At 70.7% G+C, this 57145-nt stretch carries 50 protein-coding genes and 2 pseudogenes (1 of these 52 only partly in view); 24 read left to right on the top strand and 28 right to left on the bottom strand.

The features are described 5' to 3' along the window. Positions 1-21 carry the start of a glutaredoxin family protein gene (locus G127AT_RS05705; protein WP_210900938.1) on the bottom strand. Its footprint begins 255 nt before the window's first position, so 21 of the gene's 276 nt are visible here — the first part of the coding sequence; it begins with the start codon at positions 19-21; its stop codon lies off the left edge, out of view. Positions 22-274: 253 nt separating this feature from the next. Here G127AT_RS05705 and G127AT_RS05700 point away from each other — a divergent pair, with 253 nt between their 5' ends. Further along, positions 275-712 (top strand): YdeI/OmpD-associated family protein, encoded by a 438-nt coding sequence (locus G127AT_RS05700; RefSeq protein ID WP_210900936.1) that lies wholly within the window; start codon positions 275-277, stop codon positions 710-712. A gap of 12 nt (positions 713-724) precedes the next feature. On the opposite strand, the gene G127AT_RS05695 is transcribed toward G127AT_RS05700, so the two are convergent. The 7 genes from G127AT_RS05695 to G127AT_RS05665 all read right to left on the bottom strand — a co-directional run bounded on the left by G127AT_RS05695 (position 725) and on the right by G127AT_RS05665 (position 11293). Next, positions 725-4357, bottom strand: a complete 3633-nt coding sequence (locus tag G127AT_RS05695) for a TM0106 family RecB-like putative nuclease (RefSeq protein ID WP_210900934.1) — start codon at positions 4355-4357, stop codon at positions 725-727. Between the two features lie 146 nt (positions 4358-4503). Beyond that, positions 4504-6483, bottom strand: a complete 1980-nt coding sequence (locus tag G127AT_RS05690) for a carbohydrate-binding domain-containing protein (RefSeq protein ID WP_210900932.1) — start codon at positions 6481-6483, stop codon at positions 4504-4506. A 49-nt stretch (positions 6484-6532) separates the two neighbouring features. Continuing rightward, positions 6533-7348 carry a polyphosphate polymerase domain-containing protein gene (locus G127AT_RS05685; RefSeq protein ID WP_210900930.1) on the bottom strand — a complete coding sequence of 272 codons (816 nt, stop codon included), beginning with the start codon at positions 7346-7348 and terminating at the stop codon, positions 6533-6535. After that, entirely contained in the window at positions 7345-8040 is a 696-nt protein-coding gene (locus G127AT_RS05680; protein WP_210900928.1) for a DUF4956 domain-containing protein, read from the bottom strand. Before G127AT_RS05680 ends, G127AT_RS05685 begins: the two co-directional genes overlap by 4 nt. Before the next feature lie 276 nt (positions 8041-8316). Next, positions 8317-9126: a DUF4253 domain-containing protein gene (locus G127AT_RS05675; protein WP_210900926.1), complete on the bottom strand. Its 810-nt coding sequence runs from the start codon at positions 9124-9126 to the stop codon at positions 8317-8319. 355 nt (positions 9127-9481) lie between these two features. Continuing rightward, a complete protein-coding gene (locus G127AT_RS05670; protein WP_210900924.1) occupies positions 9482-10522 on the bottom strand; it encodes an FUSC family protein in 1041 nt (346 codons plus the stop codon). Between the two features lie 81 nt (positions 10523-10603). After that, a complete protein-coding gene (locus tag G127AT_RS05665; RefSeq protein WP_210900922.1) occupies positions 10604-11293 on the bottom strand; it encodes a hypothetical protein in 690 nt (229 codons plus the stop codon). A gap of 166 nt (positions 11294-11459) precedes the next feature. On the opposite strand from G127AT_RS05665, the gene G127AT_RS05660 reads away from it, so the two are divergent. Further along, positions 11460-14192, top strand: a complete 2733-nt coding sequence (locus tag G127AT_RS05660; protein ID WP_210900920.1) for a DEAD/DEAH box helicase — start codon at positions 11460-11462, stop codon at positions 14190-14192. A gap of 70 nt (positions 14193-14262) precedes the next feature. Here the strand turns inward: G127AT_RS05660 and G127AT_RS05655 are convergent, their stop codons facing one another. Beyond that, positions 14263-14421 (bottom strand): hypothetical protein, encoded by a 159-nt coding sequence (locus G127AT_RS05655; RefSeq protein WP_210900918.1) that lies wholly within the window; start codon positions 14419-14421, stop codon positions 14263-14265. 232 nt (positions 14422-14653) lie between these two features. Between G127AT_RS05655 and G127AT_RS05650 the strand changes: the two genes are divergently transcribed. Then, positions 14654-15604 carry a GlxA family transcriptional regulator gene (locus G127AT_RS05650; RefSeq protein WP_210900916.1) on the top strand — a complete coding sequence of 317 codons (951 nt, stop codon included), beginning with the start codon at positions 14654-14656 and terminating at the stop codon, positions 15602-15604. Positions 15605-15649: 45 nt separating this feature from the next. On the opposite strand, the gene G127AT_RS05645 is transcribed toward G127AT_RS05650, so the two are convergent. Then, positions 15650-17086: an APC family permease gene (locus G127AT_RS05645; RefSeq protein WP_210900914.1), complete on the bottom strand. Its 1437-nt coding sequence runs from the start codon at positions 17084-17086 to the stop codon at positions 15650-15652. After that, positions 17083-18093, bottom strand: coding sequence for a proline iminopeptidase-family hydrolase (locus G127AT_RS05640; protein ID WP_210900912.1), 1011 nt, complete (start codon positions 18091-18093; stop codon positions 17083-17085). Before G127AT_RS05640 ends, G127AT_RS05645 begins: the two co-directional genes overlap by 4 nt. A gap of 119 nt (positions 18094-18212) precedes the next feature. Between G127AT_RS05640 and G127AT_RS05635 the strand changes: the two genes are divergently transcribed. Further along, the gene (locus G127AT_RS05635) at positions 18213-19004 is read left to right on the top strand and encodes a FadR/GntR family transcriptional regulator (protein ID WP_210900910.1); all 792 of its coding nucleotides are present in this window, start codon (positions 18213-18215) and stop codon (positions 19002-19004) included. A 280-nt stretch (positions 19005-19284) separates the two neighbouring features. Here the strand turns inward: G127AT_RS05635 and G127AT_RS05630 are convergent, their stop codons facing one another. Then, entirely contained in the window at positions 19285-20724 is a 1440-nt protein-coding gene (locus G127AT_RS05630; RefSeq protein WP_210900908.1) for a hypothetical protein, read from the bottom strand. A 284-nt stretch (positions 20725-21008) separates the two neighbouring features. Between G127AT_RS05630 and gap the strand changes: the two genes are divergently transcribed. The 3 genes from gap (at position 21009) to phoA (ending at position 27654) form a co-directional block, all read left to right on the top strand. Beyond that, positions 21009-22004: a type I glyceraldehyde-3-phosphate dehydrogenase gene (gene gap / locus G127AT_RS05625; protein ID WP_210900906.1), complete on the top strand. Its 996-nt coding sequence runs from the start codon at positions 21009-21011 to the stop codon at positions 22002-22004. A 211-nt stretch (positions 22005-22215) separates the two neighbouring features. After that, positions 22216-25590 (top strand): S41 family peptidase, encoded by a 3375-nt coding sequence (locus tag G127AT_RS05620; RefSeq protein WP_210900904.1) that lies wholly within the window; start codon positions 22216-22218, stop codon positions 25588-25590. Between the two features lie 540 nt (positions 25591-26130). Next, a complete protein-coding gene (gene phoA, locus G127AT_RS05615; protein ID WP_210900902.1) occupies positions 26131-27654 on the top strand; it encodes an alkaline phosphatase in 1524 nt (507 codons plus the stop codon). Between the two features lie 196 nt (positions 27655-27850). Here phoA and G127AT_RS05610 read toward each other — a convergent pair whose 3' ends face one another. The 9 genes and pseudogenes from G127AT_RS05610 to G127AT_RS16290 all read right to left on the bottom strand — a co-directional run bounded on the left by G127AT_RS05610 (position 27851) and on the right by G127AT_RS16290 (position 34897). Next, positions 27851-28642 carry a hypothetical protein gene (locus G127AT_RS05610; protein WP_210900900.1) on the bottom strand — a complete coding sequence of 264 codons (792 nt, stop codon included), beginning with the start codon at positions 28640-28642 and terminating at the stop codon, positions 27851-27853. A 33-nt stretch (positions 28643-28675) separates the two neighbouring features. Next, positions 28676-29515 (bottom strand): hypothetical protein, encoded by an 840-nt coding sequence (locus tag G127AT_RS05605; protein ID WP_210900898.1) that lies wholly within the window; start codon positions 29513-29515, stop codon positions 28676-28678. Further along, entirely contained in the window at positions 29491-30057 is a 567-nt protein-coding gene (locus G127AT_RS05600) for a hypothetical protein (protein WP_210900896.1), read from the bottom strand. The genes G127AT_RS05605 and G127AT_RS05600 overlap by 25 nt, the downstream gene beginning before the upstream one ends. 88 nt (positions 30058-30145) lie before the next feature. Continuing rightward, a complete protein-coding gene (locus G127AT_RS05595; RefSeq protein WP_210900894.1) occupies positions 30146-31381 on the bottom strand; it encodes an ATP-binding protein in 1236 nt (411 codons plus the stop codon). A 56-nt stretch (positions 31382-31437) separates the two neighbouring features. Next, positions 31438-32214, bottom strand: coding sequence for a hypothetical protein (locus G127AT_RS05590; protein WP_210900892.1), 777 nt, complete (start codon positions 32212-32214; stop codon positions 31438-31440). Positions 32215-32234: 20 nt separating this feature from the next. Further along, the gene (locus tag G127AT_RS05585; RefSeq protein WP_210900890.1) at positions 32235-32762 is read right to left on the bottom strand and encodes a hypothetical protein; all 528 of its coding nucleotides are present in this window, start codon (positions 32760-32762) and stop codon (positions 32235-32237) included. A gap of 93 nt (positions 32763-32855) precedes the next feature. Continuing rightward, positions 32856-33692 carry a Fic family protein gene (locus G127AT_RS05580; protein WP_210900888.1) on the bottom strand — a complete coding sequence of 279 codons (837 nt, stop codon included), beginning with the start codon at positions 33690-33692 and terminating at the stop codon, positions 32856-32858. Positions 33693-33695: 3 nt separating this feature from the next. After that, positions 33696-34436: a helix-turn-helix domain-containing protein gene (locus G127AT_RS05575; protein WP_210900886.1), complete on the bottom strand. Its 741-nt coding sequence runs from the start codon at positions 34434-34436 to the stop codon at positions 33696-33698. A gap of 63 nt (positions 34437-34499) precedes the next feature. Next, a pseudogene (locus G127AT_RS16290) lies at positions 34500-34897 on the bottom strand (thiolase C-terminal domain-containing protein). On the opposite strand from G127AT_RS16290, the gene G127AT_RS16370 reads away from it, so the two are divergent. Genes G127AT_RS16370 through G127AT_RS05560 form a run of 3 tightly spaced genes read left to right on the top strand, consistent with a single transcriptional unit; the run spans position 34808 to position 36893 of the window. Next, positions 34808-35122: a hypothetical protein gene (locus G127AT_RS16370; RefSeq protein ID WP_210900883.1), complete on the top strand. Its 315-nt coding sequence runs from the start codon at positions 34808-34810 to the stop codon at positions 35120-35122. The pseudogene G127AT_RS16290 and the gene G127AT_RS16370 overlap by 90 nt on opposite strands. Continuing rightward, a complete protein-coding gene (locus G127AT_RS16035; RefSeq protein ID WP_244857761.1) occupies positions 35119-36033 on the top strand; it encodes a 3-keto-alpha-glucoside-1,2-lyase-like domain-containing protein in 915 nt (304 codons plus the stop codon). Before G127AT_RS16370 ends, G127AT_RS16035 begins: the two co-directional genes overlap by 4 nt. Next, positions 35922-36893 (top strand): alginate lyase family protein, encoded by a 972-nt coding sequence (locus tag G127AT_RS05560; RefSeq protein ID WP_244857922.1) that lies wholly within the window; start codon positions 35922-35924, stop codon positions 36891-36893. The genes G127AT_RS16035 and G127AT_RS05560 overlap by 112 nt, the downstream gene beginning before the upstream one ends. Positions 36894-37167: 274 nt before the next feature. Here G127AT_RS05560 and G127AT_RS05555 read toward each other — a convergent pair whose 3' ends face one another. The 4 genes from G127AT_RS05555 to G127AT_RS05540 all read right to left on the bottom strand — a co-directional run bounded on the left by G127AT_RS05555 (position 37168) and on the right by G127AT_RS05540 (position 42274). Continuing rightward, positions 37168-38217, bottom strand: a complete 1050-nt coding sequence (locus tag G127AT_RS05555; RefSeq protein WP_210900878.1) for an HNH endonuclease — start codon at positions 38215-38217, stop codon at positions 37168-37170. Then, positions 38198-38578 (bottom strand): hypothetical protein, encoded by a 381-nt coding sequence (locus G127AT_RS05550; protein WP_210900876.1) that lies wholly within the window; start codon positions 38576-38578, stop codon positions 38198-38200. Before G127AT_RS05550 ends, G127AT_RS05555 begins: the two co-directional genes overlap by 20 nt. After that, on the bottom strand, positions 38575-41043 hold the full coding sequence (locus G127AT_RS05545; RefSeq protein WP_210900874.1) for an AAA family ATPase: 2469 nt from the start codon (positions 41041-41043) through the stop codon (positions 38575-38577). The genes G127AT_RS05550 and G127AT_RS05545 overlap by 4 nt, the downstream gene beginning before the upstream one ends. 83 nt (positions 41044-41126) lie before the next feature. After that, a protein-coding gene (locus tag G127AT_RS05540) for an IS3 family transposase (protein WP_210900872.1) occupies positions 41127-42274 on the bottom strand; the annotation gives its coding sequence in 2 pieces (ribosomal slippage) (positions 41127-42004 and positions 42004-42274; 1149 coding nt in all). 228 nt (positions 42275-42502) lie between these two features. Between G127AT_RS05540 and G127AT_RS05535 the strand changes: the two genes are divergently transcribed. Further along, positions 42503-42745, top strand: a complete 243-nt coding sequence (locus G127AT_RS05535) for a DUF262 domain-containing protein (protein ID WP_210900870.1) — start codon at positions 42503-42505, stop codon at positions 42743-42745. Positions 42746-42757: 12 nt separating this feature from the next. Here the strand turns inward: G127AT_RS05535 and G127AT_RS05530 are convergent. Both G127AT_RS05530 and G127AT_RS05525 read right to left on the bottom strand, forming a co-directional pair. After that, positions 42758-44039 (bottom strand): DDE-type integrase/transposase/recombinase gene (locus G127AT_RS05530; RefSeq protein WP_425305898.1). Its coding sequence is split into 2 segments (ribosomal slippage): positions 42758-43502 and positions 43501-44039, totalling 1284 coding nucleotides; the frame shifts between segments, so codons are not numbered across the junction. 234 nt (positions 44040-44273) lie between these two features. Further along, the gene (locus tag G127AT_RS05525; protein WP_425305887.1) at positions 44274-45032 is read right to left on the bottom strand and encodes an IclR family transcriptional regulator; all 759 of its coding nucleotides are present in this window, start codon (positions 45030-45032) and stop codon (positions 44274-44276) included. A gap of 64 nt (positions 45033-45096) precedes the next feature. Here G127AT_RS05525 and G127AT_RS05520 point away from each other — a divergent pair, with 64 nt between their 5' ends. The 13 genes from G127AT_RS05520 to G127AT_RS05465 all read left to right on the top strand — a co-directional run bounded on the left by G127AT_RS05520 (position 45097) and on the right by G127AT_RS05465 (position 56446). Continuing rightward, positions 45097-45996: an acetaldehyde dehydrogenase (acetylating) gene (locus G127AT_RS05520; RefSeq protein ID WP_210900866.1), complete on the top strand. Its 900-nt coding sequence runs from the start codon at positions 45097-45099 to the stop codon at positions 45994-45996. Next, positions 45993-47018 (top strand): 4-hydroxy-2-oxovalerate aldolase, encoded by a 1026-nt coding sequence (gene dmpG / locus G127AT_RS05515; RefSeq protein ID WP_210900864.1) that lies wholly within the window; start codon positions 45993-45995, stop codon positions 47016-47018. The genes G127AT_RS05520 and dmpG overlap by 4 nt, the downstream gene beginning before the upstream one ends. Before the next feature lie 52 nt (positions 47019-47070). Beyond that, positions 47071-47616, top strand: a complete 546-nt coding sequence (locus G127AT_RS05510) for a VOC family protein (RefSeq protein ID WP_210900862.1) — start codon at positions 47071-47073, stop codon at positions 47614-47616. Further along, positions 47613-48353, top strand: coding sequence for an SDR family NAD(P)-dependent oxidoreductase (locus tag G127AT_RS05505; RefSeq protein ID WP_210900860.1), 741 nt, complete (start codon positions 47613-47615; stop codon positions 48351-48353). The genes G127AT_RS05510 and G127AT_RS05505 overlap by 4 nt, the downstream gene beginning before the upstream one ends. After that, positions 48350-49240 carry a 3-keto-5-aminohexanoate cleavage protein gene (locus G127AT_RS05500; protein WP_210900858.1) on the top strand — a complete coding sequence of 297 codons (891 nt, stop codon included), beginning with the start codon at positions 48350-48352 and terminating at the stop codon, positions 49238-49240. Before G127AT_RS05505 ends, G127AT_RS05500 begins: the two co-directional genes overlap by 4 nt. Further along, entirely contained in the window at positions 49237-49680 is a 444-nt protein-coding gene (locus G127AT_RS05495; protein ID WP_210900856.1) for a hypothetical protein, read from the top strand. The genes G127AT_RS05500 and G127AT_RS05495 overlap by 4 nt, the downstream gene beginning before the upstream one ends. After that, on the top strand, positions 49677-50108 hold the full coding sequence (locus G127AT_RS05490) for a hypothetical protein (protein ID WP_210900853.1): 432 nt from the start codon (positions 49677-49679) through the stop codon (positions 50106-50108). Before G127AT_RS05495 ends, G127AT_RS05490 begins: the two co-directional genes overlap by 4 nt. Beyond that, positions 50092-51087 (top strand): dihydroxyacetone kinase subunit DhaK, encoded by a 996-nt coding sequence (locus G127AT_RS05485; protein ID WP_244857759.1) that lies wholly within the window; start codon positions 50092-50094, stop codon positions 51085-51087. Before G127AT_RS05490 ends, G127AT_RS05485 begins: the two co-directional genes overlap by 17 nt. Further along, positions 51081-51656 carry a DAK2 domain-containing protein gene (locus G127AT_RS05480; RefSeq protein WP_210900849.1) on the top strand — a complete coding sequence of 192 codons (576 nt, stop codon included), beginning with the start codon at positions 51081-51083 and terminating at the stop codon, positions 51654-51656. The genes G127AT_RS05485 and G127AT_RS05480 overlap by 7 nt, the downstream gene beginning before the upstream one ends. 5 nt (positions 51657-51661) lie before the next feature. After that, complete coding sequence (locus tag G127AT_RS05475) at positions 51662-52540, top strand: beta-keto acid cleavage family enzyme (RefSeq protein WP_210900847.1); 879 nt, start codon at positions 51662-51664, stop codon at positions 52538-52540. After that, complete coding sequence (locus G127AT_RS16030) at positions 52540-54261, top strand: IlvD/Edd family dehydratase (RefSeq protein ID WP_244857758.1); 1722 nt, start codon at positions 52540-52542, stop codon at positions 54259-54261. Before G127AT_RS05475 ends, G127AT_RS16030 begins: the two co-directional genes overlap by 1 nt. Further along, positions 54248-55006: an SDR family oxidoreductase gene (locus G127AT_RS05470; RefSeq protein WP_244857757.1), complete on the top strand. Its 759-nt coding sequence runs from the start codon at positions 54248-54250 to the stop codon at positions 55004-55006. Before G127AT_RS16030 ends, G127AT_RS05470 begins: the two co-directional genes overlap by 14 nt. Before the next feature lie 114 nt (positions 55007-55120). Then, positions 55121-56446: an MFS transporter gene (locus G127AT_RS05465; RefSeq protein WP_210900843.1), complete on the top strand. Its 1326-nt coding sequence runs from the start codon at positions 55121-55123 to the stop codon at positions 56444-56446. A 240-nt stretch (positions 56447-56686) separates the two neighbouring features. Here the strand turns inward: G127AT_RS05465 and G127AT_RS05460 are convergent. After that, positions 56687-57031: pseudogene (locus G127AT_RS05460) on the bottom strand (IS5 family transposase); the annotation flags it as partial. Between the last annotated feature and the right edge of the window lie 114 nt (positions 57032-57145).

Below are 57145 nucleotides of genomic sequence, written 5' to 3'. Positions count from 1 at the left end.
GTACTCGGGCTGTTCGGGCATGCGACCAGTGTAGGCGCGGCAGGTCGGAGATCCGTGAGCGGATGCCGGGAGGCACCGCAATGCGGTCGCCGCTGCATCCGGCTCCGCATCCGCCGGCGCCGACACCCCCCCATCCCGTTCCGGGGGTCGGATCCCGCCACGAAACCGGGTTCGGCCGCATGGAGATGGCAGGAAACGACCCCCGGAACGGGATGGAGTGCGCGATGGGGCGGGAGGCTTCCGCTGGAGCGCGGCGGGTGGGAGACTCGCGGATATGAGGTTCGAGACGAAACTCCTGTCGATGGACGGCCGGAACACCGGGATCGAGGTCGCCCCCGAGGACGTCGAGGCGCTCGGTGCCGGCAAGCGCCCGCCCGTCAAGGTCAGCGTCAACGGATTCGAGTACCGCAGCACGATCGCGCCGATGGGCGGGAGGTTCCTCATCCCGTTCTCCTCCGACAAGCGTGCCGCGACCGGGCTCGGCGCCGACGACGCGATCACCGTCGAGCTCACCCTCGACACCGAGCCGCGCACCGTCGAGGTGCCGGACGACCTGCAGCTCGCGCTCGATGCCGCGCCGGTCGCGAAGCGCGCCTACGAGGCGCTGTCGCCCAGCCGCAAGAAGGCGATCGTCACGAACGTGACCGGCGCGAAGGCGCCCGAGACCCGCGCCCGCCGCATCGAGAAGGCCGTCGCCGAACTCGGCGGTTGACGTGCCGCGCGGCTACGCGGCCGGTGGGGGCGGCGGGGGCTCGGCGCCGATGAGGCGGGTGAAGGCGCTCAGTTGGGCGACGCCGTCGGGGGTGTACGGGAGGGCGTCGAGGAGGCCGGGGGAGGAGACGAGGAATGCCGCCCATTTCGCCCGGGAGACGGCGACGTTCAGGCGGTTCTTCATGAGGAGGAAGTCGAGGCCGCGCGGGACCTCGCGGGCGCTCGACGCCGCGAGCGACACGACCGCGATCGCCGCCTCCTGACCCTGGAACTTGTCGACGGTGCCGACCGGCACTCCGCTCAGGCCCGCGGCGTCGAGCGCTTCGCGCACGCACAGCATCTGCGCGTTGTACGGCGTGACGACGATGATGTCGCGCTGCGCGAGCGGCCGCGGCGGCAGCCGCACGACGGCGACTTCGCCGGTGGCGGGATCGGTGCGTTCCCGGATCTCGTGCCAGGGTTCGCCGAGGAGCTCCTGGACGATGCGGACGACCTCGGCGGCCTCTTCGGGCGACTCGGTCGCATTGCCGTGGTGCACGACGGGGATCGCATGCAGCCCGGCGGCGGTGCCCTCGAGCTCGCGCATCGCCGCGGTCTCATGCGAGTGCAGCGCCCCCTCGTACGAGAGCACGGAGACCGGGCGGGCGACCGCCGGATGCATGCGGCGGCTCTCGGGCAGGAAGTACCCGAACTCGGCCGGGAGCACGTCGTGCCCGTCGGCGAGCCAGCCGAGCGCGGAACGGTCGACGGGTTCCGGGTGCGAACCCTGGCTGACCTGGGGGAGTTGCTGCGGGTCGCCGAGCAGCAGCAGGCGCTCGGCGGCGACGGATGCGGCGATCGTCGAGGCGAGCGAGAACTGACCGGCTTCGTCGATGACGAGGAGGTCGAGCTGCCCGCGGCCCATGCGCCGAGGGTTCGTGAAGTCCCAGGTCGTGCCGCCGACGACGTAGCCGGTATCGCGGTGCTCCGCCGTGTATGCGGCCAGATCGTTCTTGGCGATGATCGTGAAGTGCTGGTCGGCCGGCTCTTTCGGGGCCTTCGCGACGAGCTCGGGGGAGAGGCCGGCATCCACGACCCGTTCGAGGAGGTTCTCGACGACGGCGTGCGACTGGGCGACGACGCCGATGCGCCAACGGTGCTCGGCGACGAGGCGGGCGATGACGTGCGAGGCGACGAAGGTCTTGCCGGTGCCGGGCGGTCCCTGCACCGCGGTATACGAGCGGTCGAGCCGGCGGAGGCTGTCCACGAGCGCGCGCACGGTATCGCCGCCGGCGACGGGGGCGAGGGTGCCGCCGTGGGCGAATCGCGGCGGCACCCGGCGCAGGAGGTCGCTTGCGGCATCCATCGGCCATGCCGGATGCGCGTCGTGCACATGCGTTCCCCACTCGGCGATCGCCGCTTCGAGCCCGGCGGTGTTCAGCGGCCAGCCGGGGGTGAGCGCCATCGGCAGTTCGAACCACTCGGTCTCGCCCGACAGCTGCTCTTCGACGATCACGCCGTCGTCGAGGACCTCGAGGATCTTCGCCCCCGCCCGCACCCGGTACCCGGGGCGTTCGGGCGACGTGTCGCCGGGGCCCGGTGGCTCGTAGAGGAGGAAGACGTCGCGGTCCTCGGAGAACCGCGTGCCCGGCCCGAGGTGCCCGCGCAGCAGCAGGCGCCGTCGCGGGGCGCGGCGGCCCTCGACCGCCCAGCCGGCGATGAGCTGGGAGCGCATCGGGTCGACGACCATGACGTCGCGCGTGTCCTCCCACTCCTCGACGGGCTGCTCGAGCCGGAAGTAGTGCGCCCACCAGAACGACTTGCGTTCGCGCGGGTAGTAGTCGATCGCGGCGGCCGCGAGGGCGAGCGCCGTCTGGTCTGCGGTGCGTTCCGGCGGCACGGCGGGGCCGGCGGCCCGCGGCCCGTGCGCGAAGAGGGTGCCGGACTGCCCGCCGCGCAGCCGCATCTCGGCCGTCGCCTCATCGGTGCCGGCCGGCCCCTCGGCGAGGCGCTGCAGCGCGACCGCGAGCGGGTTCGCCGCGTATTCGCCGTCGCGTTCGGGCACCGGTTCGGCCGGGTGCACGCCCTCGCGTCGGGCGAGGCCGAGGAGCCAGTCGCGCAGCCGGAGCGTCGAGACGCAGTCGTAGCGGTTGTAGTCGGCGAGGTCGGCGAGGAGCTCGGCGGCCGCGTCGGCCGGCGGCAGCCCCGAGTCCTCATCGACGGCGGCGGTGGATGCCATGAGCTCCCGGGCCCGCACGTACTCCGTGATCGAGTCGCCGCCGGCCTGCACGTCGCTGACCCGCACCTCGTCGCCCATATACAGGGGCTCGAGCTTCTTGATCGAGTACGAGCGGCTGCCGACACGCACGCCGCGCTTCACGATCGGGTACAGGTCGACGAGCACGCCCTCGCGCAGCAACCGGTCGACCTCGACCTCGCCGACGCCGTGCCGTGCCGCGATCGTCGACAGGTGGGTGCGTTCGTAGCTCGCGTAGTGGTAGATGTGCATGCCGGGATGCTCTGCTCGGCGCCGCATCACGAAGTCGAGGAACCGTTCGAGGGCGAGGCGCTCCTCGGCGAAGTCGTGCGCCCAGATGGGGGTGAAGCGTTCGGCCGCGTCGACCATGCCGAACAGGTAGTCGAGGCCCCAGTCGCTGCCGTCGCCCTCGGTGTAGAGCGGGTCGCCCTCGAAATCGAAGAAGAGGTCGCCGGCATCGGGATCGGGGATCGCGGCGAAGGCCTGCGGATCGCGCACCTCGAAGGGCGGGGCCGGGGGCGCCACGGCATCCATTGCGGGGTGCTCGGCCCGCAACTGCAGGCGGGCCTGCGCGCGCAAGCCCTCCAAGGTCGCGGCCGCCACCCCGTCGACGGGGCCGGTGGATGCCGCGAGGTCGTCGATCGTCGCGATGCCCGCCGCCATGAGCCGCGCCCGCTGCGTGACCCGCATGCCGGCCACCAGCAGCACGTCGCGATGCGCCTCGACCTCGAGGGCGCAGGTGGGGCAGCGCCCGTCGATCGCATACCTCGGGTCGCCCCACTCGACCGGGCCGTCGGCGGCGACCCGCGCATCCACGAGCTCGCGGAGCCGCGCCCGCCGCAACCGGTACACGGGCGTGATGTCGGCCAGCCGGTGCACGCTCACACTGCCGTCGCCGAGGAGCAGCTCGACCGTGTCGGCGCACGGCACCCCGTGCCGTTCGAGCTGCTCGGCGTACGCGGCGAGCTGCAGCAGCGCCGTGACGCGCGCCCGCCGGGCGAGCTTCGTGTCCTGCACGAGCCACACCCCGCCCGGCCGCCGCACGATGAAATCGGCGAAGCCGATGAAGTCCTCGCTCGCGAACGTCGCCTGGAACACGACGTCGGCGCCCGAGGCGAACGCATCCAGCGTGGCCTGCACGGCCGCCGCCACCGCATCGCCGTCGCGGAGGTCGGGCCTCGGGATCTCGACGACGCCGTCGCCGAACTCGGCCCGGTAGCGCTCCAGCACCTGCGCCTCGTGCTTGTCGCCGAGGCGCCCGCTGCGCTCGAGCATCGCATCCTCGGGGTCGGGCACGGGGTCGATGCGCCCGAGCTTCGCGTCGAGCGCGCGGAGGAACGCGAACTCGCACTTCGAAGCCGTCGTCAGATCGCTGGCGCTCGTGACGACGGTGGCGTGCTGCAGATACATCGCTCCTCCGTTCCGGTACCCGCCACGCTAGCCCGACCCTCCGACATCGCCGGGAGCGGATGCCGGACCTCACCGGCCGGCCACGGCACGGCGATGCCCGGGCGCCGAAGAACCGTGCGCCCGGGCATCCACCGCGGAATCGCGCGTCAGCCGCGCGGGCCGCCGCCGAAGCCGCCCGAGACCTGCTCGCCCGCGACAGCGGACCCGACCGTCGCATCGCCCGCGCGCACCTCGTACGTCGCGCCGTTCTCGACGCCCGGGCCGCTCGCGACCACCGAGGCGAGCGTGCGGATGGCCGTATGCGAGGCGATCACCGTGCCGTCTTCGGCGACGACGGTGAAGGCCTGCCCCGCCTCGATCTGCGTGTCGAGCCGCACCGAGACGGAGCCCTGCTCCGAGTCGGCGGTGGGCGCCATCGCCATGCCGGCGCTGCCGACGGCGAGCAGCGTGCCGCCGGCGATCGTGAAGTCGCCGTCGACGTCGAGCGCCGCATTGCCGTCGTTGTCGGGGCCGTCCACGACGATGTCGCCGCCGGTGATCGCGAGCGTGCCGTTGACGTCGATGCCGTCGCCGGCCGCGTCGACGTGCACGGTTCCGCCCGAGATCGTCACCTCGACGATGGATGCCGCGGCGCTCTCGCCGCCCGGTGCGCCGCCGTCCGGTGCGGCGCCGGCCGGGGCCTCGCCGCGCCGGCCGCCCTCGCCGCCGGCCGGCGGTTCGGGGCGCTCGCCGTCGGCGGGGAAGCCGCTCGGTGGGGTTCCGCCCTCCGGCATTCCGCCTTCGGGCATGCCGCTCGGCGGGGTTCCGCCCTCGGGCATTCCGCCTTCGGGCATCCCCTCGGGAGGCGTGCCGCCGGGGAACCCGCCCATCTCGCCGGCACCCGACCCGTCGCTGCCGTTGATGCCGTCGTCGCTCGCGACGATGTCCAGCTCGCCGCCCTCGATCTCGATCTTCGCGCCCTCGAGGCCCTCGACCGAGCCGAGCACGTCGACCGTCGCCCCGGCGGCGAGCAGGGTGCCGTCGGCGTGCACGGCGTCGTCGCCCGAGGTGAGCGTCGCCGTGCCGTCGGCGAGCCGGATGCCGCCGTTCGAGTGCACCGCGTCGTCGGCGGCGTCGACCGTGATCGCCCCGCCCTCGAGCACGGCGATCACCCCGGCGACGATGCCCTTCGACGCGCTCTCCTCGGCGTCGTCGTCGGCCGCCGCGTCGTCGGACGCGGCCTCGCCCGTCGCGCCGGCCGCGCCGGCGACCGCCTCGAAGGCGCCGCCGGTCACGACGACGTCGCTCGCGGCATCCACCGCGTCGTTGCCGGCCGTCGCCGTGACCCGGGCGCCGGAGATCCACACGTAGCCGCGCTCTGCGTCCTCCTCGTTGTCGGCCTTCAGGGCGTCGCCGCCGGCCTCGACGGTGATCGTTCCGCCCGCGAGCACCGCGTAGTCCTTGCCGCGGATGCCGTCGTCGGCGGCGTTCACGTCGATGCGGCCGCCTTCGATGACGAGCCCGTCGCTGGAGGCGATGCCGTCGTTGCCGTTGCCGGTCACCTCGAGGCTTCCGTCGCCGCTGATCGTGAGGTCGGCCTTGCTGTCGAGGGCGGCGCCCGCCTCGTCGTCGGCGGCGTATTCGGCGGTGTCGGAGAGGGTGTTCCGGCTGCCGTCGGCCAGCACGATCTCGACGTCGTCGGCCGCGGCCACGAAGATCGCCGCCGAGTCCGCAGCGGCGATCTCGGCGTCGTCGAGGATGAGGCGCACCGTGCCCTCGCCGGGACTGTCGACGACGATGCCGCCGTCGAAGCTGCCGTGCAGGCGGTAGTCGCCGGCCTGCGAGATCGTCACCACTCCGCCGTCGACGGATGCCTCGCCGTCGGCGCCCGCGGCATCCACCGCCGCCGTGTCACCGTCGAGGGCGATGTCGACGGCGTTGCTGCGGCTCGCATCGGCGGGCTCGTGCGGCTGCTGGTTGTCGGCGAGGATCTCGTCGGCGGTGCGGTGCACGTCGACGGCGAGGGCGGCCTCGGTCGCCTCGGTGCCGGTGTCGGCGCTCGTGTCGCTCGTCTCGGTCGCCGTGCACGCGGCGAGGCCGAGGGTGGTGGCCACCGCGAGGGCGGCGAGGGTCTTGGGGGTTCGCATGGGGCTCCTTTCGGGAGTCGGGATGGGGCGGCGCAGGCGCCGCCGCGGGTCAGGCGGCTCGTTCGACGCGGATGTCGGCTGCGGCGAAGTGCCGGTCGAGGGTGCGTCGCCACTTGTTCGCGGGCAGTCCGGGGCGGAGGGCGGCCAGGCCCGTGCCGAACTTCGAGATCGTCGTCGGCCGGTGCCGCATCCGCCACAGGGCGCGGTCGAGGACGCTCGCCTGGCCGGCCGATTTCGTTTCGACGATGATGCGGCCGGGCAGCAGCATCCGCCGCTCGAAGCCGGGTTCCTGGTCGACCCATTCGAGGCCCTGGTCGATGGTGGCGCGGCTCTCGCCGCGGTCGCCCGGCAGGAGCAGCGTGGTGCGCCGGTACCGGGTGACGAGGGTGCGCCGCAGGGTGCGGTCCGGCACGCGGATGCCGCAGTCGCCGAGCACGCCGTCGACGTAGTCGCGGGGCGCGCCGGCGAGCACCTGCGGGGCGTCGCCGAGTTCGAGGCGCTCCTTGACGGTGGTGCTGCGCCCGCCGCGGGTCTTCACCTCGAGGTAGCCGGCGCCGGTGTCGAGGTAGTGCCGGGTGCGCACCTTGAAGCGCCGACGCCGGCCGTGGGCGGCGAGACGGTAGCTGTCGAGCTCGGGGGTGTCGTAGTAGACGGACTCGTATCGCGAGCCGCGCGACCCGTCCGCGAATTCGAGCACGCGGGCCGTCGGCACCGCTGCGAGCAGCATCGGCAGGGCGGATGCGGGCAGCACGTACTTGCGGTCGACGCGGGTCTGCAGCCCGGCTGCGGCGTTGAGCTCGTCGAGCGAGATCGGGGCGAAAGCGGCGAAGGGGGCGTCGGATGCGTGCACGGTCGGGGTGCTCATCGGGGTGCCGGGGTGCCGGACGTCGTCGCGGCGTCGGAGGCGGCGACGTCTGATGCGGGGGTCGTGGACGCGGGTGCGATGGATGCCGGTGCGCCGGCCGCGGCGGGCGCAGCCACGGCATCCGCTCGCGCCGTCTTCCGCGTGCCCGGGCGGGGCGCTTCGAACCGCACGTCGACGATCGTGGTGTCGTTCACGAAGTCGAGCTGCTCGGTCTTCACGGAGTGGATGCGGGCGCCGAGGAGTGCGGCGACGGCATCCCGGAGCTCGTCCTCGTCGGCGATCGCGCGGTCGAGGGTCAGCAGTTGCTGGCGCGAACGGCGGAACAGGCCGGGGTGGTCGGCGACGACGAGGACGAGGACGACGAGGGCCATGAGGCCGGCCGGCAGCCATCCGAACGCGGGGGAGAGGCCGGCGATGAGGCCGAGCGCGAGGGCTGCGAAGTAGTAGGCGACCTCGTGCTGTTCGATCTCGCGGGAGCGGAGCCGGATGATCGACAGCACGCCGAACAGGCCGAGCCCGAGGCCCGCGCCGACGCCGGAGGAGCCGAGGACGAGGGAGGCCGCGAGCACCCCGACGTTCACCCCGAGGAACGCGACGACGAGGTCGCGCCGTCGATGCCGTGGGAAATAGACGCCGACCGAGAGCAGCGTGATCGCGACGAGATCGAGGGCGACGAGGGCGAACTGGTCCATGGGGTGGGTCCTCCAGTGTGAATATCGGGGGAACGGGAGGTGTCCATCCATTCACACCCGGCGTCGAAACCCCGATGATCTTCCTATGGGCGGGGTATGAATCACAGGCGATGCGATGCCGTGCGACGGCCGCGAGGGGGTGGATGCCGGACCGTCGCGCCTGTTCGAATCCGCCGAGTGCCGCTTCGAGTGGGGCGAGGCCATCGCCGAGCGGATGCGCTGAGCGCGCAGCCCAGACCTGCCCGCGCAGCGACGTGGCGGAGGTGCTGCTCCGCCCTATGCCTCCCAGTCGAAGTGCCAGCGGGTGGCGCCGACGAGGCCGACCGCATAGGAACCGGTGCCGTGGGCGGCGTCGAAGCGCTCGACGGTGGCCGGTGCGAACCAGCGGTGCTCGGCGGCGAGAAGCTCGGCGTCGGCCTGCGAGAGCGGAGGGCGGGTGACGACGAGGCGGCGGCTCGCGAAGATGTACGCGCCGAATCGGCGCTGCCAGGAGCGCAGTGCTGCGCCGAATGCATCGGCGTCGATACCGACGGGGCGGCCGAGCGCCCAGCCGATCCGTGCGGGCACATCGGCCGGATCCGCCGTCGGCACGAGTGCGAGCGTCATCGGCTCGAACGGTGGCGAGGCCGGCACCGTCGGGAAGCGCTCGAAACCGGCAGGCGCGGACCCCGTTGCCAGCGGACGGAACGGCGCCGCCGTCGGCGCGGCCCGTTCGGCCGCTGCCCGGCGCCCCTCGCGGAAGCGGGCGAAGCGCTCACTGCGACCGGCGCCCCGCCCGCCCGGCCGGCGGCGTTCGGCGGCCGGAGCCGTCGCCGCGACGAGATCCTCGAGCAACGGCCACAACCCCGTCTGCCCGAACACGGCCGCCAGGCGCAGCCACAGCTGCGGCGCATCGGGCAGCGCCGCCACGGTCTGCCACGCGATGTCGCTGCTCGCGGCATCCACCACCCGGCTCACGAGCCGGCCGGCGGGCAGCTCGACGCCCCCGATGCCGATCGGCGCACCCGGTTCGGGCATGACGCCGGGCCCGGCCGGGCGGCCGATCTGGATCGGGATGGTGAGCGGATCTCGTGGCAGGTGAGGCACGGACGGGTTCGCTTTCGAAGGAGGGTTCGTCGAAGGTACCGTCGGGGCGAACCGCGCAGACCCGGGGGCGGGAGAACGGTGGACGGGACGGTTGCGAAAGCCGGTTGTGGAGGAACGGTGTTGCGAATCGACGATGGGGGACTGCCGGGATGCGCGGTACCGAGCACGCGTCGGTCGGACGGGAGTCGACGCTGAGCTGAGCCGGTGACCGGATCGGGCGCGGCCAGCCTAGCCCGCCACCCCCGTGACGACAAAACCTCGTGTACGCCGGAATGAGGGAATGCGGAGCAGGCTCGCAGCGCCTTCGGAGGCGCCCACCCGCCCGGATGCGGTGCGACCCGGCATCCGCACCCGATCAGTCGACGAGCTCCTCGCGGATCCGCCGCAGATCCTCCATCAGCGACCCGATGAGGATCCAGTGGCCGCCCGTCGGCGGAGACACCACGAGCGCCGAGGTCAGCGCCGGCTGCTCCGAGGTGACGGGCTCCGGTTCCGGCTCGATCGGCCGTGTCAGCAGCCGCATGTCGTGGGCGCTGCGCCGCAGCTGCTCCGCGATCGCACGCACGGTCGGCTCGCGGTGGATGCTGTCGTCGTAGTGATCGGCGAAGGCGCGCGTCATGCCGATCACCTGCGTGACGACGGGGCCGATGCGCTCGAAGATGGCCCCGAGCGACTCGAGCTCGGTGCGGTGGGCGCTGCGACGCGGGTTCAGCGTGAGCGAGGCCTCCCCGGCTTCGACGGACGCCTCGGCGGCGTCGCGCATGGGCCGCATGAGCCGAGCCTCGAGCATGAGCTGTTCGAGCTCGGTGCTCGTGCGCGGCCCCTCGAGGGCGGCGGCGAGACGGTCGAGGGATGCCGCGAGCTCGCCGCCGAGCAGCGCGACGTCGCGCCGGGCCGGTTCGACGAGCACGGGCGGCACGATGAGGGTGTTCACGATGATGCCGATCGCGGCGCCGATCAGGGTCTCGATGACGCGGTCGAGTGCGTATTCGGGCTGCGCGGAGCCGATGGTGAGCACGAGCATGGCGCTGATCGCGACCTGGTTCGCGGTGCCCGAGGTCATCCTGAGGGCCCAGGCCGCGAGGATCGCGACGACGACGGCGACGAGGATCACCCAGCTGTCCTGCCCGAACAGCAGGGAGATGCCCGTCGCCAGCAGCACGCCCGAGATCACGCCGATGGAACGCTCGATGGCCTTGCCGAACGATTCGTCGACGCTCGGCTGCACGACGAGCAGCGCCGCGATCGCCGCGAACACCGGCAGCTGCCCGGGCACGAGCCAGAACGCCGCGAGCCAGGCCGCCACGGTCGCCGCCGCCGATTTCACGACCTGCAGGAACGGCGAACGCTTCTTCGCCAGCAGTGACGCCTTCCGCAGTCGCTCGCTCACCTGCATGGTGTCAGGCTAGGGCCTGCTGCGACGCGAACCGCGGATCCGCGCCGAGCGGATGCCGGAGCGCGCCGCCGCCGCCCGGCCTCAGTCGGCCGCCGCCCCGCCCGACTGCGTCTGCATCGACAGCTCGATGAGGTCGAAGTAGCGCACCATCCACATCCGCTCCTCGCGCTCGGCCCCGTAGTTCGCGTCGAGTTCGGGCTCGGCGGGCCAGGTGCGGTCGAGCGTCGCCTCGATCTCCGCGGCGATCTCGCCCCAGGCGGATGCCCGGGCGCGATCCACGAGCCGGCGCAGGCGATCCTCGTCCCGCGTCCAGGCGCGCAGCCGCCTGGCGACGTACTCGTTCACGGCCTCGCGCACCTCGAGATTGCCGAGGTCGCGGGCGTGGTAGTCGTGCTGGTGGCTGGCGCGGCCGCGGACGGATGCCGCGGCGCGCTGCTCGGCGCGCACATGCTCGGCGGACTCCTCCGATTCGTCGATGAGCCCGTCGAGCACGGAACGCGCGTCGTCGAGATACGCATCCGGATCCCAGTCGCGGCCGTCGCGGATGACGGCCTCGATGATGAGGTTCTTCGTCGACATCACGGCGGCGTACTCGGCGAGCATGAGGCCTTCCTCGCTCGCATCCTCGACCGAGATGCGGCGGGCCCGCGGGTTCCTCAGAAAGTCGGGCAGCACGCCGCGCCGCGGGTCGCGGGGCCGCCGCGCATCCGCTCCGCCGTTGCCCCCCTCGCGCGCGCGCCGCCGCTCGCGCAGCCGGGAGAACCACCCCATCCGCTCGCTCCTCCCGACGCTTCGAGCGTAGCCGGGCTGCGGGGGTCCGTGCCCGGTCGCGGCCGTGGAGCCGGCCGTGTCGGCCGGGGCGTTGCGCTCGCAGGTGCCGTGTCGGCGGCCCGTGACACGATAGCGGCATGTTCGTGAAGCACCCGGCGGGTCGCGCGTGAGCCCCGGCGGCTGGCGGCGCGAGCTCGAGGTGCTGCGCGCGGGCGGTGCGCCGGGCGGGGCGTGGCCCGAGCGGCGGGGTGCGGATGCCGGGGCGCCCAGGCATCCGCTCGCCCTGCAATTCGAGCTCCGGCAGCGGCTGCCGCGTCGCCCGGGCGCGTGGCAGGGCCCGCGCGACCAGCCGGCGCTGCGGGACGCGGCCGTCGACCGGCTCGCGGTGCGACCCGTGACCCGCGGCGCGAAGGGCGCCTGGATCAAGGGCCAGCTCAGCTGGCAGAACATCGCCTACCGGGCCGACGGCGGCGGCTACGACCCCGCCCAGTCGCGCTGGTTCGCGCAGTTCGCGCTGCTGAACGGCCGGAACCCCGCCGTCTACCAGGCGTACGGCTCCGAGTGGATCACCCTCGACGAGTTCGAGAGCCCGCTGCTGTGGGGGCTGCTCGCCGAGGCCGGCCGCCTCGGCATCGCGCTGACGGGCGCTGCGGCGACCCCCGGCATCCACCTGCGGCAGGCCGCCTCGGTCGCGATGGATGCCGCGAGCGATTCCGACGGCGGGCTCGCGCTCGTGCCCGCGGTCGCCGTCGACGGGTCGGCGCGCGAGCCGCGGCGCACCCGCCTCATCGGCGACCACGGCGTGTACGTCTTCGACTTCGAGACGGGCGCGATCGAGCTCGCGCCGCTCGCACGACGGGCGAGCGATGCCGTGCGCGGCCTGCTCGCCGCGCCGGCCGCGATCCGGGTGCCGCCCGAGGAGGTGCCCGAGTTCCTCGCCGCCCACTACCGGCCGCTCGCGCGGGAGATCGAGGTCGGCAGCGCCGACGGCAGCTTCGCGCCGCCGGAACCGGACGAGCACGAGCTCGCCGACGACGGCACGGGCGGCACGGGTCCGGGCGGCACCGGCGACGCGGTCGGGCACGCGGCCGACGAGGACGGCTGGCGGCGCATCGACGAACCCCCCGAGCTCACCGTCACGACCGTGCCGACCGAGAAGAACGACTGGTTCGAGCTCGGCGTTATCGTCACCGTCGCAGGCAAGAAGGTGCCCTTCCTGCCGCTGTACCGCGCCCTCTCGGCGGGTGCGAAACGGCTGCGTCTCATCGATCGCAGCTATCTGCCGCTGAATCTGCCCGTCTTCGACCGCCTGCGCGAACTCATCGCCGAGGCCGGCACGCTCGCGGAGTGGGAGGCCGGGGTCCGCATCCACCGCAGCCGCGTCAGTCTCTGGAGCGACTTCGAGGACCTCGCCGACATCGCCCGGCCGGCCGTCGAATGGCGGCAGGCGGTCGAGGCCCTCGAACCCGGCGGCGCGCCCGAACTGCCGCAACCGGCCGGCGTCGTGCTGCCCCTCCGGCACTACCAGCTCGAGGGGTTCCGCTGGCTCGCCTACCTCTGGCGGGCCGGGCTCGGCGGCATCCTCGCCGACGACATGGGGCTCGGCAAGACCGCGCAGACCCTCGCGCTCGTCGCGCACGCCGCCGAAGCCGGCGCCGGCCCCTTCCTCGTCGTCGCCCCCACCTCGGTCGCCGCCAACTGGGCGGCCGAGGCGGCGCGCTTCACCCCGGGCCTCCGCGTGGCCTCCGTCACCCGGACGGCCGCGAAGCGCGGCCAGTCCATCGCCGATGCGGCCGCGGCCGCCGACCTCGTCATCACCACCTACGCGGTGCTCCGCCTCGAAGCCGACGCGTTCGGCGCGCTCGAGTGGGGCGGACTCGTGCTCGACGAAGCCCAGTTCGTGAAGAACCCGGCGACCCGCGCCCATGAGGCCGCCCGCGGCATCCGCACCCGGTTCCGCCTCGCCGTCACCGGCACCCCCGTCGAGAACCACGTCGGCGAACCCTGGTCGATCCTCGCCATCGTCGCGCCCGGTCTGTTCCCCTCGCAGCGTGCGTTCACGGTGCAGTACCGCCGCCCCATCGAGCACGGCCACGAGACGCGCCTCGAACAGCTGCGGCGGCGCGTGCGGCCCCTCATGCTGCGCCGCACGAAAGACGTCGTCGCCCCCGAACTGCCCGAGAAGCAGGAGCAGGTGCTCTCCGTCGAACTGCACCCGAAGCACCGCCGCCTCTACGACGTCACCCTGCAGCGCGAACGGCAGAAACTGCTCGACCTCCTCGACGCCGACGAGCAGCGCAGCCGCTTCATCGTCTACCGCTCGCTCACCCTGCTCAGGCTCCTCGCCCTCGACGCCGCGCTCGTCGACGAACGCCACGCCGGCATCCCCTCGGCGAAGCTCGACGCGCTCTTCGCGCAGCTCGACGAGGTCGCCGGCGCCGGCCATCGGGTGCTGGTGTTCAGCCAGTTCACCTCGTTCCTGGCGCGCGTGGCTGCGCGAATGGATGCCGAGGGCACGCCCTACGCGTACCTCGACGGCTCCACGCCGACCCGCAGGCGCACCGAGGAGGTCGCGAGGTTCCGCGCGGGCGAGGTCCCCGTGTTCCTCATCAGTCTGAAGGCCGGCGGCTTCGGCCTGAACCTCACCGAAGCCGACTACGTCTACCTGCTCGACCCGTGGTGGAACCCCGCGAGCGAAGCGCAGGCCGTCGACCGCGCCCACCGCATCGGGCAGGAGCGCCCCGTGAACGTCTACCGCCTCGTCGCAGAGGGCACGATCGAGGAACGCGTCATGACGCTGAAGCGCCGGAAGGGCGAACTCGTCGACGCGCTCATGGGCGACGAAGGATTCGCCGACGCCGCGCTGACGGCCGACGAATTGCGGGCGCTGCTGGAGTAGGGCGGGCGCGGGCTTCCGTCGGCGCTGCGGCCGCGGGCGGGCGCCGGCACGGATCGCGCCGCCCCGCCGGCTACCCGTTCGAGTCGACCGCGGTGATGAGCGCGTCGATCGCGGTCTGCAGGTTGTGCAGCGCCTGGCGCTCGATCGAGTCCTCGGGCAGCTTCTGGATATCGTAGCTGGCCAGGTTCGCGGCCTGCCGTGCTTCGATGATCGCCTGTGCGTCGGCCATCGGGTCCCCCTTGTTCACCGGATGTTGCGCGGGCCCCCTGCCCGCACATCCACGCTAACCGGCATGCCCGGTCTTGGGAAGGGCGGAGCCGTGCGCCCGGGTGCGCACCCGGCGCGCGGCAGTATGCTTGCGAACAGCGGGGAAACCGCCAGTGGAACCGCCATCCATCCGGCGGCCGCCCGGCGCCGGGCCACCGGCGCGAGCGCGCCCCGGCATCCGCACCCGAGGAATCATGCCACACCACCACCGCGTCGCCGTCCTCGTGCTCGAGGGCGCGAAACCCCTCGACGTCGGCATCCCCGCCCAGGTCTTCACGACCCGCCGCAGCATGCCCTACGAGGTGCGCGTGTGCGGCGCCGCGCCCGGCCTCGTCACCGGCGGCGACGGCCTCTCATACCACGTCGCCGACGGGCTCGAAGCGCTCGAATGGGCCGAGACCGTCTTCGTCCCCGGCTCCCGTGAACCCGACCGGCAGGATCCGCCCGCGGCCGTGGTGGATGCCCTCCTCGCCGCCCACGCCCGCGGCGCCCGCCTCGCCGCGATCTCCACCGGCGCCTTCGCGCTCGCCGCGACCGGCCTGCTCGACGGGCGGCGCGCCACCACCCACTGGCACTACACGCGCCAGCTCGCCGCGAAGCATCCGCTCGTGCAGGTCGACGAGAACGTCCTGTTCGTCGACGAAGGCAGCGTGCTCACCTCCGCCGGGGCGGCCAGCGGCATCGACCTCTGCCTCCACCTCGTGCGCCGCGACCACGGCGTCGCCGTCGCCAACCACGCCGCCCGCCGCCTCGTCGCCGCCCCCTACCGCAGCGGCGGGCAGGCGCAGTACGTGCCCCGAAGCCTGCCCGAACCCCTCGGCGAACGCTTCGCCGCCACCCGCGAATGGGCCCTGCGACGGCTCGGCGATCCGCTCACCGTCGCCGACCTCGCCCGCCATGCCGCCGTCTCGGAGCGCACCTTCACCCGCCGCTTCGTCGAAGACACGGGATACACGCCGATGCAGTGGGTGCTGCGCGCCCGCGTCGACCTCGCCCGCGAACTCCTCGAGCGCAGCGAGCTCGGCATCGAACAGATCGCCGCGCAGGTCGGCCTCGGAACGGGCGCGAACCTCAGGCTGCACTTCCACCGCATCCTCGGCACCTCGCCGAACGAATACCGGCACACCTTCGTGCAGCGGGGGTAGCGGCGGGGGCGCATGCCTGTCGCCCCCGCCGCCGGCCGGATCGCCTCAATTCCCCGTGGGGCGACCCGCTTCGGCGCTCGCGGCGGCCGTATCGGCCTTCCGCGAGCGAGATTGCTGGACGGCGGCGATCACGGCACCGATCACGAGCCAGCCGACGCCGATGATCTTCGCCGTGTCGTTCGCACTCCAGAGCGCATAGCCGAGCACCAGGGTGCCGATGACCGGCGAGATCCAGTGCAGGAACACGCGACGGCTGCGTTCCTTGATGCCGAAGTGCGCGATGACCGTCACGTTGAGGAGGATGTACGCGGTCAGGGCGCCGAAGGTCACGAGGGTCGTGAGCAGCTCCTGCTGGGCGGTGCCGGCGATGCCGATCACGAGCGAGAGGCCGGCGATGAGCAGCAGGGCGTTCTGCGGAACCCGGCGCTTGCTCACTTTGGACAGGAAGCGGGGCAGCTGCCGGTCGCGCGCCATGCTGAACACGAGTCGGCTCGAGGTCGCCTGCGAGGCGATCGAGTTCGCGAAGATCGCGACGAGCGCCGAGGTCAGCGTGATCAGGATCTCGAACCAGTCGCCGATGATCGATCCGGCGATGTGGTAGAACGCGTTGTTCGTCGCGTCTCCGCTCTCGAACTGCGTGCCGGTGGGAACGAAGATCGAGGCCAGATACACCTGGACCACGAAGAGGAAGGTGACGACGACGAGGACGATCATGGTCGCGCGCGAAACCGTCGCCCCGCCGCCCTTCGCTTCCTCGTTCAGGGTGGAGATCGCGTCGAATCCGATGAAGCTGAGTGCGGCGATCGGGATCGCGCCGAACACGATGCCCCACGAGAACTCGGACGGCTGGAAGACCGGGTCGAGCGAGAAGGCTCCGCGGCCCTGCGCCACGGCGATGACGGCGCCGACGACGAACACGGCCAGGACGACGAGCTGGATGCCGAGGAAGACCATGTTCATCCCCGCCGTCAGTTTGATGCCGCGGAGGTTGATCGCAGCCGCGAGCACGACGAAGACGATGACCCAGACGAACTCGGGGATCGCCGGCACGATGCTCGTCATCGCCGCCGCGGCGAACACCGACAGCAGTGCCGGCAGCAGCAGGTAGTCGAGGAGGATGGCCCAGCCGGCGATGAACCCGACGAAGCGGTTCAGGCCGAGCCGCACGTAGGAGTAGACGGAACCGGCGATCGGGAAGCGCTTGGCCATCTCCTTGTAGCTCAGGGCGCTGAACACCATGGCGAACGCCGCGACCAGATAGACCAGAGCCGGCATCCCGTGCGAGAAGTTGTAGATGATGCCGAAGACCGCCAGCGGCGCCATCGGCACCATGTAGATGAGGCCGTAGACGACGACGTCGGTCAGGGACATGGATCGCCGGAGCTCCTGGGTGTAGCCCAGGTCCTCGAGTTCGGCGGATGCCCGTTCGGGGTCCGGGTCATGCGCGGGTCGGCCGTGCGACGGATGCGGTGCGTGCGTCATAGCGGGCTGCTTTCTCTCGGGTGGATCGCACGGGGGCTCGGTGCCCGAGGCGTACGACGGTCGTGCGGGGAGCGGTGCAGGAAGCGGCGCACCTCGGCGAGGTACGCGTTGGGCGCTTCGAGGTGGACGCAGTGGGTGCCGGGGAGCACGGCGAGCTCGCTCGCGTCGCTCATCGCCGCGTACTCGCCGACGGTCTGCGGTCGGGCTTCGTCGTCCGTCCCCGTGATCCAGAGGCTCGGCACCGTGAGCTCCGGGATGACGCCGGCGCGGCTGTCGCCGGCGAGTCGCCCGGTGTTCGTGAACTCGTTCGGCCCCCACAGCGCTGTGTACGAGACCCGGTCTTCGCCGTCCGCGGCCGCCTGGAGGGGCGCGGGCCAGGGCTCGAGCCGGCAGAAGTGGCGGCGATAGAACTCGGCCTCCGCGGCGGCGTAGCCGGGGTCGAGCGGCCCGGCGGCGAGACTCCGGCGGTGGTCGGCGGGCAGCTCGCCGATCAGGGCACGTGCGTCGGCATCCCACCGGTCGGGTTCGACCAGCGGGCTCGCGAGCACGAGGGAGGCGACCCGCTCTGGGTGCGACTCGGTGTAGGCGAGGGCGAGGAAGCCGCCCCAGGAGTGGCCGAGCACGTGGAAGCGGTCGAGGCGGAAGTGCCGTCGCACACGCTCGAGATGGTCGACGTAGAGCTCGACGTCGAGGGCGGCGGGGTCGCCGACGGGGTCGGACCGGCCCGCCCCGATCTGGTCGTAGACGACCACCGGGCGATCCTCGGCCAGCCCGGCGGCGAGCGGGTGGAGGTAGTCGCTCGGGAACCCGGGCCCTCCGTGCAGGATCACGAGGGGGACGGGGCCGTCGTCGGGTCGGGTGCGGGAGGCGGTGCGCGATGCTTCGGGTGCGGAGCCCGGTGCGGGCCCGCGCCGCCGAGTCAGCGAGCGCGCCCAGAGCCGGCCCTGGGGAGTGGGGACGAAGGCGTCTTCGCTCTCCAGGGCGTCGGTGGGCTCGGGTGTGCGCATTGCGCCGCCTTTCGGAACTGCGGTGATCGGGTCACCGCATGCTCATCATGGCACATAAGGTTCCATCAGGGAACCTTTTATGGATTCCCGCCCCCATCCGGGGTTGCTAGCGTGAGGCTATGCCCCCCGATCACGAGCCGCCCGCCGCAGACCTCCTCGCACGGCGTCTCCCCGAGAGCCAACCCGACCAGACCCTCCGGCGCGAGGTCGCCGATCGCCTCATCACCGCGGTCGCCATCGGCGACACCGTCCCCGGGCAGAGGTTCCCGTCCGAACGGGATCTCGCCACCGCACTCGGCGTCGGTCGCGTCACCGTCCGTGCGGCCGTCCGCGAGCTCGTCGACCTCGGGCTCCTGCGCTCGCAGCAGGGTCGGGGCGGCGGAACCTTCGTCGTCGAAGCCGACTCGGCCGAAGCGTCCGCCGCGATCGAACGTGTGCTCACCGCGGCGTGGGCGCGGATGGTCGACCAGCACGAAGCGGAGTCCTGGCTGCACGGCACGATCGCCGCCGCGGCCGCCGAACGCCACACCGCCGACGACGTCACGATCCTCGCCGAACGACTCGAGGACTACCGCACGGCCGACTCCGGCGCCCCCGCCCGTGCCGCCGACGAGCGGCTGCATCTCGCGATCGCCGAGGCCGCGCACAACCCGACCCTCGCCGAGACCCTCCTCGGGCTCGAACGCCAGATGCACGTCGCCGCGCCCGGGCATCCATGGGGCCCCGAAGCGGGGTGGCGAGCGCTCGAGCTCCGTTCCCTCGACGACCACCGGCGGCTCATCGCCGCGATCCGCGATCGCGACCGCATCGCCGCCTTCGAGATCGGGCGTGCGCACGCGCGCATCAACATGGAGCTCCTCGAAGCGGCCATGGGCCGCGCCCGCACGCTCTCCGAGCACGTGGCGCGGTAGGCGCGGCGCCCGCCCGGCCCCACCCGGCTGTGCGAACCGGAGACGGCGATTCCGGCGGGGGAACGACCCCGGAAGCCGCGGTGCGCCGCCGCTGCGCAGGAGTGAGCGACGGCTCGGACTGGCCGGAGTGCCGATGTTCGCCGCACTCCTAACCGGGTGCGGGCGCCGGCGAGATCGCGGTGCGAGGGGTGTCGGGCCATGGCGGGTGCGGATGCCGTGGCGCGCCGTGTACGGCGAACGGCCCCGCGGGGGTGCCGCGGGGCCGTTCGGGTGGGTTGCGTCAGCCGCGTGCGCGGACCAGGCGCACACCGCCGATCGCGGCGCCGGCCAGCAGGAAGAGCGCGAGCGCGGCCAGGAGCAGGCCGGTGGGCTCGACGCCGGTGCTGGCGAGTCGCTTCGCGTCGGCCGTCTTGGCGACGTCGGCGGCCTCGTCGGACTCGTCGGCGTCGGAACCGTCGGTACCGGCCGGGGCGAGGACGCCATCGGTCTCGGTGCCTTCGGTGCCTTCGCCGGCGGTGCCCTCGATGCCTTCACCGTCGGTGCCCTCGCCCGGGCCGGCCGGGTCGACCGCCGCAGCGATCGCCAGCAGCTTCTCGGCGACCGTCTCCCCGCCGGAGAGGGCGGCGATCGTGTGCTCGCCGAGCTCGACATCGGTCGGCAGGGTCGCCTCGACCGAGAAGGCGCCGTCGGCGTCGCTCGTGACCGAACCGAGTGCGGCCGGCACCGAGCGCAGCTCGAGGTCGAACTCGGTCTCGGGGGCGAAGCCGGTGCCGGAGATCGTGACCGCACCGCCGGGCACGAGGTCGCCGGTCACGGCGAGCGTCGGGACCGGGCAGGGCACGACCGTGCCCTCGGCCAGCAGCACGTCGCCGTGTGCCGGGCCGGTGCGCACCTCGACGGCGGTGCCGCCGTCGAGCTCGTAGTCCTTCGCGACGGCGTCGCCTTCGAAGACGGCGAGTGCGTCGACGAACTCGCCGTCCGCGTACACGACGGCCGAGTAGGTGCCGTTGACGAGCTCGGCGGCGAGCTCCTCGTTCGAGAGCGCGACCGAGGCAACACCGCAGACCGAGACGTCGAGCGTCGCCTCGGCATGGAAGTCGCCGACGCCGCACGCCGGCACGGTGCCCGTGAACTCGCCGGCGCCGAAACCGTCGAAGGAGGTCACCGTCACCGTGTAGGTGTTCTCGGCGGACTTGTCGGGGAGCGCGTACGACGCGGAGAATTCGGTGCCGAAGGCCACGGCGTCGGCGACGACCTCACCGTCGATCGCGACGGTGACGGTGTTCGGGGCATCGTTCGCGGGGCGCTCCGGCGTCACGACGTTGTCGCGGTAGACGGCGTCCTTCCCCTCCACGACGACGTGGGTCTTGGTGTTGCCGGTGTAGCGGTACGTGGCCCAGTCGTAGAAGTCGCTGTTGCCCACCCACTTGTGCGTCCAGCGGTAGTCGCCGCTGGGGATGAAGCCGAGGTACATGAGCTCGTACTGGTAATCCGTGTGGCTCACCTCCGCGATGGCAGGCTCGTCGAGCTCCCGCTCGATGACGGCGTCGGCGCCGGGGTCGGTGGCGTAGCCGGCGAGGGCGACGTCGAGGGTGAGGCAGTCGGATGCGGTGATCGACTGCGAGGCGGATTCGTCGGCGACGGCCGGGGCGGCCGTGCCGACGAGCGCGAGTCCGCCGACGAGCGCGGCGGTCAGCAGCGCGGAGATCGGGCGCTTCATGTGGTTCCTAACGGGTTTGATTGCAGGGATGCGAACGGCAGGGGGCGGATGCCGCCGCGCAGCGAGCTTACGATCCGCGCCCGCTAAAAAACACCCCCGATCTGGGAAAACCCCCATGACTGGGGCCACGCACCACGCGTTCGGGGGCCATCGACGAGCCGTGCGTCGCGGCATCCACTCCCCGAACACCGGCGGGATCCTTTCGAACCCTGACGCTTCAGCCACTCCCGCAACGCGACGCGGCACCCGAGAGTAAGAGGAGCAACGAAAGGACCCCCACCCCAATGACCCGCATCGGCATCAACGGATTCGGCCGCATCGGTCGCAACGTGCTGCGCGCCCTCCTCGAGCAGGGCACCGACCTCGAGGTCGTCGCCGTCAACGACCTCACCGAGCCCGCGACGCTCGCAGACCTCCTGAAGTACGACTCCACCGCCGGCCGTCTCGGCCGCCCCGTCTCGGTCGAGGGCGACACCCTCGTCGTCGACGGCCGCCGCATCCGGGTGCTCGCCGAGCGCGAGCCCGCGAAGCTGCCGTGGGGCGAACTCGGCGTCGAGATCGTGCTCGAATCCACGGGCCGCTTCACCTCCGCCGACGCCGCGCGGGCGCACCTGGATGCGGGTGCGAAGAAGGTGCTCGTGAGCGCCCCGGCATCCGGAGCCGACGTCACCCTCGCCTACGGGGTCAACACCGACGCCTACGACCCGGCCGTGCACACGATCGTCTCGAACGCCTCGTGCACGACGAACGCCCTCGCCCCCCTCGCGCACGTGCTCGACGAGCTCGCCGGAATCGAGCACGGCTTCATGACGACCGTGCACGCCTACACGCAGGAGCAGAACCTGCAGGACGGCCCGCACCGCGACCTGCGCCGTGCGCGCGCCGCCGCCGTCAACATCGTCCCGACCACGACCGGCGCCGCGAAGGCGATCGGCCTCGTGCTGCCGGGCCTGGACGGCAAGCTCTCGGGCGACTCGATCCGCGTGCCCGTTCCCGTCGGCTCGATCGTGGAACTGAACACGACCGTCGCGCGCGACGTCACCCGCGAGCAGGTGCTCGAGGCCTACCGCACGGCCGCCGCGGGCCCCCTCGCCGGCATCCTCGAGTACACCGAGGACCCGATCGTGTCGAGCGACATCACCGGCAACCCGCACTCCTCGATCTTCGACGCGCCCCTCACACGCGTCGACGGCCGCCACGTCAAGGTCGTCGCCTGGTACGACAACGAGTCGGGCTTCTCGAACCGGGTCGTCGACACGCTCCGCCTCCTCGCAGACTGACCGCGACTCGCCCGGGCCACGGCCCGGGCGAGGAGCGTCGCGGACACGTATCGAGACCCGCGGCACCGGTGTCTCGATGCGTGACCCCGGCGCTCCTCTGGAGCCCGGTCGAGGCGGTTCGTTCCGTCTCGAAGGCCCCTCCGGTCGGGGCGCGGGAGGCATCCGCTCAGGGGTGTGGATGCCGCCCGCGCTCATTCGGGAGGCGCGGCGCATGCCCCTCTTCCCCGTGTCGGCGGCACCCCCTATCGTGGTGCCCGTGACCCCGACGACGACGTACGTTCGCTTCCCCCACCTCCACGAAGACCGCCTCGCCTTCATCGCCGACGACGACGTGTGGATCGCGCCGGTCGCCGGAGGCACCGCGACCCGCCTCACGAACGACCGGGCGCCGGCGCGCACCCCGCGGTTCTCGCCCGACGGGCGCTGGATCGCCTACATCTCGCATCGCGACGGCCATCCGGAGGTCTTCGTCGTCGACGCCGCGGGCGGCGAGTCCCGTCGGCTCAGCTGGTGGGGTGCCTCGGCGACCGTGCTGCTCGGCTGGACGGCCGACGGTCGGGTGCTCGCAGGCACGAACGCGGGGCAGCTGCTGCGCGACACGGTCGTGCATGCGGTCGGTCTCGACGGCCGGGTCGAGCGGATGCCGTACGGCCCCGCATGGGGTCTCGCGCGCCGCGACGACGGCGCGGTCGCCCTCGTCACCCCCGGCAGCCGGCCGCCGGCGTGGTGGAAGCGGTATCGCGGCGGCACGGCGCCCCGCCTGTGGCTGGATGCGTCGGGCGAAGGGTCGTGGAGCCGGCTGCTGCCGGAGGACGCGGCATCCGTCGTGGACCCGATGTGGGTCGACGGGCGTCTCGTCTTCGTCTCGGACCGCGCGGCGGTCTTCCCGGATCGCGCCGACGAGCAGGCGAACCTCTGGGTGTGGGAGGGCGAGCCCGGCGCCGGCGAGCCGCGGCAGCTCACCCGTCAGGGGCCCGATCTCGGGTACGTGCGCGACGCATCCACCGACGGGCGCCGCATCGTCTGGCACAGTCGCGGCCGGGTGTGGATGCTGGACCGGCTGGACGGTGAACCGCGCCCGATCGAGCTCGCGCTGCCGGGCGTGCGGCCGCGGTCGTTCCTCGTGAAGGCCGCCGAACAGCTGAACGCGATCGCGCCCGATCACGGCGCAGACGGCAGCCTGATGGGCGTGCGCGGAGCCGTGTACTGGGTGACGCACCGCGACGGGCCGGCGCGTGCCCTCGTCGCCGACTCGGCCGTGCGGGTGCGCGAACCGCAACTGCTCGGCCGCACCGGCCTCGCCGTGTGGGTCACGGATGCGGCGGGGGAGGACGCGCTCGAGGTGCGCCCCCTCACCGGCGACGTCGCGCTCGAGGTGCGCCCCCTCACGGGCGACGCCGCGCCGCGGCTGCTCGCCGAGGGCCGGCTCGGGCGGGTGCTGCATCTGGCCGCCGATCCGGCCGGCGGGCGGGTCGCCGTCATCACCCATGACGGCCGCATCCTGCTCGTGGCGGTCGCCGACGGTGCGATCACCGAGATCGGCGTTTCGGGCGACGGCGAGGCCATGCATCCGAGCTTCTCGCCCGACGGGCGCTACCTGCTCTGGACGCAGCCGGCCCCGCAGGCCGAGATGGATCCGCAGCGGCTCATGATCGCCGACCTCGCGGCGGCGGAGCCCGCTCCGATCGCGCTCACCTCGGGCATCGTGCACGATCACAGTCCGGCGTTCACGCGCGACGGCAAGCACATCGTGTTCCTCTCGAACCGCACCTTCGACCCGATCTACGACGAGCAGTCGTTCGACCTCGCATTCACGGGGTCGACCAGGCCGTGGCTGCTGCCGATCTCGGCGGCCGAGCCGGCGCCGTTCGGGCCGAGCGTGGAGGGGTGGCGGCTGAGCGCTGCACCCGGTGCGCCGGGCGGGGCCGGTGCCGCGGGGGCGTCGGGTGCGGCTTCGGGTGCGGATGCCGATGCGCCGCCCGCCTCGCCGGAACTCGACGTCGAGGGCGCCGAAGACCGCATCCTGCCGTTCCCGGTGCCGTCCGACGCCTACCGCGAACTGCGTGCCGCGGACGGCGGCGTGCTGTGGGTCCGCGAGGCCGGCGATGCCGGTGTGATCGGTTCGCGGCGCCCGCAGTTCGGCGCCGATCCGGCGCCCGACACGCTCGAGTTCTGGTCGTTCGCCGAACGTCGCGTCATCCGGGTCGCGGACCGCGTCGACGAGTACGCTGTCTCGGGCGACGGCACCCGCGTCGTGGTGCGCACCAAGCAGGACGTGACCGTGCAGCCGGCCGGCCGCAAGCCCGCCGAGGACTCGGGCGAGGCCGTCAAGGTCGACCTCTCGCGCATCCGCCTCGAGGTCGATCCGGCCGCCGAGCGGCGGCAGATGTTCGACGAGAACGCTCGCCTCATGCGCGACCACTACTGGCGTGCCGACATGAACGGCGTCGATTGGGAGGCGGTCGCCGGCCGCTGGCGGCCCGTGGTGGATGCCGTCGCCACCCACGACGACCTCGTCGATCTGCTGTGGGAGACGGTCGCCGAACTCAACACCTCGCACGCCTACATCCAGCCGAAGCTGCCCCTCGGCGACGCGTCGCGTCGCATCGGTCTGCTCGGCGCCGACCTGTCGCCGGCCGACGGCGGCTGGCGGATCGACCGCATCCTGCCCGGCCTCACGACCGACCCCGAAGCCCGCTCGCCGCTTCGGGCTGCGGGTGTGGATGCCGCCCCCGGCGACCTGATCGTCGCCGTCGACGGGGTGCCGGTCGACCCGGCCTTCGGGCCGGCAGCCGCGCTCACCGGTGCGGCGGGCAAGCCCGTGGAGCTGACGCTGCGTTCCGGGTCGCCGGGTTCGTCGCTCGCCGCGGGCACCGACCGCCGGGTCGTCGTGGTGCCGCTCGACGACGAGGAGGTGCTGCGCTACCAGGACTGGGTGCGGTCGCGCCGCGAGTACGTGCGCGAGCATTCCGGCGGTCGCCTCGGGTACGTGCACGTGCCCGACATGCAGTCGAAGGGATGGGCGCAGCTGCACCGCGACCTCCGCACCGCCTCGCGCGCCGAGGGGCTCATCGCCGACGTCCGTTACAACCGCGGCGGCCACACGAGTCAGCTCGTCATCAGTGCGCTCGCCGCCGAGGTCATCGGCTGGAACCGCGCACGCCACTACGAGACGGCCTTCACCTATCCCGAAGTCGCGCGCCGCGGCCCGCTCGTGCTCGTCGCCAACGAGTACTCCGGCTCCGACGGCGACATCGTCAACGCCGCCGCGCAGGCTCTCGGCCTCGGGCCCGTGGTCGGCGTGCGGACATGGGGCGGCGTCGTCGGGATCGACGGCCGGTACCGTCTCGTCGACGGCACCGGCGTCACCCAGCCGCGATACTCCTACTGGTTCGAGGGCAAGGAATGGGGTGTCGAGAACCACGGCGTCGACCCCGACATCGAGGTCGTGCACACCCCGGGCGACTACTTCACCGCCGCAGACCCGCAGCTCGACCGCGCGATCGCCGAGGCCCTCGCCCGGCTCGACGCCGCCCCCGCGAAGCAGCCGCCGCCCATGCCGGCTCCCCGCGTGCGGGCGGAGTAGGGGCGCGCCGCCCCGCGGAAGCAGCCCGGAACGGCTCCCCGCGTACGGGCAGAGTAGTAGGGAGCCCCCCGGCGGAGGCTCGTTCCGCTTCCGTCGCGCAACGCAGAGGCAGCCTCGATCCGAGGCTGCCTCTGCGTTGTGCTGCGACCGCCTCGATCCGAGGCTGCCTCTGCGTTGCGCTGTGACCGCTCCGGTTTGTGCTGCCGTGTCCCTGCCGAAACCGCTCCTCGCTCGAACCTGCCCCTACGCAATGCAGGAACGCGCACGGCGTGTCGCGGCGCCCATGCGGCAGAACAGCCCGCGACACGCGCGCGTTCCTGCATTGCGCACGGCAAGGAGGTGGGGGCGCCGCGGTGGGCGGTGCGCCGGGGCATCCGCACCCGTGATTCGGCGGGCGTTCACGCCCTGCACACGCGAGGTTCACGCCGCAGCCTCCCGCCGCCGCTTCGCTCGGAGCGGCCGCGGGGACGCGGACTGCGGCGGACCCGACACCCGCCGCCGGGTGGATCGCGCCGTGCGATCGCCCGGGGAGGAACCGATATGCGCATCATCGACAATCGCCCGGCGCGGCGGATCGGCATCGCGGGCGCCGCGCTGGCGCTCGTCGTCGCCTCGACGATCGGCGCGGCGGGCGCGGCGAACGCGTCGAAGCGGCAGCCGGCACCCGACGAGACGGGCGGCGCCGCCCGCAACACGAGCGTCACGAAAGACGAGCAACGGATGCTGCAGGACTCGCTGAAGAAGACGAAGGCGAAGAACGTCATCCTGCTCATCGGCGACGGCATGGGCGACAGCGAGATCACCGTCGCCCGCGACTACCTGCACGGCGCCGGCGGCGAGCTGCCCGGCATCGACGCCCTGCCCGTCACCGGCCAGTACACGACGTACTCGCTGTACCCCGACGGGCACGCCCTCGCCGGCAAGCCCGACTACGTGCCCGATTCGGCGGCGACCGGCACCGCGTGGGCGACCGGGACGAAGAGCTACGACGGCGCGATCGGCGTCGACATCCACGGCGATGCGCAGGCGTCGCTGCTCGAGCTCGCGAAGGCGAAGGGGCTGCGCACGGGCAACGTGTCGACGGCGGAGATCCAGGATGCGACGCCGGCTGTGCAGCTCGCGCACGTCGCCTCGCGTGGATGCTACGGGCCGGATTCGGCGGCGTGCGGTGACGACGCGCTCATCGCGGGCGGGGCCGGATCCATCACCGAGCAGCTGCTCGACACCCGCCCCGACGTGACCCTCGGCGGCGGCGCGGCGACGTTCGCGCAGACCGCGAAGGCGGGCGAGTGGGAGGGGCTGACGCTCTTCGAGCAGGCCGAGGACCGCGGGTACCAGGTGGTTCGGGATGCCGCGAGCCTCGCCGCGGTGAAGCGCGCGAACCAGGAGCGGCCGGTGCTCGGGCTGTTCGCCGACGGCAACTTCCCGACCCGGTTCCTGCCGACGACGGCCACGGTGGGCGGCTCGGGCGCGTCAAGCGGTGAGGTCTGCCAGGAGAACCCGGATGCGCTCGGCGAGGGCCTCGGGCTCGCCGACCTCACCGAGAAGGCGATCTCGCTGCTGAACGAGAAGCGCGCCAAGCAGGGCTTCTTCCTGCAAGTCGAGGGTGCGTCGATCGACAAGCGCGACCACGCCGCCGACGCGTGCGGTCAGATCGGCGAGACCGCCGACCTCGACGAGGCCGTGCAGGCGGCGCTCGCGTTCGCGAAGCAGGACGGCGACACCCTCGTCATCGTGACCGCCGATCACGCCCACACGAGCCAGATCGTCGACGGCGCCACCCCGGGCCTCGGCACGACGCTCACCACCCCGGAGGGTTCGCCGTTGCGCATCAGCTACGGCACCGCGGCCGCCGGCGGCTCGCAGCAGCACACCGGCGCGCAGCTCCGGATCGCCGCCTACGGGCCGGGGGCGTCGAACGTGCTCGGCCTCACCGACCAGACCGACACCTTCTTCACCATCGCCAACGCACTGCGTCTCGACACCGGTGCGCGCGTCGACTGGCCGGTGAAGCACGGCGAGGGCCGCGGCAAGCCGTGGAACTCGCGCGGCTCGGGTCGCTGAGCGATACCCGCTGAGCCGGTGCCCTGGCGCCCCGTCCCTCCGCGCGCATGCGCGGGCGGGCGGGGCGCCTCGCGCTCGGCCGGCGGTATCGGGCCCCAATCTTCCAAATTGGCTGCCGGTTTAGCTCCAAATCGACGACTGGATCGCTTCTAAATTGACGACTCGATTGCTTCTAGATTGACGACTCGGCGCCCGTTCAGTTCGCGAAGGCGGCGCGGAACCAGTCGGCGGCGAGGGCGTCGTAGCGTTTGGCGGCGTCGGTCTGCGGTGCGGGCTGGTCGCCCGGCCATTCGGCGAGTGGATGCTCGACGCCTTCCACATAGCGGATCGTTCCGATGCCGAGGGCTTCGAGTTCGCGGACCGCATCGAGGAACGGCGGCTCGTCGGCGCCGCCCTCGATGATGAGGAGTTCGGCGCCGCCGGTGGCGACTTCGAAGGAGCGGGCGACGAAGTCCATGCGGTCGGCGATGGCATCCGCCGCCTGCGACCAGGCGTACGGCTCGGGCAGGAAGTCGGCCATCGCATCGATCATCGGCCGCAGGCGGAGCATGGGGTTCATGAGCACCGCGGCATCCGCCCCGTGCACGGCCAGCACGCCGGCGGCGACCCCGGCGCCGGCCGATCCACCCAGGAGCCCGAGCTTGCCGCCCGATGGTGTGCCGAGCCGTTCCCGCACTTCGGCGAGGGCGGCGGGGAACTCCTCGATCGCCTGCACGTGCATCGGCCCGAAGAACTCGGTGACCATATCGCCGCCGGCAGCGACGAACGCCTCGAAGTCGTCGTGCTCGGCACGGCCGCCCGTGAGCGGCAGGCCGAAATACACGACATGCGCGTCGAGGCCGTCGAGTGGGATCGCCGCCGCCATCGCCGCGGGGGAGTTCGGCGGATCCATCAGGTGCCATGCGGCGACGACGGGTGCATCGTCGTGGCTCGCGGCACGCGCGACGAACGGAACGCCGCCGGACGTGGTTCCTTCGATGCTCTGCATGCCGCCGACGCTACCGCGGGCCGCCGACATCGCTCAGCGCTTGTTGGGGACGAGGACGGTTTCGATCTTGCCGATGAGGATGTCTTGGGCGGGGCCGGTGCGGGTGAGGCTGCCGGGGATGTCGTACCAGTTCGGGTCGTCGGCGAAGCGGTAGGCGGCGGCGTAGACGACGGTCGGGGTGAAGGCGTGTGTGCCGCGTTCGGTGAAGACGTGGCTGGTGGGGGTCTCGGTGAACTCGTCCTGCCGGAGGTTCTCCCAGGTGTCGCCGAGGCCGGAGGCGGCGACGATCGTGCCTTCTTGCTCGGTGTCGATGCTGAAGGCGACGGGGGTGAAGCGCACCTGCGCCGGCCGGTCGAGGAGGGTGCTGGAGATGATGTGGGTTTCGGCGTCGATCATGAAGTTCACGGGTTTCTTCACGATGCCCCACCCGTCCGGCTGCGAGACTGCGGCCGGGGCTGCCGGGAGGAAGCGTGCGACGTCCGTGATGGTGACGGCGCCGGTGCCGACGGGGCAGGAGACGTAGGTGAGGGTCACGACGCATCCGTCGGCGCGCGTGTACGGGTAGGAGATCTCGGGCTCGTCGCGCTCGGTCAGGAGGCCGACGAGGTCGGCGTAGTCGTCGTCGGTGCCTGATCCGGAGTCGGCGCCGTCGGAACCGGGAGTGGTTTCGGTGATGCTGAGGTCGACGCGACCCTCCTTGATCTGTCCGAGGTTGCTCGTTCTCGTGCCCCCAGAGTCGGTCTCCGTGGGGGCCGGTGAGGAGTCTTCCGGAGGACTCGTCGGAGGGACGGTTTCCGTGGCGGACGCCCCTACCGGAGATAACCCGAAGAGTGCAGCCGTGGCCGCCGCTAACAGAAGCTTCCGTGCATCCATCGTCTGCTCACCTTCAGCGAGTCGGGGGTCGTGCCTTCGACAGTGACTTCGAAGGGCGTTGTCGGGTCGCGATCACTTTCCACAAGAGAGGTGCCGGCCGAATCCAGCAAGTCGACTCGGCTGACGTCCTCACACACGGTGAATTGGATCACGGCGCCCCGGTCTGGCTCCTGGAAGGCTTGGATGTCCGTGTCGTAGTCGAGCTCGATCCTTCCGGACGTATGCGCTCCGACCTCCCGGTATTCTGCCGCGTCCTTCCGCGCGAGTTCAAGCTCCTCACCGGTCGCAACTTCATCGAGGTTCTCTTCGCCCTGCCCTCCGGAGGCAGTCACGTCCGCCAAGACCTCGTGGAACCGCTCATACGCCGCCTTCGCCGCTTCGAATGCTTCTTCATCGCTTTCGAAGATCGGCCCGTCGGTCGTCGCGGCCGGTGTCTTCGTCGGCTTCGGTTCGTCGGGCGTGCAGGCCGCCAGTGTTCCGATGAGCGCGCCGGCGCAGAGCACGGCGGCGAGGCGGGCGACCGGTCGGGGAGTCAGTGCCATGCAGCGACCGTACCCGACCCCCTGCGACGCACGCCCCAGTTATCCACACCCGCGTCAGTGTGCGCAGTCCGCGAGCAGCCGCCGGGGCTCATCGTCCGAGCTTCGGCCAGTCGCTCGTCAGATATGCCTCGACGGCCCGATGGCGGAACGAGTAGGGGCGGCCGCGGCTGATGATGCCGCGAACGGTGTCCAATCGCTGGGAGGCGGATCCGGCTTCGGTGACCTTCGCGTATCCGAGCTCTTCGGCGATCGTCGTGAGTGTGCGTTCGGAGGGCGGGAGCCGGGCCATCGTCTCCAGGAACTCCCGTTCGCGTGCTGGGAGCCGGCGCAGGATGCGTTCGACGTGCGAGGCGGCTTCCGTCTCGGCTCCGCTCCATCCGCGCGCGACATCGTCGGCGGTGATGGTGTCTCCGGTGCCCGCATACCATGCTCGTTCGCCGGCCAATTGGAGGAGGAACGGTTCTCCGCAACAGGCCGCGACGATGTCGGAGGCCGCATCCGATTCCATGCGGATCCGGGTCGTACCGCCGCGGTCGTCCGGCACTTCCCATCCGTCGAGGACGAAGTCGTGCAGGGAGGCTTCGACGTCCTCGTCGTCGATGGCGATGAGGGTGGTCGTTTTGAAGCGTCGAGCGAAGGTGGCTCCCCTTCCCGCGCCTGCCATGTCCTCGAAGTCCGGAAGACCGGTCAGGTACACGGCAAGCGGGAGCGAGCGGGAGACCCGCGCCCCGCCGGGTACGGTGACGGGGTCCTCGTGAGCGAGCGCGTCACCGAGCGCGATCAGGAGTTGTGACAACGCATTCTGATCACCGATGTTCTGGATCTCATCGATGTGGATCAGGACCAAGTTGCCATGATCGATCGCAGCGCGCCCGATCTCGATCAGTAGTTTCGTGAGCGCCGCGTACGGTTCCATGCCTTCCTGCCGCCGGACGGTGAGGGAGATCCCGGCGATGGCGACGGTTTGAACGCGTTCGATCGCTGCCGATATCCGCTCGTCCCGGGAGGCGGGGAGGCCGGCCAGATCGGCGAGTTTCAGCAGCGCATCGGCGACGAGCTTCAGCGGGTCCGTGCCGGAGGGCATGCGCAGCTGCGGGCTCACCCAATCACCGGACCGCTCTGCATCCTGGGCGATCCGCCGCACGAGGGAAGACTTGCCGAGCCCCGGCTCGCCGAGAAACGTTCGGCCGCGCTCGGGGAGACCCGCCAGGCGTCGGGGTCTGACGATATCGCGCCAGTCGCTGAGCTGTTCGGTTCGGCCGGCCCACACGGTCGGAACGACGTCTGCGCCGGGACTGAACGGGTTGTTGACCGCATTCCGCATGGCGGTAACCTTACCAAAGTGGAGAGGGCTTGGTAAGGTTACCAATGCCTCGAGGCTCAGCGCTTGTTGGGGACGAGGACGGTTTCGATCTTGCCGATGAGGATGTCTTGGGCGGGGCCGGTGCGGGTGAGGCTGCCGGGGATGTCGTACCAGTTGGGGTCGTCGGCGAAGCGGTAGGCGGCGGTGTAGACGACGGTCGGGGTGAAGGCGTGTGTGCCGCGTTCGGTGAAGACGTGGCTGGTGGGGGTCTCGGTGAACTCGTCCTGCCGGAGGTTCTCCCAGGTGTCGCCGAGGCCGGAGGCGGCGACGATCGTGCCTTCCTGCTCGGTGTCGATGCTGAAGGCGACCGGGGTGAAGCGCACCTGCGCCGGCCGGTCGAGGAGGGCGCCTGAAGCGATGTGGGTTTCGGCGTCGATCATGAAGTTCACGGGCTTCTTCACGATTCCCCACCCGTCCGGCTGCGAGACTGCGGCCGGGGCTGCCGGGAGGAACCGTGCGACGTCGGTGATGGTCACGGCGCCGGTGCCGACGGGGCAGGAGAGGTAGGTGAGGGTCACGACGCATCCGTCGGCGCGCGTGTACGGGTAGGAGATCTCGGGCTCGTCGCGCTCGGTCAGGAGGCCGACGAGATCGGCGTAGTCGTCGGAGGAGCCGGAGTCGGCGCCGTCGGAACCGGGAGTGGTTTCTGAGGCGTCCAGGTTGACGCCGGACCCGGAGATGGCTCCGTGGAGGAGTCCGCCGGCGCCGCCCGAGTTCTTCGGCTCCTCGGTTGGTGCAGGTGTCTCTGGAGGATCCTGCTCGGATCCAAACGCGGCTATGGCCCCGAAAGACATCGAAAGAGCCATGCAGGCGGCTAGCAGAATTCTCCGCGTTCCCATCGCGAGCTCACCTTCATCTCAGATGCGTTTGGACCTTCGACCGTGAGCTCGACGGGAATCGTCGGATCGCGATCCTTCTCGACAACGGAGGCACCCGTCCTGTCGACTACGTCCAGACCGCTGACGTCTTCGCACAGGGTGATTTGCACGATGGCACCCCGCTCGGGGGTCTCGAAGTCCTGGATGAGGTCCAGGTATTCAACCTCGGAATGCCCGGTCGTGTGCCACCCTTGGTCGCGAAGCGCGGCGAAGTCTTCCTCGATGTACTCGAGGAACTCGCCGGTTGCGACGTCTTCGATTCCCTCGAGATCCTTGCCTCCGGATTCGCCCACGCGTGTGTAGACCTCGTGGAACCGCTCATATGCCGCCTTCGCCGCTTCGAACGCCTCTTCATCGCTCGCGAAGATCGGCCCGTCGGCCGTCGCGGCCGGCGTCTTCGTCGGCTTCGGGTCATCCGGCGTGCATGCGGTGAGTGTTCCGATGAGCGCGCCGGCGCAGAGCACGGCGGCGAGGCGGGCGACCGGTTGGGGAGTCAGTGCCATGCAGTGACCGTACCCGACTCCCTGCGACGCACGTCGCAGTTATCCACACCCGTGTCAGCGGGCGCGGTCCGCGAGCAACCGCATGTATCCGGTCGCGTCGTCGGTATCGAACAGCCGGTCGAGGGTGACGTTCTGCTCGTAGAGGCGCGTGAACGGCACGGAGATCGCATCGAACCCGGCGGACATCAGGATGCCGGAACCCATGAGCTTCGCCGTTCGCTTGTTGCCGTCGAAATAGAACTGGTGGCGGGTCGCGGCAGCGGTGTAGATCAGCGCACGCTCGCGCGGGTCGCCGACACCGGCGAGGTACTCGGCGAGTTCGTCGAACGCGGCGATGAGTCGGGTTCCGCCGTCGCCGTGAGCGCGGCCGTCGACCACGCCGCCTGACGAGAGCCGGACCGATCCGCCGCCCGTGGTGCTCCCCTCGCCGCGGAAGTTGCCGGCCTCGATGGCCTCGTGGCGTGCAACCCGGCGATGAAGGTCATCCGAGACCGCCTTGCTGAGCGAGAACTCGCCGGCGCCGACGAGTCGGTCGAGTTCGTTGTAGGCGTCGTTCAGCGCGAGCACCTGCTGCTGATCCTCGAGCCGTTTGCCGGCGACGGTGACACCGTCGAGGAGGGTTCGCACTTCGGGCAGGGTGAACGTGTTGCCCTCGAGCTTCGCGGCGTCCCAGATGATCTCGGGCAGGTTCGCCCGGAACCGGGCGCGGGCCCGCTCGATGTCGCCGGTTCCGCCGATGAGGTCGAGGTCGATGCGGGATGGATCCCAGTCGATGCCGGTGTGCGCGAGCCGTTCACGGGCGTCGGCGCTCGGCTCGGGCCGCGCATCGGCATCCCGAGACCCGGGTCGGCGAACGTACCCGCCGCCGGGCGGCGGACCCCACTCCCGCATGGTTCACCAGCTTTCTGCGAGCGACTCGGCGATGCGCTGATCGGCGCCGCCGTTCGCGATGGAGTCGATGATCGCCTGCACCGGGCTGACCAGGTTCACATCTTCGAGGGTGGATGCGCCGACGAAGACGGTCGGGTCGGCCGGTGCGACGATCAGCCCGGCAGCGGATCGGACCCGGAACCGTCGGAGATCGGCCGCGAGGAGTTCCGTGAGGCGTTTGGCATCCTCCGCCCAGAGCACGGTCACGGTGCCGCCGTCAGCACCCATGGCATCCAATGCGGCGGCTCCGGAAAGCGCCCACCGGGCCTCGGAGGCGCGGCCGGCCGAGACCAGCCGGTCGACATCCACCGGCCCCGCGAACATCGCGGACCCGGTGCGGTGTTCCGCGGCCGAGAGGCGTGCTGCCTCACGGAGGATGCCGATGGGCTCGCCGCCCGAGTATCGGCGCAGGCGGTCGATCCAGCCGTCGAGCTCGTCCTCGTGCCCGAAGTCGGAGCCGGGCTCGAGGTCGCCGAGCATCGCGCGCGCGCCCGCGGCCGCCAGGGGATCGCTCGCCCGATCGAGGTCGATCCGCACGTCGTAGCCGAGCGCGAGCGCGAGCTCGCGGATCGTGCTCACGCGCATCCGCGACTCGTCCCCCTCGGCGGCCAGCACGGTCGTGCGCGAGACATCCGCCCGCTGCGCGAGTTCGCTCTTGCTGAACGGCATCTCGGCGATGGCGTCGCGAAGGGTGAGGCCGGTCATCTGTGTCCAATCTTCTGGACGATTCTAGCAATCGTTCAGGAAAATGAACAGCCGGGAATCGGGTCACATGGTTTCGAGCGCGCTCATGTAGTTCGCGATGGCGAGGCCGCCCATGTTGTGCACGGCTGCGCGGTCCGCGCGCGGGAGTTGCATGTCGCCGGCGGTGCCGGTGAGCTGCATGGCGGCGAGCACGTGCTGCGAGACGCCGGTGGCGCCGACCGGGTGGCCCTTCGCCTTCAGCCCGCCCGAGACGTTGACGGGCAGCGGCCGTCGCGGTGCACGGTGCCGTCGGCGATCGCTTCGGCGCCGCGGCCGGGTTCGGCCAGGCCCATCACCTCGTACATGATGAGTTCGGCGATCGTGAAGCAGTCGTGCAGTTCCACGAGCGACAAATCGTCGATGCCGACACCGGCGAGGTCGATGGCCCGCTGCCAGGCGAGGCGGCTGCCGGCGAACGAGATGGGGTCGCGGCGCGGCGCCGGCAGGTGATCGCTGGCCTGCTGCGCGACGCCCCCGCCACCCTCACCGGCAACGACTTCGTCATCGACGGCGGCGCCCAGCACCTGACCGCCGCCGGCGTGCTGCGGGCGGGGTCGCGGGGGTTGCTGGGGTTGGTGGGGAGTAGCCGCTGGAAACCGCACCATCGAAGAAGCCGCACCATCGAAGAAGTGGAGTCGTTCCGATGAAGAAACGCGCATTCGCCCTCGGCCTGTCGGCCGTGCTCGCCGTATCCGTGCTCGCCTCACCACCGGCGTTCGCGGCACCGGACGCGGGCACGTTCACCGAAGACTTCTCGAACGGGCTCGGTGACTGGACGAGCACGAGCGGGCAGTGGAGCGCCGCCGACGGTGTCGCAAGCGTCACCGACACGACGGTAAGCGGCCCGAAGTCGATGCACCTCACCTCGTGGGAGTTCGGCGATTTCGAGGCGACCGTCACCGCGCAGATCACCGAAGCATCCACCCCCACGAGTTGGGTCGGGATCTCGACGCGCATGACGGAAGGCCAGGAGGACTTCCGCGCGAGCGGCTACACGGCCTTCCTCCGAGGCAACGGCCAGCTCGCGCTCGTGAAGCCGCACGCCACCGACCCGACCGCGGTCGCCACGATCGCCACCGCGTCGACGGGTGTGGATCCCCGGCTGGCGCCGGTGCAGCTCACGCTGCGTGCAGAGGGCACGACGCTCGAGGTGTTCGTCGATGGGGCGGCGACGCCGGCGATCTCGGTCACCGATGCCGGCTACACGCGCGGCAAGCTCGGCCTGACGGCCGGCGGGGCGTTCGCGTCGTTCCGGAACCTGCAGGTCGTGCACGACGACGGTGCGGAGGTCGAACCCAAACCGGTCGCCTGGGGCGGCGTGTTCCTCGGCGACGGCAGCACGGCGAATTGCGGGCGCGCGTCGCGTGCAATCCCGAAGACCCGGCATGGCTCGACGTGCTCGGCGAGGCGGATCTCGCGCTCGCCCGCGACCCGAAGGCGCCGGCGATCTGGGAGGTTCCGCCGTTCTACGCGGGTGCGGATGCGAACCGTGCCGTCAAGCATGCCCTCCTCGACGACGCGAACCAGGCCTATGCAGCCGCCCTCGTCTACACCGTGAACGGGGATGAACGGTACGCGGAAGCCGCGGCCAAGATGATCCGCGCATGGTCGAAGGTGCAGGAGGTGCGCACGACCGGCGACTCGGGCCTCGCATTCTCGTACCACTTCCCGGCGCTGATCTTCGCCGCGGACCTCATCGACGGCTACCGAGGATTCACGGCAGCCGACCGTGCCGCCTTCGAAACCTTCCTGCGCGACAAGGCCCTGCCGGCGAACACCATGGACCGCGAGAACAACTGGGGCAACTGGGGCATGGTCCTCGTCATGTCGGCCGCCGCCTACCTCGAAGACGAGACCCTCTTCCACACCGCAGTGAACCGGTGGAAGCACTTCATCGAGCACCAGGTCGACGAGAACGGCACCCTGCCCGAAGAGACCGGCCGCAACGACGGCACCGGCGGTCACGGCATCTGGTACACCCACTTCGCCCTGCAACCGCAGACCATCGCCGCCGAGATCGCCCTCGTCAACGGCGTCGACCTCTACGACTACGTCTCACCGAGCGGTCGCACCCTGCGCCAGGCCTACGAAGTCGTCGCCGGCTGGGTCGCCGACCCGGCGACCTTCCCCGTCTGGCAGGGCGACCCGTCCGAACTCGTCAACGTCCGCACCATCGAGTACGCCTTCCAAGGCCGACAGATCAGCGAATCGACCATCAGCTACTTCGAACTCCTGAACGCCCACTGGCCCACGGCAGCCGCCGCGTCCGTCCTCGGCGCCGACCGCCCGGTGTCGACGCTGCACTCGGCACCGTACCTGACGTTCACCCACGGGCCGCGGGTGCAGCCGAGCGAGCCTGGGGCGGACGCCCGGAACCATGCGGGGCACCGGGGGCCGCGGGGTGGGGGCAGAGGGTAGGGGAGCACCAGCCGGCTCTTCGGATATCCGGCGGATTCGCCTCAGGGCGCCAGCGAATGCCCGAAGGGCCGTCAACGCCCCGGAGGCGGAGGTCACGGGCATCCCCGCCGAAGGCCTCGGCATCTCCCGCAGACGCCGCCCTCTCCTACTCGGCCCGGCCCGACGCGGTCGGCGACCTCTCCGCAGTGGCCGGCGCCTATGTTTCGCGCAACCGTGCCGGCGACCGCCGCGGGCTCGACGACGCGGAGCGCGACTCGGTGCGGTGAGGCGGGTGCTACTGTGCGGCCAGCCGATCTGCCAGGGGCGCGGGTAGCGGCCACGACAGGTACTCGACCTGTAACTGCGCGGCTTCTGCCGCGTAGTAGTCGACGAAGATCGGGTCGGGGAGCTTCGAGGCGCTCGTCACGAGAAGCTGCGGGGCCAGCGTTGCGTCGCCGAACGAGCGTTCCCACGAGGCGTCGACAGCCACTGCGTCGATCACTGCTTTCGATCTGAGGATCCTGCCGCTGTGGTCGATGCCGATGAGGTGGCTCTCGAAGGCGGCGTCGTGCGTGGGGCAGGCGGCGATGCCGTTGCTGGGGTTGAGTCGGTCGGCGCTCGAACTCACACTCCAGGCCTTGATGTGCGAGGCAACGAGGAGCCTAGACGAGGGCATGCCGTGCTTGAGCGCGCTGAGCCCGCAGAAGGCACAAGCGAAGGAGGATGCCGCCAAGACCTGGCGTGCGAAGACCTGTTGGCCAACACGCACCGTGCCGCGCACCATCTTCTCGGTGACTCTGTCGACGGTTTCGGTTGCGTCGAGCAGACGGAGGCGGTCATCGACTTCATCGTTGTACTCCGCGGCCCGTGCGCGTACCGAGTCGTTCACGGCCTGGAACTCGCGAGTCTCGAGACCGAGGAAGTCCGGCACCTGGTCGCGACCGAGGCCGGCTTGGCGGGCGCCCTCGATGAGCACGGCGTAGAGCGCCTGGAGGAGTGACGGGCTGTTCGTGAGCTCGATCCCGACCTCCCGCTCGTGCTTCGCGCCCTTCGAGCGCCCGTCTCGGCCGACCAGGTTGTTGAGCTTGCTCGACAGGCTTTTCTCGGAGCGCTTGAACTGCTGCGCGAAGAGCTGCACTCGAGGGTCGCTCGTTCGGAGATTGAGGTGCCCGTTCTCCGAGAGCGGCGAGTCGAGCCCGAGGAAGAAGCACATCAACGATTCGACCGGCCGGTAGTCCTCCTGCCGCGCGCCGGGGGCAGGTTGTGATCGGGTGGCCACGCGCAGCCACTGCTTGCGAGCGTCGTCGACGGTGAGTTCGAGATAGTCACGCAGCGGGAGCGGCACCGGTCCGACCCTTCTCGGCGGTGGCTTCGAGGTCTGCCACGAGTTCGACGAGCGACCGCACTTCGGCGAGGGAAGGGGTGAGTTCGAAGGCATGGAAGTGGCAGGCATTCGAGAGCCGCGACCACGCGTATTCGGCTCGCAGCGCGATCGCCGCGTCGTCGACGCGGTACAGCACTTCCAGTGCCACGAGGCGCGTGCGCATGTTCGCGCCAGGAGCAGCTGCATCCTTCATCTCAAGCAGTTCGTCGACGACCTTCTCGAGCGCGTTGCGAGCGATCCAGCACGCCATTCGCAGGGAATGCGAGCGCAGCGCCTCGGTGCGCGAGAGCAGTGCCTCGGCGAGTTTGATCTCGGGGCTCACTTCACGCCGGCCCGGAGGTCGCCGACCATCTGCACGACGTCGGCGTGTGCGAGCGTCACGTCACCGCGGAGCGGCGAGTGATTGCCCGACGAGCACACACCCAGCCCTCGGCGTCGATGAGGCGCCTTGAGCCAGCTGTCGAGGCTGCGGATGTCGCCGTAGACGGCGAGCGAGACGCGGTCGCGCGTCACCTTCGCCCGCTCCCAGGTGCGTTCGAGGTCGCCGTGCGTGGCACCTGCCGCGAGCTGCTTACCGAAGTACCGGTCGCGAGCCTGCGCTTCGACGGCGAAGCGCAGCATCCCGGGCAGCACGCGGCGCAGCACATGCTCGGGCAGCTGCCGGTCTTTGATGATGGCGCCGGCATCGCGCAGATAGCGGCTGGGGGGATCGAAGGTCACGCTCGTGCTGACCCGCGATCGGCTCTCGCGAGTGATCTCGAGCACCTGCGCGTTGATGCTCGCGCGTCGCACCGCATCCGCGAATCGGTTGTCATGCGAGAACACGATGACCTGGCGGTCGACCGCGATGCGACCGAGCACCTGCACCAGCCCGTCGACCTTGGCGGGGTCCATCGCCTGAACGGGGTCGTCGAGCACGACGAATCGGAACGGACTCTCGGCCATGGTCGCGCGCGGCAGGAACAGCGCGAGGGCGAGCGCGTGCAGTTCGCCCTGGCTGAGCACGGTAACGCCGTTCGCTTCCTCGTCGTCGACCTTCGTCCGGATGACCGCGCGCCGGGTCGTGTTCGAGCCCTCGAGGCGCAGCCCGTCGATTTCGACGTTGCTCTCCTGACGAAGCAGGTCCCAGATCTCGGCGGCCTGCGTCGCGATCGGGTCGAGCCGCTCGTTCTTGAGGCGCCCGTCGGCATCCTTAAGCCACTTCTCGGCCCGCTTGGCCGAGTCGAGTTCCGCCTTCTGCGCCGCTGCCGCCGTTGCGACCGTCACGTAGGCGCCGAGTTCGGCCGCAACGGTCGTCCACGCGTCGTCGGCGGCTTCCACCGTCGAGCGCACGTCGCGCTGCATCGTGTCGAGCGCGTCGAGTGCCGGGGCATGGATGTTCGCGAGGTGCGCTACCAGGTCGGCATCGGTCTCGGGGAGGGTCTCCCAGGCTGCCCACGCGCTCACGGCCGTGCGTGCGTGATCGGCGAAGCGAGCATCCTCAACCAGGTCCTTCAGGATGCTCGGTGTCGGCACGATGAGTTGGTGCGCGGCCGTGCGGGCGGCGGCGAGCGCCGCGTTCGCGCGACGGAGCTCACCCAGGCGCCGCCCTGCGTCTGCGACGCGCTCGCGGGTCGTGGCCGCCCACATGTCGTCGAGGTGGCCCGTGCCGCAGACCGGACAGTCGCCGTCGCCCTCATGCTCGTGCACACGGAGTGCAGTCTCGAGCAGCTGCGCCTGCAGCTCCAAACCTGAGGTCGCGGCGTCGCTGGCGTCGGCCACATTCTGCAGGGCGTCCGCGAGCGCGATGTGGGCATCCTGCACCTGCTCGATGGTAGGGAATTCGAGCCGAAGCGCCGTGCGAAGCCGGTTCGCAGCGCCTTGTTCGGCGCTGGCGCGCCCGGTCGCGAGCGCGCCGAGCGCGCTGAGATCTGGAGCAGTCTTCTTCAGGAGTGCCGCCGCATCGCGGGCTCGATTATCGTCGATCGGCTCGAGTCGTGCGCGCAGGGCGCTGCGCCGCTTGGATGCCTCGCCCGCCGGTTCCCCGAGCGTCTTCACTCTCGCGGTCAGCCGCTTGAGGCCGGCGGCGAGCTGCTCGAGGCCGAGCATTTTGGCGAGGGCGTCGTAGAGCTTGCTCGGCTCGGCCGTGAGGATCTCGCCGAGTTCGTCGTAGCTGAGCATGGGGCGGTACATCTCGAGCGGACCGTCCCAACCGAGGGCGGCGACGCCGACCTGGCGCTTCTGCCCGGACCGCTGGAGGTGGGTGGTGTGGCCGTCGGCGCTCGTAGCGCCGGCCCAGTCGAGGGAGAGCGTGGTCCTGCCGACGCCGGCTTCGGCAAGGGTGAGCTCGACAGTCGACGTGTCCGCGGCGTGCAGGTTGCGCCAGCCGCTCGACCAGATCTTGCTGCCCTTGTCGCTCCACCGGTGCGTGGTGCCGGTAAGCGCGACCTCCAGGGCTTCGGCGAAGCTCGACTTTCCCGAGCCGTTGCGCCCGGTTACGACGGTCAGGCCAGGGCCTGGGCGGAAGTCGAGCTTCGCCTCCGGGCCGATGCCCCGGAAGCCTGCAACCTTGAGCTGCTGCAGGAAGGCGCCTGCGGGCTCAGGTACGTCGATGACGGACGCAGCCTCGTTGCCGTCGGCGGCGTCGCCGGTTGCGGGTTTGTGCTCACCGCGGGCCGCCTGGAACCCGACGAGGTCGGCCAGCTCGGCGTCGCCCGCAAGGGCGGCGAGGATAACGAGCCGCTCCTCGTCATCGAGGGTGGGGTCGGCTTCGAGTCGGGTCTCGATCCAACGGGACAGATCAGTCATGGCGCGCCGGCTTCGGGTCGGATGGGCAGGAATCTGAGCAGGCTATCGACGCGTACCCATGGGGCCGTGGGCCGCCCCCGTCGTTAGGTCCGGACGGTGTGTGGGTTGTCGGGTTCGATTTGATGGGTGCATTGCCGAGCGTAGTCGACGGGTGCGAGGTACCCGAGCGATGAGTGCCGGCGGTCGTGGTTGTACTCGGTCTTCCAGTCGCCGATGATGACCTGGGCGTGCAGCAGCGAGTAGAAGCTGTTGATGTTCAGGCACTCGTCGCGGATCCGGCTGTTGAACGACTCGACGTAGCCGTTGCGCCAGGGCGACCCGGGCGGGATGTACGACAGGCCGGTGCGGGTGCCGGCCCAGTCGGCCATCGCCTCGCTGATGAACTCGGGCCCGTTGTCCGATCTGAGCACCGCGGGAGCGCCGCGGACGGCGACGAGGTCCTCGAGGTGGGCGGTAAGCCGGTCGGCGGTGATCGAGCGTTCCACGAGGCCGCCGATGCATTCCCGAGTGTGTTCGTCGACGATCGAGCAGATCTTGATCGTCCGGCCCTGCTCGTCGGCGTCGAACTGGAAGTCGACCGCCCACACCACGTTCGGTGCAGACGCGGCCGGCGCGTCCGCGGTCGATGACCCGACCCGTTTCCGGCGGCGCCGCTGCGGGACCCGCAGCCCTTCTTCGGCCCAGAGTCGTTGGATCTTCTTGTGGTTGACCGTCCAGCCCTCGGCGCGGGCGTCGTGGTACGCCCGCCGGTACCCCCACCTGGGGTGGACCTTCGCGTACTGGCGGAGCCAGTCCCGCAGCGCCCGGTCCGGGTCCGCGGTCGTGTCGCCCCTGAGTGGGCGACGGTACGCGGAGCGGCTCAGCCCGGCCAGACGGCACGCCATCCGCTCGCTCACCTGCAGCTTCCTGATCAGGTGAGCGACGGCGGCGCGGCGCCTGCCCGGGCCTAGAAGTTTCCCTCAGCCAGCTCCTTGAGCGCGGCCTTCTCCAGCTCGGCTTCGGCAAGCAACCGCTTCAACGTGGCGTTCTGCTTCTCGAGTTCCTTGAGCCGTTTCGCGTCGTCGGCCTTCAGGCCGCCGTACTGGTTCCGCCACCGGTAGTAGGTCTGCTCGGACACGCCGAGCTCCCGACACACCGCGGCGACATCTGCGCCGTCAGCGAGTATCCGGTCGGCCTGCCCGAGCTTGCGGACGACCTGCTCCGGGGTGTGCCGCTTCCTGCTGTTCGTCATGATAAGACCAGTCTCTCTGCCCGCAACCGCGGGCAACAGGACGACTCTCACAACGACCGGACCTACACAATGGGGTCAGCCCAGCCGCAAGACCCCGAAGTAGGGGATTCCCGTGGGAGGCTCGCGCTAGGGCATCGATACGTTGGGTCGCATCGGGCTCTCACCCGCGGACCACCATCACCGAACTCGCTGTCGCGAGATTCGTGCGCGGAAGACAAGGACGTGGCAGTGAAGGCCGTCGATACGAATCTGCTTGACCTGCTCAAGGTCACGAGCCAGTTCGAGGTGCCGATCTACCAGCGCGCGTATGCCTGGGGCGAGGACGAGTGCAAGCAGTTGTGGAAGGACATCGTGCGCGCCGGCGAGAACAGCGCGCTTGGTGCGCATTTCACCGGCTCCGTCGTCTACGTCGAGAAGGCCGCCGGCACCCAAACGAGCCAGTCGCCGAACGGAAATTGTCAAGGCGGATGAGGCCGGTGAGTGTCAGGCGGCGAGCTGTAGCTCGTCGACTGGTGGTTGGTTGATCCACGTGGCCGGGTCGCGGTCGAGAATCTTGGGGCTGGCCCGACGCCGGCTGGTGAACCGCTCCGGGTGGGCGCGGCGGGCAGTTTCGAGGGCGGCATCACGGTCAGGCTCGATCGCATCGGCGTGACCGTGGTGGGCATCGGCGGGGGTGTGCATCCCGATCCCGGTGTGGCGGTGGTGATGGTTGTAGGCGTGCACGAACTCGTCCAGGAACTGCCGGGCGTGCGGCAGAGAGACGAATCGGACGGGGACGACGGGCAGGTACTTCATCGTCTTGAACCGCGCTTCCGAGTATGGGTTGTCATTACTGACGTGCGGGCGGGGCCTGGACCTGACGACGCCGAGGTCGGTGAGTAACGTCTTCACGGTCTTCACGGTCTTCACGGTCTTCACGGTCTTCACGGTCTTCACGGTCTTCACGGTCTTCACGGTCTTCACGGTCTTCGACGTCATCGACGGGCCGCCGTCGGAGTGCACGACCTGCGGGGTGCCGTGCAGCCCGAACGCGTCTTGGATCATCTCCTTGGCGAGCAGCCCGTCCTCACAGGAGTGGACGACGGCGCCGACGATGTGGCGGGAGAAGATGTCGATCATCACGTACGCGTCGTAGTAAACGCCCCGGGTGGGGCCGGCGAGTTTCGTGATGTCCCACGAGTAGACCTGCCCGGGGCCGGTGGCGATCAGTTCGGGCACCTTGCGGGGGGTGCGTGGCGAGCCGGCGACGTTTCCGGACCTGTGCGTTCTCGGCCAGCACCCGGTACATCGTCGCGACCGAGCCGATGTACCGGCCGCGTTCGAGGAGGATCGCGTAGTTCTGCAACGGCGGCTTGTCGACGAACTCGTCACTGTTCAGCACTGCCAGCACTGCGGCTCGCTCCGCGTCGGACAGCTTGTTCACCGGCGCCGGGCGGGATGGTGCGGGTTCCGGGTCGGGTCGGCGGCGTCTGGCTTCTGCACGGGCGGCGCTGGCACGCGGCACGCCCTCTTGGCTCGGGTTCTTGCCTTCGAACAGGCCCGCATCGCGCTGCTTGCGCCACTCCGAAATCAGCGAGGAATACAGGCCCTGCCGGCGCAGGTACGCCGCCCCCTGGCCCGTCTCGCACGCGGTCTCGTACTCGGTCAGGTACTTCAGCTTCTGGCCCGGTGTGAACGAACGGCGACGTGTCGGGCCGTCGGGACTCGAGGGTGCACTCACGACTTCATCGTCGGCGACCAGCGCGACCGGGGAACTCGAACTCATCGAAACAGGGTGATCCTTCAGCTCGCCCCGCGAGGCGGACTTGCAATGAACCGGTGGACTCACCCAACCCTGACACGCAGGGGCCAGGCCGGACGCGGTTACTGGGATCGATCGGCGGAAGGTGCCACGACTGCGTCGCCGTCATCCCGGGCCTGCGACATTGTTCGAGCTCGTCTGACGGGGAGCAGGACCTCGCGGAAGACCTGCTTCTCCCATGTTCTTATGCCCGGCCGCTCATGCGGCGGCGTATGCGCGGGAGATGGTCAGCGCCGCCGCCTTCAGGGCAATGTCGAAACGGGGGAGGTTGATGCGGCCGCTGAGCCCGGAGATCGACACGGCGGCGACGACATCGCCGTTGGCGTCGAAGACCGGCACCGCCACGCCCGAGACGGTGAGGAACGACTCCTGGCGATCGAAAGCAGCGCCCCGTCGCCGGATCTCCTCCAGCTCCGTGCGGAGTTCATCGTCCCCGGTGATCGTGAAGTCCGTGAGCGTTCTCCGCGGCCGCGCGAGGGCTTCGTCAGCCACGTCGTCGTCTGCGAACGCGAGCAGCGCCTTTCCGGAGCAGCTTGCGTGCGCCGGCCATCGCATGCCACCCCGTTGGGGGATCTGCGGCGCGTCGCGTCCGATGTAGGTGTCGAGGTACACCACTTCGCCCCCGTCGAGGACCGCCAGCCCCACGTTCTGATTGGTCGCGTGGCTGAGATCCGTGAGGGTACGCCGCGCCGCCTGCCGCAGTGATCTGGACTGGGGCGCCGCTTCGCCGAGCTCGAACACGACGGTCCCCAGTTGCAGCCCGGAGGGTCCTCGTTCGAGCATGCCCAGACGGATGAGCTCGGCGACGAGCCGATGCACTGTCGTCTTGGGCAGGTCGGTGCGCCGGACCAGCTCCTCGACGGTCATGTGCCGGGTAGGACGGAGGAACGCGCGAAGGATCTGCACCGATCTGCCGAGGGACGATACCTCTTCGGTGTTCCGATGAACGGGACTCATGCGTTGATCGTGGGACCACCTGCCGGGCACTGTCAAGAGTGGACAAGACAGAGAGGTCACTCACATGGCAGCAATGGCGGCGATCGTCGGCTCCGGCAACATCGGCACGGACCTGATGATGAAACTGCTCAGGGACGACGCCCTGGAACTCCGGCATCTGATCGGGATCGATCCGGAGTCCGAGGGTCTGGCCCGCGCGCGGGCGCTCGGAGTCGAGACGAGTCACGAAGGGGTCGACTGGCTGCTCGCTCAGGACGAGCTGCCCGACATCGTCTTCGATGCGACCTCGGCGGCGACCCACGAGGTGCACGCGCCCCGTCTCGCAGAGGCGGGGGTCAGGACGATCGATCTGACCCCCGCGGCCGTTGGTCCGTTCCTCTGCCCTGCGGTGAACGCGGGTGAGTACCTCGACGCGCCGAACGTGAACATGATCACGTGCGGCGGGCAGGCGACGATCCCGATCGTGCATGCGGTGTCGTCCGTGACCCCGGTCGCCTACGCCGAGATCGTTGCGTCGATCTCCTCGCGATCGGCGGGTCCGGGCACCCGGGCGAACATCGACGAGTTCACGCACACGACCTCTCGGGCGATTGCCGAGGTCGGTGGCGCCGCGAAGGGGAAGGCGATCGTGGTGCTCAACCCCGTCCGGCCCGAGATGCTCATGCGCGACACCGTGTTCTGCGCGCTCGACGCCGACGCCGATACCGCAGCGATCACTGCATCGGTCGAGCGCGCGGTCGCCCGAGTCGCGCACTACGTGCCCGGCTACCGACTCGTGTCCGCCCCGAGGTTCGACGCGCCCCGCGAGGAGTGGAACGGGGCGGCACGGGTCACCGTGATGCTCGAGGTTGAAGGCAACGGCGACTTCCTCCCGCCCTGGGCCGGCAACCTCGACATCATGACGGCGGCCGCCGCTCGTGTCGGTCATCTGTTCGCCGAGCGACTCGAGGGAGCCCTCCGATGACCGCCCGACCGCTGCCTGACTTCGACGGGATCCGCCTCACCGATACGACACTCCGTGACGGCAGCCACGCCGTACGTCATCGCTTCACCGTCGATCAGGTCGAGGCCGTCATCCGGGGTCTTGACGACGCTGGAGTGCCCGTGGCGGAGGTGAGCCACGGCGACGGACTCGGCGGGTCGTCATTCGCCTACGGCATGAGTGGCACCGACGAGCTCCGCCTCATCGAGAGGGCGGCGGAGGCGGCGTCCCGCACACGGATCGCGACTCTGCTGGTACCGGGGATCGGCACTGTCGAGCGCATGCGCGAGGCGGCGTCCGCGGGCGCGCAGATCGTCCGGGTCGCGACGCACTGCACCGAGGCGGACGTGTCGGTGCAGCACTTCACCATCGCCCGCGAGATCGGGCTGGAGACCGCGGGCTTCCTCATGCTCGCTCATCGTGCGGCGCCGGCCGAGCTGGCAGCGCAGGCCCGCATCATGGCGGATGCCGGCTGCCAGTGCATCTACGTCGTCGACTCCGCGGGCGCGCTGCTGCCTCATCAGGTGACCGACCGGGTCGACGCGCTCCTGCAGGAGCTGGGCGACGACGCGCAGGTGGGCATGCACGCGCATCTCAACCTGGGCGTCGGTGTCGCGAACAGCCTCGCGGCTGCGCGTGCCGGGGCCCGCCAGATCGACGGCACCCTCTGCGGGCTGGGCGCCGGTGCGGGAAACTCCCCGACGGAGCAGCTCGTGGCCGTCTTCGAGCGCGCCGGTCTCATCACGCACGTCGATCTGGACGGCATCCTCGCGATCGCCGACCGGCTCCCCGAGCTCGTCGGCCGGCTCCCTCGGGCCGATCGTGCGGCGATCGTGCAGGGGTACGCCGGCGTGTACTCGTCGTTCCTGCTGCACGCCGAGCGGATCGGCGCCGACCACGGCGTCCCGACCCACGAGCTGCTCGCCGAGGCGGGCAGACGCGGATACGTCGGAGGGCAGGAGGATCTGCTGCTCGACATCGCGGTCGAGTTCGCCGCCCGATGACGGGCGCATCGCACCCGGTGCCGTGCGCACCGCTGGACAGGAGGAGTGGGGCATGAACACGGCACTCGGTGCCATCAGGCAGAACGGATTCGTCGTTGCGGATCTCGACGACGCGATCCGCAACTGGACCGACCGGCTCGGCATCGGTCCGTTCTTCCGCATTGCGGAGCAGCCGCTCGTCGGCTTCACACACCGTGGAGCGCCGAGCGAGGCCCGGATCGCGGTCGCGCTCGCGCAGAGCGGCGGCATTCAGATCGAGCTCATCCAGCCGTTGGACGAGCATCCCAGCGCGTTCGCCGAGTACCGGAGGACCTCGGGAGTGGGCCTGCAGCACGTGGCCCACTGGACGCAGGAGTTCGATCAGGCCGTCGCACTCGTGCGCGCACGCGGCCTCCGGCTCGTGCAGTCCGGCCGGTCCGGCAGTGGCGGTCCCGATGAACGGTTCGCGTACTTCGAGGTGCCGGGCTCGACGGCTCCGATCGTCGAGATTTCCGAGACCCGGGGACGCAAGGCCGCCCTGTTCGCGGCGGTCGCCGCTGCATCGGAGGACTGGGACGGTGCGGACCCCGTGCGCGACATGGCGGAGCTGCTGCGATGAGACGCGACGGAGTCGTCGTCGTCACCGGCGCGGCATCGGGGATCGGCGCTGCGACGGTCGCGCACCTGCGCTCCCGCGGCAGGGTCGTCGTCGGGATCGACCTCGCGGGCCCCGGAGCCGACCCGGCGGTCCATCACCTCGCCGACGTCACCGATGCCGACGCGGTCGCCGGTGCGATCGAGCGCATCGACGGCGGGGTCGGCCCGGTGCGGGGACTCGTCACCTGCGCGGGGATCATCCGCGTCGAGGACGCCCTGGAGATGCCGGCGGTGGAGTTCCGTCGTGTCCTCGACGTCAACGTCACGGGCACCTTCCTCGCCGCACAGGCAGCGGCTCGGGTGATGGCGCGTCGCGGCGGCGGGTCCATCGTCACGGTCGCCTCGGTCAGCGGGATCCTCGCGGCGCCGCACCGCGCGGCGTACTCCGCGTCGAAGGGCGCGGTGATGGCGTTGACGAGGGCCCTCGCCTTCGATCTCGCGTCGCGGAGAATACGCGTCAACGCGGTCGCACCGGGATCGACCGAGACCCCGCTGCTGCGCAGCGTGCAATCACCGGCCCTGCGCGACGCCGTGCTCGCCAGCGTGCCCCTCGGGCGCCTGGGACAGCCCGTGGAGATCGCGGAGGTCGTCGAGTTCCTGCTCGGCGACGGCGGGTCGTTCGTCACGGGGCAGACCTGGGCCGTGGACGGCGGCCAGTCCGTCCAGGCGGGCTGGCAGCTTCCGGAGGAGGAATCATGAACGACCTCATCATCTGTGTTCAGCAGAACGAAGGCGCCGACCGGTCGGAGAACCCCCACGTCCCGTTCACGGACGAGGAGATCGCCCGGGATGCCGCGCACTGCCGTGCCGCCGGTGCATCGATCGTGCATGCGCACCCTCGTGCGCCGGACGGGAGCGCCGACGTCTCTCCCGAGGCGATGGTGCGGATGATCTCCGCGGTGCATGCGGCATCGGACATCCTCGTCGCGCCCGGTCTGCTGAACCGTCCGGGGGCGACCGACGAGGAGCGCCTGGCGGCATGGTCGCTAGCCGACGAGCACGGGCACGGGGCTGCACACGCGGACTTCCTCGTGGCCGAGTTCGGTACCGCGAACTTCGACGCCGTCGATCCGGAGACCGGGGACTTCCGCAGCACCGACAGGGTCTTCACGACCACCACTGCGTCGCAGCTCCGGTTCCTGACCGAAGCACGTACCCGAGGTGTCCCCGTGCTCTCCGTGACGTTCGGGGCGTCCTGGAGCAGGGCCTTCCACGTCCACCGATCCGCGGGACGGCTGCCGGGACGGCAGCTCGCCCTCCTCGTGCACGGCGGTTCCGAGTTCCCCGCCGCGCACCCCGCGACTTCGGGGGGCCTCGCCGCGCATCGGGCGCTGCTTCCCGCCGAGGACGAGGTCGAGTGGATGGTATCGGCGCATCGCGGTGACGTCCTCGATCTCGCCGACGATGTGATCGCCGCCGGAGGCCACGTCGCGATCGGACTCGGCGACCACCCGCATGCAGGGAGAGGCGGTCCGGCGAACGCCGAACTCGTGGCCGAGGTCGTGCGCATCGGGCGCCGGCACGGGCGGTCTCCCGCGCAACCGGATCAGGTCCGCGCGCTGCTCGCCCCGGAGGTTGCGGCATGAGCGACATCCTGAAGTCCATCGCGTCGATTCGTACGGCGGGAGTGATCGACGGCCTCCGTGTACTGGTCGCTGACTCTGTGGCGTTCGGCACCACTGAGCACGTCGGGACGATCGTCGTGTGCGGCTCCCACGGCGGGCGCAGCGCCGGCGAGTACGCACGGCGATACGGTTACGCCGCGCTCCTCACGAGCGACGCGGGCATCGGGCGCAATGACGCCGGGATCGCGGGATTGCGTGATCTGGACGAGGTCGACGTTCCGGGCGTCGGGATCTCCCACGTCAGCGCGCGCATAGGCGACGGTGACGACGTCTGGGAGAACGGCGTGGTCAGCTACGCCAACCGGTGCGCCTCTCTATGCGGTGTGCTCCTCGGCCAGACGACGCAGGAAGCGGTCACCGCGATCGCGGCGGGGATCCGGACGAGAAAAGTGGACGCATGATCCGTCGCACGGTGGCCGTGATCGACGGCCGTGAGGTCGTCGCTCTCGACAGCGCCTCCCAGATCGACAGCGGTGACCGTGGGCGCGTCATCATCGCCGGGTCCAACGGCGGCCGCGAGTCAGGCAAGGCGGCGATCGAGGCGGGCTGCCATGCCGTCGTCCTCAACGACGCCGGGATCGGCAAGGACCGGGCCGGAGTGGCCGGACTCCCGATGCTCGACGACGCCGGCATCTCCGGCATGGCGGTGTCGCACGACAGCGCCGAGATCAGCGACGGTCTCAGCACCTGGCACGAGGGCGTGCTGTCGACGGTGAACGAGGTCGCCTCGCACAAAGGGATTCGCGTCGGCATGTCCGTGCCCGAGGCGATCCGCACTCTGTTGTCGCACGGCGTTCAGAAAGGAGCAGATGATGCAGATCCACGATGACCCCGCACGGCTCGTGCATGACGCGGTGGAGGGCGCGATCGCCGAGAGCAGAGGGGCTCTGATCCTCGTCGAGGAGCCGCTGCACGTGCATCGTCGCCCGGCCCCCGGTGACGCGACGGTGGCCGTCGTGTCCGGCGGAGGGTCGGGGCACGAGCCCCTGCACCTCGGTCTCGTCGGGCCGGGCATGCTTGACGCGGCGGTACCGGGGCAGGTGTTCGCGAGCCCCACCACGGCGCAGGTCCTGGCGGCGATCGAGAGCGTGGACCGAGGGGCGGGCGTGGTCCTGATCGTGAAAAACTACACCGGCGACGTGCTGAACTTCCGGTTCGCGGCCGAGAACGCCGAGGATGCAGGGCGCGCCGTCGAGGTGGTGGTCGTCGCCGACGACATCGCCACCGAGAGCGCACAGGGGCCTGGGCGCCGCGGTACCGGAGCGACCCTCCTCGTCGAGAAGCTCGCGGGTGCCGCGGCCGCCCGCGGCCTGCCCCTCGCTGACGTCGCGCGCATCGCGCGTTCTGCAGCCGACCGTGCGCGCAGCCTCGCAGTCGCCTTCCGTTCGGCCACTCTGCCTGGGCAGAACGACGAATCGTTCGTCCTGCCCACCGGCTCGGTCGAGTTCGGCGTCGGCATCCACGGCGAGCGCGGCGAGGAGATCGCCTGGGAGGGCGACGGATCCGCGCTGATCGATCTTCTGGTCGCGCGTCTCTACGAGGCGACAGGGCTGGCATCCGGCGACGAGGCGATCGCACTCGTGAACGGGCTCGGCGGGACACCGGCACTGCAGCTCGAAGCCGCGAACGCCTACCTCCGACGGAGTCTGGGCGCAAGGGGCGTGGGCGTCGTACGCAGTCTGACCGGCAACCTGGTCACCGCCCTGGACATGCAGGGGGTCTCGATCACGCTGCTGCGGCTGGGCGATGACGATCTCGATCTCGAACTCTGGGACGCACCCGTGCGGACGGCGGCACTGTCATGGTGACGGTCGACGGCTGGGTGGCCGCCTTCCTCGATCGGATCGAGGACGGGCACGAAGAGCTCACTCGTCTGGACCGCCTGGCCGGCGACGGCGACTTCGGTGACAATCTCCGGCGCGCGGCCACGGGCGCCCGCCACGCGATGATCGCAGGGGCCGGAGGCTTCGCCGCCCTCGTGACGGCGTTCCGGGCGACCGGCGGGACGAGCGGGCCGCTGTTCGGTCTCTGGTTCCGCGCGTTCGCGCGTCAGGTGTCCGATCCGGTGCAGGCGGGGGACGTTGCCGAGGCCGCTCGACGAGGGCTGGATGCGATAGTCTCGGCTGCGGGAGCCGCGGTCGGAGACAACACGATGGTCGACGCGATGGCACCGGCCGTGCTCTCCTTCGACAGCGGCGGCGACCTCGACGCGTCGCTCCGGCGCGCGGCCCGCGAGTCCGCGGCGGGCGCGGAGTCGACGAGGGAGCTGCTCGGACGGCGCGGTCGCTCGAGCTACGTCGGCGAGCACGCGCGCGGGGTCGTGGATCCCGGAGCACTGGCGGTGGCGTGGTTCTTCTCGGCGGCGGTGCCGGAATGAGGCCCGTGATCATCACGGTCGCCCCGACCGGAGGGATGCTGACGAGACGCGAGCACCCCTCTGTCCCGACTCAGCCAGAGGACATCGCCGCCGACGTCGCCGCGTGCGTGGAGGTCGGTGCCTCGGCGGCGGCGCTGCATGTGCGGACGGCCGACGATCTCGCCGCCTGCGATCCCGAGCTCTATCGCCGGGTGAACCACCTCGTCCGCGCCCGCACAGACGTCGTGCTGAACAACTCGAGCGGTGGCGGAGTGTCCGTCCCGATGCGCGCGCCGCTCGGCGACGGCATGAGCGAGATTTCCTGGCCGCAACGTCTCGCCGCCGTCGACGGAGGAGCCGAGATCGTCACCCTGGACGCGATCACGGCGTGGGCGTCGATCGACGGCGAGGAGGTCCTGATGAACACTCCGCCGTCCCGTGCCCGCGAGCTCTCCGCCCGCATCGCAGCCGCGGGGGCCCGCCCGGAGTGGGAGGTCTTCAACCCGGCCCAGCTGACCAGGGACGTCCCCGAACTCCTCGCCGACATCGATGACGGACGGCCGCCGATCGTGAACATCTGCCTCGACATCGACGGCGTGTTCACGAACGCGGTCCGCTGGTCGCCCGCGCTCCTCTCGCACATGGTCGACTCCCTGCCAGGATCCGCCGTGTTCTCGGTGTCGGTGGGCGGGCGCACTCCCTGGGCAGCGCTCGCGCAGGCGGTGATCCTCGGCGGACACATCCGCGTGGGCGTGGAGGACCACCCGTTCGATGAGGACGGCGCACCGCGCTCCAACCTCGAGCTGGTCGAGCAGGCCGTGCGTCTCGTGCGTGCGCTCGGGCATCGGCCGGCCACGGTCGACGAGACGAGAGAGCTGTGGTACGTGAAGAGGAGGGTCCGCTGATGAGCGACGAGGAACGCGAGCGCCATCGTTCGTCCGACTGGTTCGAGGGCGAGGGCGTCAACGGTTTCATCCATCGCTCGTGGATGAAGAACCAGGGGCACCCGGACCGGATGTTCAACGGGCGCCCTGTGATCGGCATCTGTCAGACTTTCTCGGACCTCACCCCCTGCAACGGGCACTTCCGCGAGATCGCGGAGTTCGTGAAGCGCGGTGTGTACGAGGCGGGCGGACTCCCCGTCGAGTTCCCGGTGATGTCGCTGGGGGAGACGATCGTCCGTCCCACCACGATGCTCTATCGGAACCTCGTGTCCATGGACGTGGAGGAGTCGATCAGAGCGAACCCGCTCGACGGCGTCGTGCTGCTCTGCGGATGCGACAAGACGACACCGGCGCTGCTCATGGGTGCGGCATCCGTCGATCTGCCCACGATCGTCGTCTCCGGTGGCCCGATGCTTACCGGGAGGATGCGCGGCCGGCCTCTCGGCTCGGGCACCGACGTGTTCCGTCTGAGCGAGGAGGTCAGGGCGGGCAGCATGAGCGTGGCGGAGTTCCGACGCTCAGAGTCGTGCATGTCGCGCAGCGCCGGACACTGCAACACGATGGGAACGGCATCCACCATGGCGTCGATCGTCGAGTCGCTCGGGCTCGGGCTGCCGGGCAACGCCGCTCTGCCGGCGGTCGACTCCCGTCGTCGCGTGCTCGCCCATGACTCGGGGAGGCGCGTCGTCGAACTCGTCCGCGAGGGCGTGAGGATGAGTGACATCGTGACGCGGCAGGCGATCGAGAACGCGGTCATCGTCAACGCGGCCCTGGCCGGGTCCACTAACGCGATCGTGCACCTGCTGGCGCTCGCCGGTCGGCTGGACATTCCCCTCGAGCTCGCCGAGCTCGACCACATCGCCGCCGGCATCCCCGCCATCGTCGACGTGCAGCCCTCGGGCCGCTTCCTCATGGAGGACTTCTTCGAGGCGGGTGGGATCCCTGCGGTCATGCAGGTGCTCCGCGACGCTCTACATGGCGATGCGCTGACGGTCGTCGGCACCGTGCGCGAGCGGGCAGCTCTCGCGGAGCGGTGGGATGATGAGGTGGTGCGCGACCTGGATCGTCCCGTCGTGCCGGCCCCGACCCTCGCCGTGCTGCACGGCAATCTCGCACCGGACGGCGCCGTGATCAAGGCCTCGGCCGCGAGTCCCGAACTGCTCGTGCACACGGGGCCGGCGGTGGTCTTCGAGAGCATGGATGACCTCGAGCGCCGCTACGTCACGGGCGACGGCATCACCGTGGACTCCGTTCTCGTCCTGCGAGGCGCAGGGCCGCGCGGCTATCCGGGGATGCCGGAGCTGGGCAACCTTCCGCTGCCGCCGCATCTCCTCCGCCAGGGTGTGCGGGACATGGTGCGGATCTCGGATGCGCGGATGAGCGGGACCGCCTTCGGCACCGTCGTCCTCCACGTCGCTCCCGAGGCCGCTGTCGGCGGGCCGCTCGGACTCGTCAGGGAGGGCGACCTCATCGCCCTCGACGTCCCGGCGCGGCGGCTCGAGCTGCTCGTGGATGCCGAGGAGCTCGAGCGCCGACGGGCAACGGCCACCTCCGCCGAGATCGAGGACGGCGGGGGATACGCCGCGCTGTACCGGGCGCACGTCACCCAGGCCGACACCGGCGCCGACTTCGACTTCCTGCGGGGTCGCCGTGGATCGGAGGTGCACGGTGACAACCACTGACACCGACCGCGTCGCGGTCGTCACCGGCGGCGGGTCCGGGCTCGGGCGCGAGTTCGTCCGGGCGCTGTCCGCTGCGGGGTTCCGGGTCGTCGCACTGGGACGTCGACTCGACGCGGTGACAGAGACGATCGCGACCCTCGACCCGTCCCGCTCCCTCGCGCTCAGCGCGGACGTTACCGACGAGGTCGAGGTCGAGGTCGCTTTCGCCGCGGTCGCGCGACGCTTCGGGCGCCTCGACGTGCTCGTCAACAACGCCGGGGTCTTCGGCCCGCAGGGCGAGATCGATGAGACGGAGTTCGCCGACCTCCGGGCGACCTGGGAAGTGAACCTCGGGGGAGCGGTGCTCTGCGCGAGGGCCGCCTGGCGGCTGATGCGTGCGCAGTCGCCCCCGGGCGGACGGATCATCAACAACGGATCGGTCTCGGCGCACGTCCCGAGGCCCTGGGCGACGGCCTACACCGTGAGCAAGCATGCGATCACGGGGCTCACGAAGGCGCTCGCCCTGGACGGACGCGCGCACGGCATCGCGGTGGGCCAGCTCGACATCGGCAACGCCGCCACGACGATGACGAGGGAGATGTCGACGGGTTCCAGGCAGGCCGACGGCTCGGTGCGCGCGGAGCCACTGTTCGATGCGGCGGATGCGGCTCGCGCACTCGTGTTTATGGCCTCGTTGCCGCCCGCGGCGAACGTCCTGTCGCTCACGGTCACCGCTTCCGCGATGCCTCTCGTCGGACGCGGCTGAACCAAGCACGAAAGGTTCCGAACAACGGGACATTCCGATGGTGATCTGGATGGCACCGGCGGAACCTGGGATCGTCGCATAGTCGCGGCGCTTCACCGAACGAAGGAGATCGGCGTGTCAGCGAAGAACGCCACGTCAGCGCGGTCCGCGATCAGCGAGTCCGCTGTCTTGAAGAAGGTCACAAGGCGCCTGCTGCCGTTCATCGGCATCTGCTACATCATCCTCTATCTGGACCGCACGAACATCGGCGTCGCGGCGCTGCAGATGAACGACGAACTGGCGATCTCGGCATCCGCCTTCGGGTTCGCCGCGGGGGTCTACTTCTGGAGTTACACGCTCTGCGAGCCTTTCTCGAACTACATCCTCACCCGGATCGGCACGCGGGTCTGGATCTCCCGGATCATGATCACCTGGGGACTCGTGACGATCGCCACGGCAGCGGTGTCGAACGAGTTCTGGCTCATCATCGCGCGCGTCCTCCTCGGCTTCGCCGAGGCCGGGTTCTCCCCGGGGATGCTCTACTTCGTCTCCCGCTGGTTCCCGGCGGCTCGTCGCGGCGTCGCGATGTCGTGGATCGTCTCGTTCATCTGTCTCTCCGGGCTCCTCACCCCGCTTCTAACAGGCATCCTCGATTCCTTCGACGGCCTGGGCGGCCTCTCCGGGTGGCGCTGGCTGTTCATCCTCACCGGCATCCCGGCGGTGGCGATGGGAATCATCTTCTACGCCGTGATCCGCAACACTCCCCGCGAGGCGAAGTTCCTCGAGCCCGCCGAGCGCGAATGGCTGCAGGGCGTGATCGATCAGGAGGACGCACAGAACGCGCACACCGCTCACAATTTCAGCGCCGGCATCCGAGCCGCCCGCGTCTGGGTGCTCATCTCGGTCTTCATCTGCGTGACGTTCTCTCTGAACGGCCTGCAGATCTGGTTCCCGCAGATGCTCGCGGCGCTCGGCTTCCCGTCGCCCGCGATCGGCTGGGTCGCGGCGCTGCCGTCGCTCGTGGCGATCGTGCCGATGGTCTTGTGGAACCGTCACTCCGACAAGACCGGTGAGCGTCCGGGGCACTTCGTCGCCGCCGCGTGCGTCGCCGCGCTGGGTTTCGCGGTCGCCGCGCTCACCGTGCACACGCCGGCCGTGGCCGTGGCCGCGTTCTGCGTCGCGGCGATCGGCATCTACAGTGCGATGGCGGTCTTCATCACCATGCCGAGCTCGTTCCTCGCCGGTGCCGCCCTGGCCGCGGGCTTCGGGCTGATCAACGGCCTCGGCAACATCGGCGGATATCTCGGACCGCAGGTCACGGGATGGATCAAGGATCTCACCGGCGAGTTCTCCGCGGCGATCCTCGTCTTCGGCGGTGCGATGGCACTCGCGGCCGTAATCACCGGTCTGCTCTGGCGGAGCACGAGGAACACGACGAAGCGGGCCTCCGTCGAGGCCTGACGGCCGAACGTCTCCTCTGCGTGCTCAGCGGACGAGGGGACGATCTCGTGTCCCGAGGGCGAGAGCAGATCGGCGGTGGGACCCTGTTCGCGAGCATCCGCAGGATGCCGGCGCGGAATTTGTCAAGGCGGATGAGGCCGGTGGGGTCTGCTGAGCTTTTGTTTGAGTCCGGGGGTTATGCCGCCAGGGCGACGGCATCCATCAATATGGTTCTTGTAACTCGATAGACCCCCCTGCGTCGCGCGGGAGGTTCGTCGCGTGCTGATGCGCACGGTTGACCGTGGAGTCCACGCTGATGGCCCAGTCGATCTCGCCTGCAGCGTCCGCGTCGGCGAGGATCGCCGCATAGATCCGGTCCCAGGTGCCATCGGCGCTGAAGCGTCGATGCCGTTTCCACACGGTTTGCCACGGCCCGAACTCGGCCGGCAGATCACGCCACGGCGACCCCGTCCGGAACCGCCACACGATCCCCTCGACCACTCGGCGATGATCCTGAAACGGCCGACCACCCTTACGCGAGGCGACCGGCATCAACGGCTCGATCCGAGCCCAGGCAGCATCCGAGAGAGAAGAGGTCCGCGACACACCTCCAAGCCTGCCGCCAACCTCGCCCACAGGTTAGGAGACACGCCCTAACCCCTCAACTCGAAGGACACCGCGCTACACCACTCCACGGGACTTGACCTGTGCGGTCGCCCT

Source organism: Agromyces archimandritae, assembly GCF_018024495.1.
Taxonomy (GTDB): domain Bacteria; phylum Actinomycetota; class Actinomycetes; order Actinomycetales; family Microbacteriaceae; genus Agromyces; species Agromyces archimandritae.
The sequence above is the reverse complement of the archived record's forward strand: the minus strand, read 5'-3'. Positions and strand labels throughout refer to the sequence as shown.

Coding starts and splice junctions, on each gene's coding strand:
- G127AT_RS16030 (WP_244857758.1), top strand. CDS start 52,540: ATGAGCGACGAGGAACGCGAGCGCCATCGTTCGTCCGACTGGTTCGAG.
- G127AT_RS05670 (WP_210900924.1), bottom strand. CDS start 10,522: ATGCAGGTGAGCGAGCGACTGCGGAAGGCGTCACTGCTGGCGAAGAAG.
- G127AT_RS05580 (WP_210900888.1), bottom strand. CDS start 33,692: ATGCGGGAGTGGGGTCCGCCGCCCGGCGGCGGGTACGTTCGCCGACCC.
- G127AT_RS05685 (WP_210900930.1), bottom strand. CDS start 7,348: ATGAGCACCCCGACCGTGCACGCATCCGACGCCCCCTTCGCCGCTTTC.
- dmpG (WP_210900864.1), top strand. CDS start 45,993: ATGACCGCCCGACCGCTGCCTGACTTCGACGGGATCCGCCTCACCGAT.
- G127AT_RS05645 (WP_210900914.1), bottom strand. CDS start 17,086: ATGACGCACGCACCGCATCCGTCGCACGGCCGACCCGCGCATGACCCG.
- G127AT_RS05520 (WP_210900866.1), top strand. CDS start 45,097: ATGGCAGCAATGGCGGCGATCGTCGGCTCCGGCAACATCGGCACGGAC.
- G127AT_RS05655 (WP_210900918.1), bottom strand. CDS start 14,421: ATGGCCGACGCACAGGCGATCATCGAAGCACGGCAGGCCGCGAACCTG.
- G127AT_RS05500 (WP_210900858.1), top strand. CDS start 48,350: ATGAACGACCTCATCATCTGTGTTCAGCAGAACGAAGGCGCCGACCGG.
- G127AT_RS05690 (WP_210900932.1), bottom strand. CDS start 6,483: ATGCGAACCCCCAAGACCCTCGCCGCCCTCGCGGTGGCCACCACCCTC.
- G127AT_RS05695 (WP_210900934.1), bottom strand. CDS start 4,357: ATGTATCTGCAGCACGCCACCGTCGTCACGAGCGCCAGCGATCTGACG.
- phoA (WP_210900902.1), top strand. CDS start 26,131: ATGCGCATCATCGACAATCGCCCGGCGCGGCGGATCGGCATCGCGGGC.
- G127AT_RS05640 (WP_210900912.1), bottom strand. CDS start 18,093: ATGCGCACACCCGAGCCCACCGACGCCCTGGAGAGCGAAGACGCCTTC.
- G127AT_RS05485 (WP_244857759.1), top strand. CDS start 50,092: ATGCAGATCCACGATGACCCCGCACGGCTCGTGCATGACGCGGTGGAG.
- G127AT_RS05700 (WP_210900936.1), top strand. CDS start 275: ATGAGGTTCGAGACGAAACTCCTGTCGATGGACGGCCGGAACACCGGG.
- G127AT_RS05630 (WP_210900908.1), bottom strand. CDS start 20,724: ATGAAGCGCCCGATCTCCGCGCTGCTGACCGCCGCGCTCGTCGGCGGA.
- G127AT_RS05510 (WP_210900862.1), top strand. CDS start 47,071: ATGAACACGGCACTCGGTGCCATCAGGCAGAACGGATTCGTCGTTGCG.
- G127AT_RS05665 (WP_210900922.1), bottom strand. CDS start 11,293: ATGGGGTGGTTCTCCCGGCTGCGCGAGCGGCGGCGCGCGCGCGAGGGG.
- G127AT_RS05545 (WP_210900874.1), bottom strand. CDS start 41,043: ATGACTGATCTGTCCCGTTGGATCGAGACCCGACTCGAAGCCGACCCC.
- G127AT_RS05575 (WP_210900886.1), bottom strand. CDS start 34,436: ATGACCGGCCTCACCCTTCGCGACGCCATCGCCGAGATGCCGTTCAGC.
- G127AT_RS05610 (WP_210900900.1), bottom strand. CDS start 28,642: ATGCAGAGCATCGAAGGAACCACGTCCGGCGGCGTTCCGTTCGTCGCG.
- G127AT_RS05680 (WP_210900928.1), bottom strand. CDS start 8,040: ATGGACCAGTTCGCCCTCGTCGCCCTCGATCTCGTCGCGATCACGCTG.
- G127AT_RS05595 (WP_210900894.1), bottom strand. CDS start 31,381: ATGCGGAATGCGGTCAACAACCCGTTCAGTCCCGGCGCAGACGTCGTT.
- G127AT_RS05480 (WP_210900849.1), top strand. CDS start 51,081: ATGGTGACGGTCGACGGCTGGGTGGCCGCCTTCCTCGATCGGATCGAG.
- G127AT_RS05650 (WP_210900916.1), top strand. CDS start 14,654: ATGCCACACCACCACCGCGTCGCCGTCCTCGTGCTCGAGGGCGCGAAA.
- G127AT_RS05495 (WP_210900856.1), top strand. CDS start 49,237: ATGAGCGACATCCTGAAGTCCATCGCGTCGATTCGTACGGCGGGAGTG.
- G127AT_RS16035 (WP_244857761.1), top strand. CDS start 35,119: ATGAAGAAACGCGCATTCGCCCTCGGCCTGTCGGCCGTGCTCGCCGTA.
- G127AT_RS05590 (WP_210900892.1), bottom strand. CDS start 32,214: ATGTCTTTCGGGGCCATAGCCGCGTTTGGATCCGAGCAGGATCCTCCA.
- G127AT_RS05605 (WP_210900898.1), bottom strand. CDS start 29,515: ATGGATGCACGGAAGCTTCTGTTAGCGGCGGCCACGGCTGCACTCTTC.
- gap (WP_210900906.1), top strand. CDS start 21,009: ATGACCCGCATCGGCATCAACGGATTCGGCCGCATCGGTCGCAACGTG.
- G127AT_RS05620 (WP_210900904.1), top strand. CDS start 22,216: ATGCCCCTCTTCCCCGTGTCGGCGGCACCCCCTATCGTGGTGCCCGTG.
- G127AT_RS05525 (WP_425305887.1), bottom strand. CDS start 45,032: ATGAGTCCCGTTCATCGGAACACCGAAGAGGTATCGTCCCTCGGCAGA.
- G127AT_RS05490 (WP_210900853.1), top strand. CDS start 49,677: ATGATCCGTCGCACGGTGGCCGTGATCGACGGCCGTGAGGTCGTCGCT.
- G127AT_RS05505 (WP_210900860.1), top strand. CDS start 47,613: ATGAGACGCGACGGAGTCGTCGTCGTCACCGGCGCGGCATCGGGGATC.
- G127AT_RS05600 (WP_210900896.1), bottom strand. CDS start 30,057: ATGGCACTGACTCCCCGACCGGTCGCCCGCCTCGCCGCCGTGCTCTGC.
- G127AT_RS05635 (WP_210900910.1), top strand. CDS start 18,213: ATGCCCCCCGATCACGAGCCGCCCGCCGCAGACCTCCTCGCACGGCGT.